53 protein-coding genes and 5 pseudogenes (1 of these 58 only partly in view) are annotated in these 56,935 nt (G+C 58.2%); 25 read left to right on the forward strand and 33 right to left on the reverse strand.

The genetic code is table 11. The features are described 5' to 3' along the window. Nucleotides 1-232 precede the first annotated feature (232 nt). The 22 genes from ABH912_RS31625 to ABH912_RS31730 form a co-directional block, all read right to left on the reverse strand. Nucleotides 233-2,200, reverse strand: coding sequence for a DNA topoisomerase III (locus ABH912_RS31625; RefSeq protein WP_429512769.1), 1,968 nt, complete (start codon nt 2,198-2,200; stop codon nt 233-235). A 220-nt stretch (nt 2,201-2,420) separates the two neighbouring features. After that, complete coding sequence (locus tag ABH912_RS31630; RefSeq protein ID WP_429512770.1) at nt 2,421-2,891, reverse strand: single-stranded DNA-binding protein; 471 nt, start codon at nt 2,889-2,891, stop codon at nt 2,421-2,423. After that, entirely contained in the window at nt 2,888-3,406 is a 519-nt protein-coding gene (locus ABH912_RS31635; RefSeq protein WP_429512771.1) for a DUF3158 family protein, read from the reverse strand. Before ABH912_RS31635 ends, ABH912_RS31630 begins: the two co-directional genes overlap by 4 nt. Further along, entirely contained in the window at nt 3,403-4,158 is a 756-nt protein-coding gene (locus tag ABH912_RS31640) for a PFL_4669 family integrating conjugative element protein (RefSeq protein ID WP_429512772.1), read from the reverse strand. Before ABH912_RS31640 ends, ABH912_RS31635 begins: the two co-directional genes overlap by 4 nt. Nucleotides 4,159-4,423: 265 nt before the next feature. Continuing rightward, complete coding sequence (locus ABH912_RS31645; protein WP_429512773.1) at nt 4,424-5,623, reverse strand: STY4528 family pathogenicity island replication protein; 1,200 nt, start codon at nt 5,621-5,623, stop codon at nt 4,424-4,426. Beyond that, nucleotides 5,620-6,168, reverse strand: coding sequence for a DUF2857 domain-containing protein (locus ABH912_RS31650; RefSeq protein ID WP_429512775.1), 549 nt, complete (start codon nt 6,166-6,168; stop codon nt 5,620-5,622). Before ABH912_RS31650 ends, ABH912_RS31645 begins: the two co-directional genes overlap by 4 nt. Beyond that, nucleotides 6,165-7,745, reverse strand: coding sequence for a ParB family protein (locus tag ABH912_RS31655; RefSeq protein WP_429512776.1), 1,581 nt, complete (start codon nt 7,743-7,745; stop codon nt 6,165-6,167). The genes ABH912_RS31650 and ABH912_RS31655 overlap by 4 nt, the downstream gene beginning before the upstream one ends. A 14-nt stretch (nt 7,746-7,759) precedes the next feature. Beyond that, nucleotides 7,760-7,969, reverse strand: coding sequence for a hypothetical protein (locus ABH912_RS31660; RefSeq protein WP_429512778.1), 210 nt, complete (start codon nt 7,967-7,969; stop codon nt 7,760-7,762). An 86-nt stretch (nt 7,970-8,055) separates the two neighbouring features. Then, nucleotides 8,056-8,898, reverse strand: coding sequence for a ParA family protein (locus ABH912_RS31665; RefSeq protein ID WP_429512780.1), 843 nt, complete (start codon nt 8,896-8,898; stop codon nt 8,056-8,058). Between the two features lie 4 nt (nt 8,899-8,902). Further along, a complete protein-coding gene (locus tag ABH912_RS31670) occupies nt 8,903-9,133 on the reverse strand; it encodes an AlpA family transcriptional regulator (protein ID WP_429512782.1) in 231 nt (76 codons plus the stop codon). A 115-nt stretch (nt 9,134-9,248) separates the two neighbouring features. Beyond that, the gene (locus ABH912_RS31675; RefSeq protein WP_429512784.1) at nt 9,249-9,998 is read right to left on the reverse strand and encodes a hypothetical protein; all 750 of its coding nucleotides are present in this window, start codon (nt 9,996-9,998) and stop codon (nt 9,249-9,251) included. 305 nt (nt 9,999-10,303) lie between these two features. Beyond that, nucleotides 10,304-11,611: an OprD family porin gene (locus ABH912_RS31680; protein ID WP_429512786.1), complete on the reverse strand. Its 1,308-nt coding sequence runs from the start codon at nt 11,609-11,611 to the stop codon at nt 10,304-10,306. A 76-nt stretch (nt 11,612-11,687) separates the two neighbouring features. Beyond that, a complete protein-coding gene (locus ABH912_RS31685) occupies nt 11,688-12,260 on the reverse strand; it encodes a PPC domain-containing DNA-binding protein (protein WP_429512787.1) in 573 nt (190 codons plus the stop codon). 117 nt (nt 12,261-12,377) lie between these two features. Next, complete coding sequence (locus tag ABH912_RS31690; protein WP_429512789.1) at nt 12,378-13,955, reverse strand: aldehyde dehydrogenase (NADP(+)); 1,578 nt, start codon at nt 13,953-13,955, stop codon at nt 12,378-12,380. 31 nt (nt 13,956-13,986) lie between these two features. After that, nucleotides 13,987-14,931: an amidohydrolase family protein gene (locus ABH912_RS31695; protein ID WP_429512790.1), complete on the reverse strand. Its 945-nt coding sequence runs from the start codon at nt 14,929-14,931 to the stop codon at nt 13,987-13,989. Continuing rightward, on the reverse strand, nt 14,924-15,883 hold the full coding sequence (locus ABH912_RS31700; RefSeq protein ID WP_429512792.1) for an amidohydrolase family protein: 960 nt from the start codon (nt 15,881-15,883) through the stop codon (nt 14,924-14,926). The genes ABH912_RS31695 and ABH912_RS31700 overlap by 8 nt, the downstream gene beginning before the upstream one ends. A gap of 15 nt (nt 15,884-15,898) precedes the next feature. Further along, nucleotides 15,899-16,357 (reverse strand): thioesterase family protein, encoded by a 459-nt coding sequence (locus ABH912_RS31705; RefSeq protein ID WP_429512793.1) that lies wholly within the window; start codon nt 16,355-16,357, stop codon nt 15,899-15,901. Nucleotides 16,358-16,385: 28 nt separating this feature from the next. Continuing rightward, the gene (locus ABH912_RS31710) at nt 16,386-18,284 is read right to left on the reverse strand and encodes a TRAP transporter large permease subunit (RefSeq protein WP_429512795.1); all 1,899 of its coding nucleotides are present in this window, start codon (nt 18,282-18,284) and stop codon (nt 16,386-16,388) included. Nucleotides 18,285-18,299: 15 nt separating this feature from the next. After that, nucleotides 18,300-19,343, reverse strand: a complete 1,044-nt coding sequence (locus ABH912_RS31715; protein ID WP_312407740.1) for a TRAP transporter substrate-binding protein — start codon at nt 19,341-19,343, stop codon at nt 18,300-18,302. 60 nt (nt 19,344-19,403) lie between these two features. Further along, nucleotides 19,404-20,609, reverse strand: a complete 1,206-nt coding sequence (locus ABH912_RS31720; protein ID WP_429512796.1) for a CaiB/BaiF CoA transferase family protein — start codon at nt 20,607-20,609, stop codon at nt 19,404-19,406. 1 nt (nt 20,610) lies between these two features. Beyond that, nucleotides 20,611-21,390, reverse strand: a complete 780-nt coding sequence (locus ABH912_RS31725; RefSeq protein WP_429512798.1) for an enoyl-CoA hydratase-related protein — start codon at nt 21,388-21,390, stop codon at nt 20,611-20,613. 73 nt (nt 21,391-21,463) lie between these two features. Then, nucleotides 21,464-22,603, reverse strand: coding sequence for an iron-containing alcohol dehydrogenase (locus ABH912_RS31730; protein WP_429512800.1), 1,140 nt, complete (start codon nt 22,601-22,603; stop codon nt 21,464-21,466). Between the two features lie 174 nt (nt 22,604-22,777). Between ABH912_RS31730 and ABH912_RS31735 the strand changes: the two genes are divergently transcribed. Beyond that, nucleotides 22,778-23,701, forward strand: a complete 924-nt coding sequence (locus ABH912_RS31735) for a LysR family transcriptional regulator (RefSeq protein WP_429512802.1) — start codon at nt 22,778-22,780, stop codon at nt 23,699-23,701. A 165-nt stretch (nt 23,702-23,866) separates the two neighbouring features. Further along, nucleotides 23,867-25,207: a PQQ-dependent sugar dehydrogenase gene (locus ABH912_RS31740; RefSeq protein ID WP_429512803.1), complete on the forward strand. Its 1,341-nt coding sequence runs from the start codon at nt 23,867-23,869 to the stop codon at nt 25,205-25,207. A 13-nt stretch (nt 25,208-25,220) separates the two neighbouring features. On the opposite strand, the pseudogene ABH912_RS31745 reads toward ABH912_RS31740, so the two are convergent. Continuing rightward, a pseudogene (locus ABH912_RS31745) lies at nt 25,221-25,529 on the reverse strand (helix-turn-helix domain-containing protein); the annotation flags it as partial. A 22-nt stretch (nt 25,530-25,551) separates the two neighbouring features. Between ABH912_RS31745 and ABH912_RS31750 the strand changes: the two are divergent. The 5 genes from ABH912_RS31750 (at nt 25,552) to ABH912_RS31770 (ending at nt 29,217) form a co-directional block, all read left to right on the forward strand. After that, complete coding sequence (locus ABH912_RS31750; RefSeq protein ID WP_429512804.1) at nt 25,552-25,899, forward strand: FAD-dependent oxidoreductase; 348 nt, start codon at nt 25,552-25,554, stop codon at nt 25,897-25,899. A gap of 161 nt (nt 25,900-26,060) precedes the next feature. Beyond that, nucleotides 26,061-26,186, forward strand: coding sequence for a hypothetical protein (locus tag ABH912_RS31755; protein WP_429512806.1), 126 nt, complete (start codon nt 26,061-26,063; stop codon nt 26,184-26,186). Between the two features lie 557 nt (nt 26,187-26,743). Further along, nucleotides 26,744-27,034 (forward strand): DUF6124 family protein, encoded by a 291-nt coding sequence (locus tag ABH912_RS31760; RefSeq protein WP_429512808.1) that lies wholly within the window; start codon nt 26,744-26,746, stop codon nt 27,032-27,034. A gap of 204 nt (nt 27,035-27,238) precedes the next feature. Next, nucleotides 27,239-28,177, forward strand: coding sequence for a cyclase family protein (locus ABH912_RS31765; protein ID WP_429512810.1), 939 nt, complete (start codon nt 27,239-27,241; stop codon nt 28,175-28,177). 104 nt (nt 28,178-28,281) lie between these two features. Next, nucleotides 28,282-29,217 carry a LysR family transcriptional regulator gene (locus ABH912_RS31770; RefSeq protein WP_429512812.1) on the forward strand — a complete coding sequence of 312 codons (936 nt, stop codon included), beginning with the start codon at nt 28,282-28,284 and terminating at the stop codon, nt 29,215-29,217. Here the strand turns inward: ABH912_RS31770 and ABH912_RS31775 are convergent. From ABH912_RS31775 to ABH912_RS31785, 3 genes are all read right to left on the reverse strand, one after another. Continuing rightward, on the reverse strand, nt 29,210-30,193 hold the full coding sequence (locus tag ABH912_RS31775) for a cyclase family protein (RefSeq protein WP_429512814.1): 984 nt from the start codon (nt 30,191-30,193) through the stop codon (nt 29,210-29,212). The two genes, ABH912_RS31770 and ABH912_RS31775, sit on opposite strands and share 8 nt — an antisense overlap. A 148-nt stretch (nt 30,194-30,341) precedes the next feature. Continuing rightward, entirely contained in the window at nt 30,342-30,656 is a 315-nt protein-coding gene (locus ABH912_RS31780) for an NIPSNAP family protein (protein WP_123408765.1), read from the reverse strand. Nucleotides 30,657-30,667: 11 nt separating this feature from the next. Next, nucleotides 30,668-31,834 (reverse strand): iron-containing alcohol dehydrogenase, encoded by a 1,167-nt coding sequence (locus ABH912_RS31785; RefSeq protein ID WP_429512815.1) that lies wholly within the window; start codon nt 31,832-31,834, stop codon nt 30,668-30,670. A gap of 155 nt (nt 31,835-31,989) precedes the next feature. Between ABH912_RS31785 and ABH912_RS31790 the strand changes: the two genes are divergently transcribed. The 3 genes and pseudogenes from ABH912_RS31790 to ABH912_RS31800 form a co-directional block, all read left to right on the forward strand. Next, complete coding sequence (locus ABH912_RS31790; RefSeq protein WP_429512817.1) at nt 31,990-32,772, forward strand: SDR family oxidoreductase; 783 nt, start codon at nt 31,990-31,992, stop codon at nt 32,770-32,772. A gap of 241 nt (nt 32,773-33,013) precedes the next feature. After that, nucleotides 33,014-34,318: an MFS transporter gene (locus ABH912_RS31795; RefSeq protein WP_429512819.1), complete on the forward strand. Its 1,305-nt coding sequence runs from the start codon at nt 33,014-33,016 to the stop codon at nt 34,316-34,318. Between the two features lie 9 nt (nt 34,319-34,327). Beyond that, a pseudogene (locus tag ABH912_RS31800) lies at nt 34,328-34,558 on the forward strand (FAD-dependent oxidoreductase); the annotation flags it as partial. A 14-nt stretch (nt 34,559-34,572) separates the two neighbouring features. Here ABH912_RS31800 and ABH912_RS31805 read toward each other — a convergent pair. Then, nucleotides 34,573-34,911: pseudogene (locus ABH912_RS31805) on the reverse strand (LysR family transcriptional regulator); the annotation flags it as partial. 225 nt (nt 34,912-35,136) lie between these two features. Between ABH912_RS31805 and ABH912_RS31810 the strand changes: the two are divergent. Beyond that, entirely contained in the window at nt 35,137-36,552 is a 1,416-nt protein-coding gene (locus ABH912_RS31810; protein ID WP_429512821.1) for a serine hydrolase domain-containing protein, read from the forward strand. A gap of 146 nt (nt 36,553-36,698) precedes the next feature. On the opposite strand, the pseudogene ABH912_RS31815 reads toward ABH912_RS31810, so the two are convergent. Together ABH912_RS31815 and ABH912_RS31820 are read right to left on the reverse strand one after the other, a co-directional pair. Next, nucleotides 36,699-37,214: pseudogene (locus tag ABH912_RS31815) on the reverse strand (methyl-accepting chemotaxis protein); the annotation flags it as partial. Between the two features lie 342 nt (nt 37,215-37,556). Next, nucleotides 37,557-38,312 (reverse strand): annotated as a pseudogene (locus ABH912_RS31820) (cache domain-containing protein); the annotation flags it as partial. Between the two features lie 558 nt (nt 38,313-38,870). On the opposite strand from ABH912_RS31820, the gene ABH912_RS31825 reads away from it, so the two are divergent. From ABH912_RS31825 to ABH912_RS31865, 9 genes are all read left to right on the forward strand, one after another. Then, complete coding sequence (locus ABH912_RS31825; RefSeq protein ID WP_429512822.1) at nt 38,871-40,088, forward strand: MFS transporter; 1,218 nt, start codon at nt 38,871-38,873, stop codon at nt 40,086-40,088. A 28-nt stretch (nt 40,089-40,116) separates the two neighbouring features. Continuing rightward, nucleotides 40,117-41,034, forward strand: a complete 918-nt coding sequence (locus ABH912_RS31830) for a LysR family transcriptional regulator (protein WP_429512824.1) — start codon at nt 40,117-40,119, stop codon at nt 41,032-41,034. A gap of 80 nt (nt 41,035-41,114) precedes the next feature. Continuing rightward, nucleotides 41,115-41,759 carry a DsbA family protein gene (locus ABH912_RS31835; RefSeq protein WP_429512826.1) on the forward strand — a complete coding sequence of 215 codons (645 nt, stop codon included), beginning with the start codon at nt 41,115-41,117 and terminating at the stop codon, nt 41,757-41,759. 67 nt (nt 41,760-41,826) lie between these two features. Beyond that, entirely contained in the window at nt 41,827-42,546 is a 720-nt protein-coding gene (locus tag ABH912_RS31840) for a TetR/AcrR family transcriptional regulator (RefSeq protein WP_429512828.1), read from the forward strand. Between the two features lie 293 nt (nt 42,547-42,839). Further along, complete coding sequence (locus ABH912_RS31845; RefSeq protein ID WP_429512830.1) at nt 42,840-43,322, forward strand: VOC family protein; 483 nt, start codon at nt 42,840-42,842, stop codon at nt 43,320-43,322. Beyond that, entirely contained in the window at nt 43,319-44,539 is a 1,221-nt protein-coding gene (locus ABH912_RS31850) for an FAD binding domain-containing protein (RefSeq protein ID WP_429512831.1), read from the forward strand. The genes ABH912_RS31845 and ABH912_RS31850 overlap by 4 nt, the downstream gene beginning before the upstream one ends. 31 nt (nt 44,540-44,570) lie before the next feature. Continuing rightward, nucleotides 44,571-44,933 (forward strand): DUF485 domain-containing protein, encoded by a 363-nt coding sequence (locus tag ABH912_RS31855; RefSeq protein WP_429512833.1) that lies wholly within the window; start codon nt 44,571-44,573, stop codon nt 44,931-44,933. After that, on the forward strand, nt 44,930-46,585 hold the full coding sequence (locus ABH912_RS31860; protein WP_429512835.1) for a cation acetate symporter: 1,656 nt from the start codon (nt 44,930-44,932) through the stop codon (nt 46,583-46,585). Before ABH912_RS31855 ends, ABH912_RS31860 begins: the two co-directional genes overlap by 4 nt. Nucleotides 46,586-46,710: 125 nt before the next feature. Beyond that, nucleotides 46,711-48,048, forward strand: coding sequence for an OprD family porin (locus ABH912_RS31865; protein ID WP_429512836.1), 1,338 nt, complete (start codon nt 46,711-46,713; stop codon nt 48,046-48,048). 220 nt (nt 48,049-48,268) lie between these two features. Here the strand turns inward: ABH912_RS31865 and ABH912_RS31870 are convergent, their stop codons facing one another. After that, nucleotides 48,269-48,793 carry a MarR family winged helix-turn-helix transcriptional regulator gene (locus ABH912_RS31870; RefSeq protein WP_429512838.1) on the reverse strand — a complete coding sequence of 175 codons (525 nt, stop codon included), beginning with the start codon at nt 48,791-48,793 and terminating at the stop codon, nt 48,269-48,271. A 72-nt stretch (nt 48,794-48,865) separates the two neighbouring features. Between ABH912_RS31870 and ABH912_RS31875 the strand changes: the two genes are divergently transcribed. Then, entirely contained in the window at nt 48,866-49,738 is an 873-nt protein-coding gene (locus tag ABH912_RS31875; protein WP_429512840.1) for an SDR family NAD(P)-dependent oxidoreductase, read from the forward strand. A 21-nt stretch (nt 49,739-49,759) separates the two neighbouring features. Here the strand turns inward: ABH912_RS31875 and ABH912_RS31880 are convergent, their stop codons facing one another. From ABH912_RS31880 to ABH912_RS31890, 3 genes are read right to left on the reverse strand one after another with little or no spacing between them, the layout of a single operon-like run. Beyond that, a complete protein-coding gene (locus ABH912_RS31880) occupies nt 49,760-52,015 on the reverse strand; it encodes a molybdopterin cofactor-binding domain-containing protein (protein WP_429512842.1) in 2,256 nt (751 codons plus the stop codon). Then, a complete protein-coding gene (locus ABH912_RS31885; protein ID WP_128192420.1) occupies nt 52,012-52,476 on the reverse strand; it encodes a (2Fe-2S)-binding protein in 465 nt (154 codons plus the stop codon). Before ABH912_RS31885 ends, ABH912_RS31880 begins: the two co-directional genes overlap by 4 nt. Beyond that, nucleotides 52,473-53,747 carry a c-type cytochrome gene (locus tag ABH912_RS31890; protein WP_429512843.1) on the reverse strand — a complete coding sequence of 425 codons (1,275 nt, stop codon included), beginning with the start codon at nt 53,745-53,747 and terminating at the stop codon, nt 52,473-52,475. Before ABH912_RS31890 ends, ABH912_RS31885 begins: the two co-directional genes overlap by 4 nt. A gap of 222 nt (nt 53,748-53,969) precedes the next feature. On the opposite strand from ABH912_RS31890, the gene ABH912_RS31895 reads away from it, so the two are divergent. The 4 genes from ABH912_RS31895 to ABH912_RS31910 form a co-directional block, all read left to right on the forward strand. Then, complete coding sequence (locus tag ABH912_RS31895; RefSeq protein WP_429512845.1) at nt 53,970-54,881, forward strand: LysR family transcriptional regulator; 912 nt, start codon at nt 53,970-53,972, stop codon at nt 54,879-54,881. A 134-nt stretch (nt 54,882-55,015) separates the two neighbouring features. Then, nucleotides 55,016-55,660: a DsbA family oxidoreductase gene (locus ABH912_RS31900; RefSeq protein WP_429512847.1), complete on the forward strand. Its 645-nt coding sequence runs from the start codon at nt 55,016-55,018 to the stop codon at nt 55,658-55,660. Between the two features lie 38 nt (nt 55,661-55,698). Next, nucleotides 55,699-56,811, forward strand: a complete 1,113-nt coding sequence (locus ABH912_RS31905; protein ID WP_429512848.1) for an alkene reductase — start codon at nt 55,699-55,701, stop codon at nt 56,809-56,811. A 53-nt stretch (nt 56,812-56,864) separates the two neighbouring features. Further along, on the forward strand, nt 56,865-56,935 hold the start of the coding sequence (locus ABH912_RS31910) for an FAD binding domain-containing protein (protein ID WP_429512850.1). Its footprint extends 1,072 nt past the window's final position; 71 of the gene's 1,143 nt are visible here — the first part of the coding sequence; it begins with the start codon at nt 56,865-56,867; its stop codon lies beyond the right edge, outside the window.

Here is a 56,935-nt window from a genome sequence, read left to right on the forward strand (position 1 = left end):
CGTCAAGCCAGTGGGCGATCTCGCATAAGCCACTACATTGAGCACGATGAAAGAGGTTACTTACTGCCGAGATGAGCGGCCAATTGTTCGATGGTTGCCAGGATAAAGGCGCGGTCACTTTCTTTGCCTTGGCCCGTGAAATCGGACAACACTTTATCGACTTAGAGAGGGATCAGCCGCCGTTGATGATGCACTGATCACCCCAATACTCATGTCGATCTCCAGTGAAGCGTCATGAGCGACGCGTATCTTTTCTGATCGGCACTGTTCCCTTACAGTCGGGGTAGTGGGAGCATGACCAGAACGGCCCTGATTTCCCCTTTCGCCTGCGCATTGAGGCGTTGCAAATGGGGCAGGTCGGGCCGGCTTTGACCGGTACCGCCAAGGTGAGTGCGCCACAGTGTTCGACCAATTGTGCAATCCAGTTCGCCTGCTTGGCGACGAACGCATCCAGGGTCAGACGTCCCGCTTCGATTTCGTCCAGAGCCTGTTCCCAGATCGCGGTCATACCCGGATCCGCGACTGCAGCGGGTACCGCCTCGATCAGAGTATGGGCCGCTGCGGAGGCCATTAAGGCGCGTTTTTTCTTCAGCAAATAGCCGCGATCAATCAACCCCTTGATGATGCCGGCTCGCGTGGCTTCGGTACCGATTCCGGTGGTGTCCCGAAGTTTCTGCTTCAGGCGTGGGTCGTTGACCAGCTTGGCCACGTTTTTCATCGCCTTGATCAGATCGCCTTCGGTGAGAGGTTTGGGAGCGGCGGTGCGCATGGATTTGAGTTCGACGTCGTTCACTGCGCACTGAGTACCCTGTCGCAGGACGGGTAAGACTTGGGACTTTTGACTGGGCTCATCCTCCTCGGTGCTTTCGTAGAGCAAGCCTTTCCAGCCCTGGATCAGGATCTGTTTGCCAACAGCAGTCAATCGCTCTTTGCCGCACTTCAGTTCGACCTGAGTTCGATCAAACTCATGATGCGGAAGAAATTGCGCGAGGTAGTGGCTACGAATCAGTTCGTAGACTTGGCGTTCTTGTTCGGACATCCGCGCCAGGTTCGCCGGCTCGGTGGTGGGGATGATGCTGTGGTGCGCGGTGACCTTGGCATCGTTCCACACGCGGGAGTGCAGTGATCGATCGAGTCTTTCGAATGTGGGCTGCAGCGCCGGATCCGTTTTGAGCAGGGCATCGAATACCGCGGGTACCTCATTGAACATACTCGCTGGCAAATAACGGCAATCGCTGCGTGGGTAGGAGGTGGCTTTGTGGTTTTCATACAGGGCTTGGGCGATGTTCAGGGTTTCCTGAACGCCGAGTCCCAGCTTGCGCGAGCAGACTTCTTGCAGTGTGCTCAGGTCGAAGGGCAGGGGCGGAGGTTCTCGGAAACGCTCAGTCTGCAGCGAGAGTACTGTGGCGGTCTTACCGCTAGAAATCTCTTGGGTCGCCTGAATGGCCAGCGCTTGTTGCAGGCAACGACCTGCCTCGTCCTGCCCTGAACTGGGTGGTAACCACGACGCGATGAATGGTTGCCCCATTGAGGACAGGTGCACCTCCACTTCCCAGTAGGGCACCGAGACGAAGCTGGCAATCGCACGATCCCGATCGACTACCAGACGTAAAGTGGGTGTCTGGACGCGTCCAACCGACAATACACCGTCGTAGCCCGCCCGCCGACCAAGAAGGGTAAACAAACGACTCAGGTTCATGCCGATCAGCCAATCGGCGCGGCTGCGGGCGAGGGCTGAGTGGTAAAACAGGAAGGTCTCCTGACCAGACTTCAGTGAGGACAGTGCCTTGCGAATCGACGCCTCGTTGAGTGCGGACAACCAAAGTCGTTGAACGGGACCTCGATACTTGCAGAGTTCCAGTAGCTCGCGGGCAATCATTTCACCTTCTCGATCGGCGTCGGTCGCGATGACGACAGCAGAGGCTTCACTGAGCAGGCGCTTGATGACGTTGAACTGTGCCGCAGTCTTGGGTTTGACCTCGACCATCCACTGCGCGGGGATGATCGGTAGATGATCCAACGACCAACTCTTGAATTGCTCGCCATAGGCTTCAGGCGATGCTGTCTCCAGCAGGTGGCCGATACACCAGGTGACGGTTGTCTCTGTGCCGATCAGGCAACCATCACCACGCCGAGTGGCCCCGAGTACCTTGGCGATGTCCCGACCCTGGGAAGGTTTTTCGCAGAGGAAGAGGCGCATAGAACTGCTCCGGATTGAGTTCGGAGCAGCGTTGTTGGAAACAGCAGTTGCGAGATATGAGAAACCTGAATTGCAGGTTCCTCATATTAGTCGGTGAGGGCAGGCTTGAATGGGCCGAGGCTGCTAACCCGTTGCGACGGCAGTGTGGATCTTCACGAGCAGCGCGAAGTAACACGCCCGCAACTTCGCGCAAAGGCGCAATTTTTATGCCTGAAGTCTGTCAGTCCGCAGGCGGCTGCCCACTGCGCTTTCTGGGTTTCGACGCTGGTGAACGGGCCTGTTCTGTACTTTTCCCGACGTGTGTCGCAGATGCCGCGGGTTCACTGGATCGTTCCCGCATGACCACGCTGTGCACCCGGTGAGGCAGAATGCCGACTCGACGGGCCTCGATCTTGAAGGTCACCCGCGCATTGTCTTCGCTGTCCTCCCACTCATCGCGTACGGTGCGGCCTTCGACCAGCACACGCATACCTTTCTGGTACAGGGTGCTCCAGTGTTCAGCCTCGCGGTGCCAGAGCTCAACCGGCGCCCAATAGCCACCTCGATCTTCATAGCTGCCATCGCGTGGCACGGGGTTGTCGAAGTACACATTCAGCCGTAGCAAACGCCGTGGCTCGTCATTGCCTGAGGCGAATTCCTGGAACTCTGGCGGACTGCCGATGTTGCCTTCGCCGACGAAAAAAGTACTCATCGTGATATCTCCACTGCGGTTGTGAACTGGCGCAGCAGCCGTTCGGCACTGTCCATTTTGATCGCGCAGGTCGTGGCCTGGCGGTAGAGCGAATGCACCACACTCATCTGTAGGTTCAGTGCGATGCGATTGCATTCGAAATGGTGCAATCCCTCGCGTACGACCTGCGGCAAGGCTTTGTTGCAGACCTGGCGTTCCCAGACCGAGACTCCCATACGGGCAAAGTCACGGGTGCGCCAACGCAAAAAGGTGCTGCCAGCGCTGGTGTTCTGCAGCACCAATCGGATATCCAGCAGTGAGTAAGGGGGCTGTCCGGCTTGCTGCACAACAGCCTCCATCAGGTGACGTAACTGCGCCTCGATTGCCCTCGCCACCTGCGCCAGGTGCTCCAACTCCCCCTTACCCTTAAAAGGTTTTAAAAGGCCTTTTAGGGAGGCTGCGTGTTCGAGCTGTCGATAGGCATCCGGTGTCAACGCTTCGAAGGGCATTGGTTGAATCGGGATCATGGGATTCATGCTTCGTCCTCCGGCTCATCCACTGTCGCAGATGGCTCTCCGACTTCCTCTGCCAACGCGTCAGCGTCATCCACTGCCACCGAACCACGGCGAGTGATTGGCGGCGCGAACTGGGAGCGGCGATGACCCTCCAGGATGTCCATCGGGGGCAAACCCATCTTCTCGATGGCCGCAATGGCACGGGCGTTGTTCGCCGCCATGTCATCGCGTGTGACGCCGGCATGCCGATATCGCTGGGCCTGGCCGAATAGGCTGCGCAGCAGATGGGCGCCGTCATCGATCCAGGCTTCCATGTCGACGCGGCCGATCAAGGCGGTGTGATGGGCCAATAGGGTACGACGCACCAGGGTGTCGTAGTTGGTCAGCAGGTAGACCGCCAGAAAACCGAGCTGGCTGCCGATGTATAACGGCAAGGTGACGGGGTGGATGTTGAGGTTGTCGCCCATGTCGATCTGTGTCGGCAGGTCCTGTCTGATTCGGTCCAGCTGTTGGGTCAGTTCCAGCATCCCAGCCTTGGCCTGCATCAGTTTTTCTTCGAGTTGCACGATGGCCCAGTCGGCATAGGGATCGTCCTGGGCCGCGGCTTGTTTGATCAGGTTGGTGACACTGATGTAGCCGGCCATGCCCATGATCGAGTGGACGCCTTCACGTGCGACCCGACCTTGCCAGATACGGGCGGCGTGGTGGGTGTGCAGGGTCAGGGTGATGCTGCTGCGCAATGAACCCAGGTTGAGTTGATAGTGATCGGCCACGGTGTTGTCCTCGCATTCGCTTGGACAGGAACGTTGCGACATATGAGGGGCAAGGACAGCCAAAAAAACTGAATGCGGTCTGTTCGGTTTGGTTTAAGAGGGTTAACTATGGAGACGTCAGTGGATTTGATGCCAGTGGCATCAAATCCACTGACGTCTACGTTCACGGGCGGAGATGTCCCGGCTTTTCCTTAAAAGTTTCATGGTTTGGTTCGATGTGTTCGTAGAGTGGAACTCCATGGATTTGATGCCACTGGCATCAAATCTACTGACCTCCAGAGCGTTTGCCGCGCAGTTGGCGTAGCTCATTCAGGCACGCTTGGGCGAGGGCTGATGCAGGTTCGCCCGGTTGTCGAGAGGGGCGCGAGGCGGCCGGTGTGGACGGTGGGGCCGGTACTGCAATAGGGGACGACTCTGCCTGACCTACCCAAGGACGAAAGTCGCCTTTCAGTGCTCGCTGTATTAGTCCCATCAGATAGGCCGCTGGCTTGCGGATACCACCGGCCGCACAGCGTGCCCCCGCTTCGTTGAGCACCGCCTGCCGATCCGCGGGCTGGAGCTTGTTCAGCGCCACGGCGACGGACTTACGTTCGTTTGGGCTCAGGTGCAGTACCGCGGGCCAGTGCAGGTTATCCACCGCTGGGGTCGCGCGCGGTACAGTACTTATACTTTCTTTTAATACAGTACAGGCGGCGTTCGGATTCCGAACGGTGCCGGAAACGCTGGCGTTCAGGCCCGGTTCGGAATCCGAACGAGGGCCTGCACGATTCCGAACGAGGGCATTTTCCCCCCGTTCGGAATCGTGCAGAGTGGCATCGGTTGCCTGATCCAATCCTCGCTGCGCCCAGTGTTCGCCCCAGCTGTCGAGCCGCGTCGGTAACTGATCCTGATCAATATTCGTGTCTTGGCGGACTTCCTCTACAACGTGCTGGGCGACAATACGCACCGCCTTGGTGGCATGACCGAGGGCATGTCCGACCAGCGCCAGGTAATCCTGATCCAGTTCCATGGCTTCGGCGGGGGTTAACGGCTCATCGTGCAGGACATACAGCGAACCTTGGAGACGTCCGCTGAGCTGATCGCGTCCGCGACTCACCAAACTGAGCCAACGCGTCAGCCTGAGCATCGTCAACACCCGAGCAATGGTTTCACGGGAGGCTGAAGCACCGTAGGGCACGCTCGACAGGTAAGGCTGCAAATCCTCATAGCGCGGGGTGACCACGCCCTGACCGTGCAGCATGAGTCGAAAGACCTGCCAAGCATTGCGTTCCAATGGCGTTAGACGATTATCCAGCAGCAGTCGACGTGGCACGACTTCATGTGATTGGCCACTGAACAGAAAGCCCGCCTGCAGCGCCTGGTTGGAGGGTTGTTCAGTGGTAGGGCGGACGGGCCAGCGTTCACTCAGCTGCTGGGTGCATTGCTGCAGGACGCGCTGCCAGCGACTGGGAGGGGCTGCGTTCATGTTCCGTTGCTGTACTTGTCGATCTGCTGCCACACGATGGTCAAGCTGATTTGTTGCTCTTCGGCAAGCATCATCATGGCGTCGAGCTGATCCTCGGTACCGTCCTGAACCCGCAGTTGGCACCAACGCTGCCAGAGCGCGTGTTCCTGCGTTTCGCTCAAATTCTGCGGGCGACCCTTACGGGTTTCTATCTTGAGTAGACGTCGACGCAGGGCGGTTTCCGAATGCGCCAAGCCAAAGCACTGGTACATGATGGTGCTGCTGGCGCCGAGCTTGAGCGCTCGATTGATCAAGCGCTCGGTCTGCTCGTCACGTTCGGCTTGCTGGATCAATCGGTGCAGCACTGGCGAGTCAATCTTGACCTCTACCCAGGGTACGGTGGCATGGGCCAGGCGTGACAGGGTCGTTGGCGGTAAGGATTGCAACAGGTAGATGTCGTCTTCACCCAGTCCAAGTGCCTTGCAGCGCTGCAGGTTACCCAAGCGCAACTCATGTAGGACTTGGGTCAGCATGGCCTGATTGAGCACGTTGAAGGACAGGTTCATGTTAGCTCCTTCGGTGGGGCGTCTTCAGGGGCAAGCGTCAAGTCGATCAGGCGGCGGGCCAGGCGGATCAGGCGATACAGTTTGATTAACAAGCTGTCGGGCAGTCGTTCGAGGCCTACATCCAAGACGGGACGGTCTGGCAACGGAAGTTGATAAACCCCCAACAACAACTGTCCGAACAGGGCTGAGGGCAGTTGCTTGCGATCCTCCCAGTTCACTTCATCTTGAGCGCGCAGCAGGGCCAGGAGCAGTAGGTGAACACCGGTCGCGCGAGGCACTGCAAGATCAAGTGGCTCGATGTTGAGGGCGAAGCCCAAGCCATGCTGCTGGTCGGTGATGCTCTCGGGATGTCCGGCATAGGCCGCCATTTCCCGCGCCAGTCCGGCAATGGCTAAACGCAGTTGTTCGGGGGTATCGAGTGCTGGTGCGATGATCCAGATGTCGTCGATCGTGCAGGTTTCGACGGTGGGCGATGCATCGGTGGAAGTCTCGCGGTCAATCTGTTCACGAATTTGTTGGACGCGTGACGGAGGGTTGACTGCTGATACGACATTCATTTCAGGTGATGCTGGCAGTTCCTCAATCCTTTGTTCGATCAGACTCTCGGTTGATCTTGGACGGGGCTCGGAGGAGGGCAGGCCTGCCTCGACTTCATCAACGCTCGGCGAAACGTTGTTCTCCGGAGGAGTGGTGACAACAGCGCCAGGCGTCGAGATGACCCGTTGGGTGTCGCTCAGCTCCAGGGCCAACATGCGGTAGGAATGTCCGAGCAAACGGCTCATGCGCTCGAGCAGTTCATCCTGGATCTGCTCAAGATCGAAGGATTCGGGATCGGCATCGAAGTCGCCCAGGGTCTCGAGCCAAAATTCGGCGAACGCAATGGTGGCGGTTGGATAACGGTTCCAGGTTCGTTCAGCCTGGCTACGTAGGCCTATCAGGCGTTCGATCTGGGGCTTGCCCAAACCGGCATACAGGGTTTGTGGAATCGCGGGCAGTAAGTGTTCGAGGGTGTCGAGCATCCGACTGATATGCGACTGCGAAACCGGATAGCCTCCAGCGGCAAGGCGTCGTGCCAATTCGCGCTGCGAGAGCACTGCTCCATCCTGTTCGAGCATGGCTTTGAGTTTGGCCACAGCCAGTGCTCGCTCGATGAAGGTGAGCTGGCCGTGCAGATCGCTTTCGACCAGGTGGCCGAGCAGTGCGCTGATTTCATTACCCCAAGGTCGGAACAGGCAATGAATGCGAAAGAAGCGTTCGTCGTGGGTTTCCTGCCACAGTTCGCCGAGAATCGCCAAGCGCGTATTACCGCCGTTACGGATGATGAAACAGGTTTCTCCCGGGCGGCGGGTAATCGGTGGTGGTTGATCCAGCCCGCGTTCACGGATCGAGGCCTTGATATCGCCATACAGCGGATTACGGATGAAGCGCGGGTTGTGTTCGTAGGGCCGCAACTGCTCCAGAGTGACCAGCATGGGCGTGTCGGTGAGTGGATCGGACAGCAGCTCTAGCTCTGGACCCCGAGGGAAGTGGCCCTCATGCAGCTTGTCGGTGATCTCCTCCCGGCTGAGCTTCTTCATTTGAACAGCCTCAGTTAACGCCGGTTGCACAAATGGTCACCGACCTCGAACTTGACGATCTCGGCAGTCCCTGAACCTTCGACATGCCGGGACAGTTCTGCGAGGAGCCAGCCCACGGCCGGGCGCCCACCTTGCAGACGAAAGACCACGGTGCAGTACTCTTCGCTCAGTGGATGGTGTGGTCGAACGGATGGCTGAACGATGATGGGAAGTTGATCCAGCATCACAGAACTCCTTGCCAAACGCTGTTTGGCCTCAATGTTGGTCAAACAAAATGACTGGGTGAGAAATACCAGCTGGGTGACTCGTTTCATTGAGACTCCGCGCACCTAGTCATCGTAGAGATCGTTTCGCGCCATTCCGGAAACAACTCGATGGCCAGCGCTTGCATGGTTTCCAGCGCTGAGGGTGAACGTCGTCCACATGACCAGCGTGTCTCGATTCGGTGGACCGGTAGGCCGAGGGAGGCGGCATTGAGATACGCCACTCGATCCGGTACTACGGTATCCAGAACTGAGATATTGGTAGCTTCGGCGAAAGTCTCGCGCAGGCCGAGGATGATCATCCGTGTGTCCACTCGAATGCTATTCACCTGGTTCAGCAACAGTCGCAAAGGGGGCGGCGTAATGCCGAGGTGGCGGAACGGTTCGAGCTCACTCATCAGCTTCATCGTGCCGCGACGCAGTTCGCGAGCGGCAAGCATTTCCGGTGTAATCGGAGAGAGGGCGCGATCGGAGGCCAGAATGGCCATCTCCAGCAGCACGCTACGTGCGCCCTGGGTGTCGATCAAAAGCACGTCATAGTTGGGACGGAAATTGCCGAGCAAATTGCGCAGACGCAATCGCCCGTCAGGAGCGTGAAGCAGCAAGGTGCTCAGTCGGCCTTGATCGTCGTTGGAGAGGATCAGGTCGAGCCCTGCGATCACTGTCTTGGAAACAATCTGTGCAGGAGTTGTTAGGTTGAGTGCGATGAATTCGTACGCACCTGCCTCAGCCTTCTGGCTCAAGGCGTAATAGCTGGAGAGGGTGGGTTGGCTATCTAGATCGAGCAACAGGACGCGCAGACCAGCATCCGCCAGCAGACCACCGAGGTTGGCAGCTACTGTAGTTTTGCCTACCCCACCTTTAGTGGAAACCACCGATACCACACGCATCACATCAGACCAGCTGGTCTAAGCGTTGCGCGACCCACTGCTCGATTTCCAGCGAGTCCCAGCCGACTGCCCGTAATCCAATGCGTTTAGCCTGAGGGAATTTCCCTTCTTTCATCAAGTTGTAGATGTGCGCACGCTTGAAGCCGGTTTTTCGCTCCACCTCGTCACGCCGCATGATGTGACGGTCTACCTGCAGTTGAGGCGCTTCAACGAAAAGTGAGGATTGGCTGGACATGCTGGTCACTCCTGGCGCCGATTGGCACTTGGTGGGAAGTGACCTGAATTGAATAGCAGAAAGAGGAGGGCGTCATTGCACTGCAATCGGGTGTGTTGCAATGCAATGTTTCGGTCTATTTGCTCTTTCTGAGGTTGCGGTTGGCTGCGGCGAACTTCTCATCCAGCGTTCGTTTGCTCAGGCCTGGTACATCGCCATAGCGTGCGATAATGGCATCGACGATGGCTGCTTGATTCTTGAATACAGATAGGGGCTTTCCAGCGGGTGAATGTCCTAGAAAGAGATCTACTAAAACGCCAATGATGTTCTGGTAAGTGATTTCACTACGTACGCTGAGTGGTTCATGCGTTTTGACCATCGCTTTGAGGTCGTCCCGTTCAAGCCCAATTGTTTGAAGATCTTGTAAAATCTCTTGGAAGTGATGTTGCAGCAAGTTGAGCTCTCGTAACAGAACATCCCTATCTGCTTGGAGTGCAAGGAAGGTTCCAATACTGACTTTTTCATGAGAATCTCTGCCCGATTCAAACAGAAAGCTAGGCTTCTGATCGGGATAGTAAACTTGCATCCAGTGGCGCAAATCGGAGTGGCGTATCGTCAGCTGAAAGGGCTCCACGTAACTCCCCCTGGGAACCGAAACACCGAGACAGCCATAAGGCAGTTCTCCATTGCGTACTGCGTCGTAGATTTTTTCGGTAGCCGCGTGAAGATCCGGCCACTGAGGGAACAGGGTGGCAAGTTTCTCGGGACAGGACCAAGCCGCTTGGACGATCTGTGCTTCGTAACGGATGAGATTGCACCAACGCAATGCTGCGTCGATTGGGCGGTAGAAGGTTTTGGAATGCGGATTAAAAAAATTAACGGACATATGCGGACGGACCTCCATTTCTGATGGATGGCCTCCCGCGAACATCTCTACATCGTGAACCTGCTGACAGCTGACTGCAGTGGCTGATTCACTCGGATTTTTTACCCGGTGAGGTCTTCCGTTTATCTTTCTTCATGACCAACGAAATCTATGGTTATTCCTGTTTTTGTATTGCTCAACGGCATTTCGGACCTGAATCTAGATGGTTTGGAAGTCGCAAAAACATGAAAAGCGCTGACATGATGTCAGCGCTGAGGCAAAGCAACCAGGGCATCCTCGAAATGCGCGTTAGCTTGGTATTGATGTCAGAGCAAAGGGATGCTGTAACTCACGATCAATCGATTCTGATCCTGATTTCGTGAAGCCTCGCTGTTCGACTTGCCATTGCGCCACCCAAAGCCCACCCCTTTCAGCGCTCCGGACTGCAACACATAGTCCAGGCTCAGATCTCGCTCCCATTCCTTTTGGTTATCACCGGAAGTCGTCTTGATGTTGTCCCCACTGAGGTACATGACCGACGCCTTCAGACCCGGCACCCCAAGGCCTGCGAAGTCATACGCATACTGGCCGAAAGCGGTGCGCTCGCCTGCGCGGGTGAAGGTCTGGATCAAGCGATCGGTGTACAGGTAGAGACTGACCCCGCCGGCACCTTTGTCCGCGAGGCCGCCCTGGTTGAGTTGGGTGAAGCCGCTGCCGCTGGAAACGCTTTGATAACCCGCCGTAACCGCGTGCGCGCCTAAGGAGTAAATCAGCGCCGCGCTCCAGGTTTTATTGTCGATCTCGCCATCGCCATCCCGGGTGTAGCCGCTGATCTTGTAGCCCGAGGTACCGGAGTTGTTGGCGCCGGACGAGTTGGTCTTGAAGTAGCGCAGGTCGGTTTTCAGGGATTGGTTGTCCGAGATCGTCAGGGTGTGTATCAGGCCGAAAAACTGCTGGGTGTAGTAGTCGTCGAGGTGGGCGTAGTAATACTGCGCCGTCAGGTCTTTGGTGACTTTCCAGTCGCCACCGGCGAAGTCGAACGCGTTGCTTTCACGGGTGCCGCCGACGGCGGCCAATCCGGTCTGGTCACTGGAGCCCCGGCCCGTCGCATGTTCGATTCGGCCACCGGTAAAGGTCAGGTCCTTGAACTCGCCCGACGTGATCTGCCCACCTTCGAAAGTCTGCGGCAGCAGGCGACCGTCGTTGGACACCAGGATTGGCAGCTTCGGCATCAGTGTGCCGAGGCGCAGTTCGGTCTTCGAGACCTTGACCTTGCCGGTCAACCCCAACCGGCTCCACGAATCGACCGCGCTGCCGTCACTGTCCGACGGAATCATCGAACCGCCGACATGCCGACCTTTGTCGCTGTCCAGGGTGATCCCCGTCAGGCCCAGGGCGTCGATGCCAAAACCCACCACGCCGTCGGTGTAGCCCGACTTGAAGTCGAGCATGAAACCTTGCGCCCATTCTTCGGTTTTCGACGGCGTGGCGGTGCCGTCGCGGTTGTCGTTGTTGAAGTAGAAATTGCGCAGGCCCAACGTGGCCTTGCTGTCGCTCAGAAAGTCCGCCTGCGCCTGGGTGCTCAGTGCAAGGGCGCCCAGCGCCAGGGTAACCACCGTGTTTTTGTTGCTCATCTCAATCGCCCCTATTTTTTTGTAATTCGAATTCAGGAGGGAGGCTCCCGCTATCGGCGGGAGCCTGAAACTCGGGTCAGATACCCAGCACGTTGGCGCCAATGCACGGATCGATCCCGCGCTCCAGACGACGTTGATGGACGACGACGCTGATTTCCATGGAACCGGTGGTCACGTCGAAGTCGAGGATGTGGCCGCCATAGGCCTGGAACGTGGCATCACCGGCAACGCCGTGCATGTGGATCGAAGGCTGGTCGTTCTTCCAGGCCACCGAACCAGTGATGCTCGCCATCTCGACATTGCTGAAGACCTTGGCGTCGAAGTCCTTCTTGTCCTTGTTCCAGAAGCCGAACTTCACATTGCCGAAGCCAATGCCGCTGATGGACGCGCTCGGGATTTTTTCGGCGATGGCCAGTTTGGTCAGTTCCTTGAAGGCGTTGTCGCCCGTGCGCAGCACCATCAGGTAACCGGTGGGCGTCTTGGTGTAGCGCGGGGTGGTTTCAGTGGCACATTGCATGGGCGGTGTCGTCGCAGTGGGTGAAGTGTCGGCAACGGCCAATTGCGTGGCCGCGGTGTTGAGCAACAAGGCGGCAGTAACAGCCAACATCAATTTGCACAGGCGTTGTTTCGGGTGAAGTTGAACGTGCATGGGACTTCCTCTGTTTTTGTTGTTGTGGGGTACAGCGGTTTTCTGGATGAGCGAATCCGACGCCTGTTGTTCACAGGCGTGGGAGTTGTGGCTAACAGCGGGTGGTAACGCTGAGGCTTACAGCCCGTTGCGGCTGCTGATCCCGTCAATCAACCGGGCGATGCCCAGCGGATTGGCGTTTTTCAGGGCGTCCGGCAACAGACTGTCGGGGCAGTTCTGGAAGCACACCGGCCGCAGGAAACGATCAATCGCCAGCGTTCCCACCGAGGTGCCGCGCGCATCCGACGTCGCGGGGTAAGGCCCGCCATGTACCATGGCATCGCTTACTTCAACGCCAGTCGGATAACCGTTGAACAGCACGCGCCCGACTTTCTGTTCCAGCAGGGCCAACACTTCGTTGAGGGTGGTGAGTTCCGAATCCTCGATAATCAGGGTGGCGGTCAACTGACCGCGCAAGCCGTGCAGGGCCTGGAGCAACTCGGCTTGATCGGCGACTTCCACGACGATGGTGGTAGGCCCGAAAACCTCCTCCTGCAGCAACTCGTCACCGTCAATCAGCAGGCTGACATCGGCCTTGAACAACTGCGGCCGCGCCTGATTGCCCTGTTGTGCGTTGCCGGCCAGGTGCGTGATGCCCGAGTGGGCGCGCAGGTTGTCGAGGCCGTGGCAATAGCTTTTCAACGCGCCGCTATTGAGCATGGTTTGCGCGGATTGCTCGCCCATCAGCCCGGCGAAGCGTTCAAGGAACGCGGTGAATTCCGGCGAGCGAATGCCCAACACCAAACCGGGGTTGGTGCAGAACTGACCTGCACCGAGGACCACGGACGCGGCCAGTTCGGTGGCGATCTTTTCACCCCGTGCTTTAAGCGCTTCAGGCATCAGCAACACTGGGTTGATGCTGCTCATCTCGGCGAACACCGGGATCGGCTGCGGCCGTGCCGCCGCCATGTCACACAAGGCTCGGCCACCGCGCAACGACCCGGTAAACCCGACAGCTTGAATTGCCGGGTGCTTGACCAGCGCTTCACCGACGCTGCCGTAGACCATGCTGAACACACCGTCGGGCATGCCGGTCTGGCGGGCGGCGCGGGTGATGGCGTCAGCGACGTAATCGGCGGTCGCCATGTGGCCACTATGGGCTTTGAACACGACCGGGCAACCGGCGGCGAGGGCGGACGCGGTGTCACCACCCGCCGTGGAAAACGCCAGCGGAAAGTTGCTGGCACCGAAGACGGCAACTGGGCCGAGGCCGGTGCGGTATTGGCGCAGGTCTGGACGGGGCAGCGGCTTGCGCTCCGGCAGGGCGCGGTCAATGCGCGCCCCGTAGAAATCGCCCCGACGCAGCGCCGTGGCGAACAAACGCATCTGGCCGCTGGTGCGGGCGCGCTCACCCTGAATGCGCCCGGCGGGCAGGGCGGTTTCGCGGCAGACGAGGGCGATGAACGTATCGTCCAGCGCTTCAAGTTCCGTGGCGATGACGTCAAGGAAATCGGCACGACGGGCGGCCGACAGGTTGCGGAAAACCGGGTAAGCCGTGGCCGCCGCTTCTGCGGCCGTATTCACTTCCTCCACAGTCGCCTGATGGAACCGGAACGGCAGCGCTTCGCCGGTGCTGGCGTCGTGGCTTTGCAGGGTGTTCGAACCTTTGGCCGAACGGGCGCCGGCAATGTAGTTGTGGCCTGAAACTTCAAACATGGGAACTCCTTAAGGGCTGTTCAAATAGGGATCAAGTGAGCCGATAAATACGTCGGGCGTTGTCATGAAACAGCGCCAGTCGATCAACGCGGGAACGGTCGCGGACGATGGTTTTGAAACCGTCGAACACTTCGCTGAGGCTGTTCACCACACCATCGACCGGGTAGTTGCTGGCAAAGGCGCAGCGACTGACGTCGAAAATCGATATCGCGTCGTTTACCACCACGCGATTGGCGTCCACGGGCCAGGCCTGGCCTGGGATGCAAATGCCGGAAATCTTTAGCGCGACGTTGGGCTCGCGAGCCAGCAGCGCCAGGTTGTCGCGCCAGCCGGCCAGACCTTGCGGCGAGCGATCCGCCGGCAGCGCGGTGTGATTGACCACGAGGGTCACGTCGGGAAAGTCCCGGGCCAGCTCGGCGGCTTCCGGCAGATGCCACCAGGGTGCTTGCAACTCGAAATGCAGACCGTTTTGCGCCAGTCGGGCGTAGCCGTCGCGCCAGCGCGGATCGCGCATGGAGCCGGGCGCGGAAAAGTCTTCGCGCCATTCTTCACGGCTCGTGACCGTCGGTTTGTGGCGCACGCCGCGCACCAGCGGGTGCTGGCCGTACAGGCGCAACAGTTCGGGTGCGTCCTCGCGATCCAGCCAGGCCTGGCCGACCATGGCCGCCAAGGTCGGTTCGTGCTTCGTCAGGGACTCGATAAAACGCACTTCGTCGGCCGGTGTCGCCGGGTCCCATTCACCCTCAATCACCACGGTCTGCACGATGCGATGCCGGCCCGTCAGCCGCTTATAGTCCTCGGGCAAAAAGGTGCGGCAGATCGACGAGTAATCGCCGTAACGGAATGGGCGCAATGGCCGGTCGTTCAGCCACGGGTAGTAGTGGGCCTCGATATCGAAGTAATGCTGGTGGGCGTCGACGATGGGTAGATCCGCGTCGTCGCCGCTGGCCAGAAAGCGTTCGCGCCAGTTATCCATGCTGTGGCTCCAGGCGATAGAAGCGCTGCGCATTGCCGGCGAACACCGCTTCCTGCACCGCACGCCCCAGCGGTGCGAGCATCGTGGCCATGCCATCGGCAATCGTGTCGTAGGACGCGCGCAACCCGGCGACCGGAAAGTTGCTGGCGAACATGCAACGCTCGGGGCCGAAGATCTCCAGGGCGGTCAGCACCACCACTCGGTTGTCGTCGTAATTCCAGGGCGAATCCTTCAGGCCGAATTCCGACAGCTTGATATGCACGTTGGGTTGCAAGGCCAGTGCCTCCAGGCCTTTGCGCCAGCGCGCCATACCCGACGGGCTGCGATCCCAGGCGAAACCGGTGTGGTTCAAGGCGATCTGAATCCGGGGAAACATCGCCGCCACTTCCGCAGCCTCGGCCAGGTGCCACGGCGGCACGCGCAAATCCCACGACAAACCATGTTCGGCCAGGCGCGAAAAGCCTTCCAGCCATTTCGGGTCCTGCATCGTGCCCTTGGCCCCGGCCACCGATTCCAGAGGTGAAGCCGACGTCACCGGTTTCGAACGAATCCCCCGAACCAATGGCCGGGCCGCCTGGGCCGCAAGAATCTCGGCGCTGTCGTCACGATCAAACCAGGCATGGGCGACGATGGCATTCGGGAAGCCGTAGCGTGCGTTCACCTGCTCCAGCCAAAGGGTCTCGGCGACTTGCTCATCCCGAGCCCGCTCGGCTTCGACGTGTACCGTGCCGACCAAGCGCTGGTTTTCGGTCAGGGCTAGGAAGTGTTCCGGCAGAAAATCCCGGCACAGGCTGTGATAGTCACCGAGGAAAAAGCCCTCGTGATACTCGTCCTGCAACCACGGATAACGCCCGTTGCCGAGGTCCCACAGGTGATGGTGGGCGTCGACAATCGGCAGCGCATCCTCCGGCGCCAGGTTGTGCAGGCCATTGCGTTCATGCAGCGTGATCATGACGGCAACCTTTGCTCAGCGTGACGCAGCGAATTGGGAAGGGCTGAGCACACCGTCTTCGACTTCGCCCGCCGCGGCGGCTTCGGCCTTGGCCTGGACCCGGCTGCGCAGTTTGGCGACGTTGACCACGACGCGGGTGTGGGCGGCGGTGGCCACCAGCTCGACGTCGTCGCGTACTTCGACGTTGAAGGTCACGCTGCGGCCCTCAATCCGCGTCACGGTGGCGACGATGCTCACCGACATCCCCAAGAGTGTGGCGCCGACGTGGCGGATATCGACCGCCGCGCCGACCGTGTTTTCCCCCTCGTCGAGGAAGGTCAGCAGGTAGTCAAGACAGGTCTGCTCGATGTCGTCCACCAGGCGCGGGGTGGCGTAGATGCGCAGATCCTCGCCCAAAAACGAAATGGTGCGTTCCCGATCAACGATCAGTTTGCGTTCAGTGGCGGTGCCTGCTTTCAGCGTTGAGAAATTCATAAGCAACCTCGGGCTATCAAAGGAATGATCAGGTGTTGGGCAGGAAACCGATGGAAATCCACGGCACGGCAATCAGCACGCCCAGGGCCACCACGAGCGCGCCGAGGTACGGCCAGACCCGGCGCATGGCGCCGCTGGGGTCGACCTTGGCGATGGCGCACGCGGCATAGAAGCCGACGCCAAACGGCGGCGCGAACAAGCCCAGGCCCATGGCGAAGATCGCGACCATGGCGTAATGCACGTCGTTGATGCCCATGGTCTTGGCGATGGGAAACAGCAACGGCCCGAACAACACGATGGCGGGGATACCTTCGAGGAAACTGCCCAGCAGGATGAAGGCCACTGCGGAGATGATCAGGAAGCCCATCGCACCCCCGGGCACCGTGGACATCACTTGCGCCAGTTGATGGGAAAAGCCCGACTGGGTCAGCGCCCAGGCCATGGCGGTGGCGCTGCCGATAATGATCAGAATCGCGCCGGACAAGGAGGCAGTGCTGACCAGGATCGGATAGAGGCGGCGCCAGTCGAAGCAGCGGTAGCACAGCAACCCGACGACAAAGGTGTAGGCCACGCCAATCGCCGCCACTTCGGTGGCCGTGGCGACGCCTTCGACCACCGCCGTGCGGATCACAAAGGGCAGGGCCAACGCAGGTAATGCAACCAGCAGTGAATGGCCGATTTCCTTGCCTGTGGCGCGTTTTCCGGTGGAGGCTTCGCCCTTGCGGTTCTTCCACCAGATCACCGCCGCCATGGCAATCGCGCCCACCACTGCCGGCATGAAGCCGCCGGTGAACAGTGCGGAAATCGACACACCGGTCACCGAACCGATGGTGATCAGCACCAGGCTCGGTGGAATGGTTTCCGACATCGCCCCGGATGCATTGAGCATCGCTACCAGTTCGTTTTCGTCCTCGCCGCGTTTCTTCATTTCCGGAAACAGCGCAGGGGCGATGGCGGCCATGTCCGCCGCCTTGGACCCGGAAATCCCCGAGATCAAGTAAATGGCGCCAATCAGCACATACGACAAGCCGCCGCGCACATGGCCGATCAACGAGCATAGGAAACGGATCATCGCCCGGGCCATGCCCATGGCTTCGATCAATGCGCCCAAAAACACGAACAGCGGAATCGCCAGCAGAATCAGGCTCGCCATGCCTTCGTCCATGCGCCCGACTACCAGGGTCAGCGGCGTGGCGGTCATGGTCGACAGGTACGCTACGGTGGCCAGGCCGAACGCGACCATAATCGGCACGCCGATGATGATCATCGCCATCACCCCGATCATGAAGAACACGATCAGGTTCCAGTTGCCCATCAGCAACAGCAGGCCCTCGCCGACCCACAGCAACGCCGCCATGGAGGCCAGCATCGCCACCGACACCGTGAAGTCGATCAGCCGGGCGCTGGTCAGCAGGCGCGCGACGCAGGTCATCAGCATCAGGCTCAGGCCGACGGCGATGGCGGACACGCGAAAGGCGTTGGGGATTTCCAGGGCGGCGGTGGTGATGATCCACTCGTCGCTGACGTACTCCCAGGCCGGGGTGAACAGCAGCCCGATAAACGCGATAACGATCACCGCGCCCAAAGTGTCGATAAAGGCGCGTTTCTCCGCAGGTAAACGCCCGATAAACGAGGTGAGGCGCATGTGTTCGCCGCGCCGCATCGCCACCACCGAACCGAGCATCGCCAGCCACAGGAACAGCAGCGAGGCCAGTTCATCGCCCCAGACAATCGGCTGATTCAGCACATAACGGGAGAACACGTTGCAGAACAGCAGGGTGACTTCGACCACCACCAGCAACGCCGCGCTGCCCTCGGTCAGCCAGCGCAGGCCGGTGTCCAGGGCGCGGCCGAGGCGCAAAGTGGTTTGCCGTGGGCTGAGTCCGTCAGCAGGAGAAACGTCCGTCATTCGTAGTTCGTTTTTCATGACCCGGTCTCCGGCTTAGGACAATTGACCCGCGTACTGCTCGAGCAAGCTCCAGGCTTCGGTGCCGTACTTTTCTTTCCATTGGGTGTAGAAGCCTTTGGATTGCAGATCGTTCCTGAACAATGAACGGTCGACTTTGTTGAACGTGATGCCGTGGGCGGTCAGGGACGGCTCCAGGCTGGAGTTGAGGTCGATGACTTGCTGACGCTGCACCAGCGCGGCGGCGTTGATCTGCCGGGACACGATCTCCTGCACGTCCGCCGGCAGTTTGGGGAAGGTCTTGCCCGAGGCGACGATCCAGAAACCGCCCCAGATGTGGTCGGTCATGGAGCAGTATTTCTGCACTTCATAGAAGCGCGCGGCTTCGACGACCACCAGCGGGTTTTCCTGACCGTCGACCACTTTGGTTTGCAGCGCCGAGTAGGTTTCGTTGATGCTGATGCCGGTAGGGGAGGCGCCCAGGGCGCTGAACATTGAGGTCCACAACGGGCTGACCAGCACCCGCAACTTGAAACCGGCGAGGTCTTGTGGCGTGTTGATTGGCCGGGTCGAACTGGTGATCTGGCGGAAGCCGTTGTTCCAGACTTTCTCCATCGGGATCAGGCCGACCTTCTCAGTCTTGGCCCGCACGTACTCGCCGAGCTTGCCGTCCAGCGCGGCCCAGACACTGTCGTAGTCCTTGAACGCGAACGGCATGCTTTCGATGGACATGGCTGGCACCAGGGTCGAGAGAATCGCCCCGGGCAATGGAATGAAATCGATGGCCCCGGCGCGCACCTGGGACAGCATGTCGGTGTCGCCGCCCATGGCGCCGTTGGCGTACACCTGCAGGTCCACGGCGCCGTTGGTTTCGGCTTTGATGGCGAGTGAAGCCGCCTTCATTTGAATGTTCAGTGGATGGGTGTCGGGCAGGCTGCTGGTGTAGCGCAACACGATGGGTTTGGTCGCCGCGAAGACACCGGAGGGCAGCAGGTTGGCGGCGAAGGCGCCACCCACGGTGATGCCGGCAGATTGCAGGAATGATCGGCGGCTAACGGCCTCGGTCAAGATACGGCTCATGATGTTCACCTTATTGTTTTTGTAGTTGTTCGGAAAAACCGCGCTCACAGGGGCGTTGTGTCAGGCCAGTGCCACCACGGCTTTGCTTTTGATCAGCTCATCGATTTCAGCGTCCGCATAACCGCTTTCTTTCAGTACCTCACGGGTGTGCTCACCCAGCAGCGGCGCATGGCGACTGGTCGGTGGCGCGGCGTTGTCCATGTCGGAGAAGTGAATCGGCAGGCCCATGCCGCGCACCCGGCCTTCGGTGGGGTGTTCGGTCTCCACCACCATGCCGCGCGCGATGGTTTGCGGGTGGGCGAGGGCGGCGGCGATGTCCAGCACCGGTCCGGCAGGCAGGCCGAGGCTGTCGAACAACACCATCCATTCGTCGGTAGTGCGCGCCACCAGTACTTCGTTGAGGATGTCCACCAGGGCCAGGCGATGTTCCATGCGCAAGGCGTTGCTGGCGAAGCGCGGGTCGGCTTTGAGTCGCGGCACGGCCAGGGCTTCGACCAGGCGTTCGTAGTTGGCCTGGTTGGCGGCGCCGATGTTGATCCAGCCATCGGCCGTGCGGAACACCTGGTACGGCGCGCTGGTGGAGTTGGCCGAACCCATCTTCGGCAGGATGGTGCCGTCGGCGAAAAACGCCGCCGCCGGCCAGTACATCTGTTGCAGGCCAGCCTCGAACAGCGAGGTGTCGACCAATTGCCCAAGACCGGTTTTCTGCTTCGCGGCGTAGGCGGCGCAGATGCCTAGAGCTGCGAGGATGCCGGAGTTGATGTCCGCCACCGGCGAGCCGGCCTTGACCGGTTCACGCCCGGCCTCACCGGTCATGCTCATCATGCCGCTCATGCCTTGGGCGATCAGGTCGAAACCACCTTTCTCGCCGAACGGTCCGCTACGCCCGTAGCCGGAAATCGCGCAGTAGATCAGGCCCGGATTCAAGGTTTTCAGGGTGTCATAACCCAGGCCGAATTTTTCCATGGTGCCGGAGCGGTAGTTTTCCGTGACCACATCGGCGTCCAGCAGCAGACGGCGCAACACGTCGCGGCCCCCGTCGGTCTTCAGGTTCAGGCCGATCCCGCGCTTGTTGCGGTTGACCACCATGAACGAGGCGGATTCGCCGCTGGCCATGATCGGCGAGAAGCGCCGCGAGTCGTCACCGTCCGGGACTTTCTCAACCTTCACCACGTCGGCGCCCATGTCGGCCAGCATCATCCCGCACACCGGCCCGGACATGATGTGAGCCAGTTCTACAACGCGCATACCTGTCAGCGGTCCCATGTCATTTGCCCTCGAAGTGTGGTTTGGCTTTGGCGATGAATGCGTTCAGGCCAGTCTGGAAATCGTCGGTGTCGTAGCAGAAGTAACTCGCGTCGATCTGCTCGGCGGTGGGTGCCACGCCGGCCTCAAGCTGGAACGCAGCCTGGCGATGCCAACGGGCGACCAGCGGCGCGCCTTGGGTGATGCGTTTGGCGGTGGCGAGGGTTTCGGATTCGACCTCGGCGTCCGGGACGACCCGGGTTACGAGGTTTTTCACATAGGCGTCGTTGGCGTCGAGAATGCGGCCCTCCAGGAGGATTTCCAGGGTCGTCGAACGCCCGGCCAGCGCCACCAGCCCGGCCATTTCGTCATAGGACATGACCAACCCGAGCTTGCCCACGGGTGCGCCGAAACGGCTGGAGCTGCCGCAGATGCGCAGATCGCACAACGCGGCGATTTCCAGGCCGCCGCCGACGCACACGCCGTGGATCATGGCGATCACCGGGTGCGGGCATTCGACGACGGCGCGCATGGCCGCCGAGGTAATTTCGGCATAGTGGCGAGCTTGGCCCTGATTGGCACGCACGCTCGGGAACTCGCTGACATCGGCGCCAGCGGCAAAGGCTTGCTCGCCGGCACCGCGCAACACCACGCAACGCACGCTGGTGTCAGCGGACAGTTCGCGCATGACGTCCCCCAGGTCCTGCCACATGGACAGGGTCAGGGCGTTCATTTTCCCAGGGTGGCTGAGGGTGACGATGGCAATGGCGGCTTGCCGTTCGATAAGGACGGTGGGCTTCATGATTGTTCCGCTGTCGTCAGCTGGGCCGAGGACGCGGTTGCCTCCTGATTTATTGTTGTTGGATAGCGCTTGCTTACAGCGATTGTTCGAGCATCGACCGGTAGTCCGCCGGCGAGGCTTCCCGAGGGTTGGTCTTGTGGCTGTGATCGTGCAGGGCGCCTTCGATGATCCCGGCGAACAGGCTTTCATCGACGCCGATCTCGCTCAGGCGGGTCGGCAGGCCCAGGCGTCGGGTCATGTCTTCGATGGCGACGCCGATATCGGCCCCGGCTGCAAGGCCCATGGCGTGGCGCAGTCGTTCGAGTTTGCGCTCGTCACGCACGGTCGGGGAGTTGGCGTTGAAGTCGACGACGGCCGGCAAAAAGATCGCGTTCAACGTGCCGTGGTGCAGCCTCGGATTGATCCCGCCCAAGGCGTGGGACAGGCTGTGTACACAACCCAATCCTTTCTGGAACGCGAGGGCGCCTTGCATCGACGCGCTCATCATGTTCATCCGTGCTTCACGATCACCGGGCTCGGTGGTGGCGCGTTCGATGTGTTCCCAGGCGCGCCACAGGCCATCGAGGGCAATGCCGTCAGCAGCAGGGTTGAAGGCCGGGGCCATAAAGGTTTCGATGCAATGGGCGATGGCGTCCATGCCGGTGGCGGCGGTGAGCATGGCGGGCAGGCCGAGGGTCAGTTCCGGGTCGCAGATCGCCACGCGCGGTACCACATACGGCGAGATGACGCCGACTTTGCGGCCATCATCGAGGATCAAAATGGCGCCGCGGCCGACTTCGCTGCCGGTGCCGGCAGTGGTCGGAATCGCGATCAGCGGCGCGGTGGCGGCGGTGATGCGATCCAGTCCACCTTCAATCACCGCAAAGCTTTGCAGCGGACCATCGTGGGTGGCGCAGACCGCCACGCCCTTGGCCAGATCGATGGACGAGCCACCACCCACCGCGATGATGCCGTTGCACTCGGCGAGGCGGTATTGCGCGACGGCTTCGCGCACGGCGTGTTCGTTGGGATTGGGCGGGGTGGCGTCGAAAATCGTCGGCGTCAGGCTGCCACCCAGGGCGGCGATGACTTTGTCGACGATGCCGGCATTGCGTACGCCAATGTCAGTGACGATCAGCGGCCGGGTGATGCCGGCGCGCTCGGCTTCGGCGGCCAGGTGTTCCAGGCTGTCGTAGCCGAACTGGATCTTGGTGACGTAATTGATGAGGGACATGATTCACCACAAGTTATACAGGATTGTTATTGTTGCAATCGGTCCGGGGCAGGAGGGCTCTCGCTCTCGGGTCAAACCCATTGCATTGCCTGGTTGTGGGATGGACTATAGGGCCGTCGCGGCGAACCCGATACTGACAACTTCCGATACCTATATAACTATTAGTTAACCCTGATGACACCATCACTCAACTCAATCATGTCCCGCCTGCACATCAAGCAACTGCGCTTGTTGATCGCCCTGGATGACCACGGCTCCTTGCTGGGCGCGGCCAAACAGGTCGCGCTGACCCAACCCGGAGCCAGCAAAGCCCTGCAAGAAATCGAAACCACCTTCGGCACTTCGTTGTTCACCCGCACTAACCGCGGGTTGGAACCCACCGATGCCGGACGCTCGGTGATTCGCTACGCCCGGTTGATCCAGACTGACCTCGCGCACCTGCGCGAAGAGATCATCGGCATCATGAGCGGCGAGGGCGGGCGGGTGTCGGTGGGAACCATCATGGGCGCCGTGCCGCTGCTGACCACCGCGATCAGCCGAGTGATCGCCGACCACCCCAAGCTGTCCATCGAAATCGTCGAAGACACCAGCGCCGCGTTGCTCAGCCAACTCGACGCCGGGCGCCTGGACCTGGCGATCTGTCGTACCACCATCAGCACCACGCCCTATCTGTACGAGAGCTCGACCTTCGTCGAAGAAACCCTGGCAGTGATCGCCAGCACCCAACATCCATTCGCCTACGCACGACAGCTCTCGCTCAAGGACCTGGTGGATTACCGCTGGGTCGTCTACCGCGCCAATATGCCCATGCGTTTGCTGCTGGAGCGCGAGTTTCACGAGGCCGACCTGCGTTTCCCGGTGCACTTGCTGGAAACTACCTCAGCCTTCGCCACCCTGTCGCTATTGCAGGAAAACCCGACCCTGGTCGCGCTGGTGTCCACCGACGTGGCCAAGTTCTGCTCCGGCTACGGCTTTACCACCACGCTGCCGCTGCCCATTACCTCGCGCAGCGAACCCTATGAGCTGGTGTCGCGCAAAAATGTGCCGGATTCGCCCGCCGCGCGGCTGTTGCGTGAGGCGTTGCTGAACCCGGTGTGAGGCTCTTCGAATATTGACGGGGTTTGCAATCGCGCATTCGTGCAATTACGGCAAATGTGATTTGAGCTAGACGCGGTGTTTGTCAGGGATCAGCGCCGCGATACTCCGCCGGGATTTTGTCTGTCTTATAACGGGCCCATGGATGGCCACCGCGAGGTTAGAACAATGAATGTGTCCAACCGACTTGCGCTCCTGATCACCGCCGCCGCACTGCTCAGTGCCTGTGGCGAATCTTCCAAATTACCGCCCCAGGCCAGCGTCGGCCCGGCGCCGCAGTTGCCGGAGCCCACCACGTCGCTGATCCCCACGTTGAAAGTGTCGAAAGCCATCGGCTGGCCGGGCACTGCCATGCCCACGGCGCCCGCCGGTTTCAAGGTGAGCGCACTGGCGGAGAATCTGGATCACCCGCGCTGGATCTATACGCTGCCCAATGGAGACCTGTTGGTCGCTGAGAGCAACCACCCGCCGATGCCGGAAGGCGCCACCGACGGCGGCACCGGGCCGATTGCCTGGGCCAAGCGCAGTGTCATGGGGTTTGTGATGGGACGGGTGGGGGCGGATGCGCCGAGTGCCAATCGTATTACTCTGTTGCGCGATGCCGACGGCGATGGCCGCGCCGAAGTGCGCACGGTGTTCATGAGTAACCTGACGTCACCGTTTGGCATGGCGTTGGTGGGCAATGAGTTGTTTATTGCCAACGCCGATGCCCTGGTCAAAGTGCCGTACAACACGGGGCAGACCGAGGTCAGCGCCACACCGGTGAAAGTCACCGACCTGCCCGCCGGCATCAATCACCACTGGACCAAGAACGTTATCGCCAACCCCGAGGGCACCAAGCTCTACGTCACGGTGGGCTCCAACAGCAACGTCGGCGAAAACGGCCTGGAGGCGGAAGAAGGGCGCGCGGCGATTTGGGAAGTGGACGTCAAAAGCGGCAACAAGCGCCTGTTCGCCAATGGCCTGCGCAACCCCAATGGCCTGGCCTGGAAGCCCGGTTCGACCCAATTGTGGACCGTGGTTAATGAGCGGGACGAAATCGGCAGCGACCTGGTGCCGGATTACCTGACCTCGGTGAAGGACGGCGCGTTCTACGGCTGGCCGTGGAGTTACTACGGCGCCCACGTCGACGTCCGCGTGGACCCGCCGCGCCCGGACAAAGTGGCCGAGGCCATCGCGCCAGACTACGCGTTGGGCACCCACGTCGCACCGCTGGGCCTGACGTTCTCCGATGCCCGAGGCATGCCCGCCAGTTTCGCCAATGGCGTTTTCGTCGGTGAGCATGGTTCCTGGAATCGCAATCCCCAGGCCGGTTACAAAGTGGTGTTCATTCCTTTCAGCGACGGCAAACCTTCGGGGTTGCCGGTGGATTTCCTGACGGGGTTCCTCAATGCCGATGGAGAAGCGCAGGGGCGTCCGGTGGGTGTGACGCTGGATCAGGGTGGTGCGTTGCTGGTGGCTGATGATGTGGGGAACAAGGTTTGGCGTATCGCCGCCGCCAAACCCTAGATCGAGAGAGGACTCAGCGCGAGAAGCGGTTGCGATAGTCTCGCGGTGAGATCCCCAGGTTGCGCTGGAAGGTGAAGCGCATGCGTTCTTCATCACCAAACCCGCACTTCCGGGCGATCTGGTTGATGTTGCGTTCCGAGTCTTCCAGCAAACGCCGGGCCGCTTCCAGCCGCAGCGCTTCCACAGCTTTGGCCGGGGTGCGGCGGGTCTTGAGTTGGTAGACCCGGGCACAGTTGCGCGGGCTCATCTGCACTTGTTCGGCCAGCACCTCCACGGTGAGGTTGTCGCGGCTCAGGTTCTGCGCGATCCACAGGTGCAAATCGCAGGCGCAGTTCAAGATCATCGTGATCGAACGCAACGAAGCAATCGGCCCGGCCTTGGGCCCGAAACCACGGCCGATGATCACCGAAGCATTAGCGTCGATGGGCATCGAATTCCAGGTCGGTTCCGGGGTGGTGACCATCGATGAAAACGGCGTGCTGACGGCGGCGGGCAAGCGCATCGAAGCCAAAACCGTGATCTGGACCGGCGGCATGATTGCCAGCGGCCTGACGTCGCAAATCTCTACTCGATTGGATCGCCATGGCCTGGTTGAAGTGACGGGTGATTTGCGTGTGGTCGGCACCGAGCACGTGTTCGCGGCGGGCGATGTGGTCATGGCGCTGACGGCGACGAAGGTCACTACTCGCTGATGTCCTGCCAGCACGCGATTTTCATGGGCCGCTTCGCCGGACATAACGTCGCCGCCGACCTGCTGTAGGTGCCGACCCTCGAATACCGCCAGCCGTTCTACGCCACCTGCCTGGACCTGGGCGAGTGGGGCGCGGTGTACACCGAAGCCTAGGACCGCCAGGTGCTGCTGACCCATGACGAAGGCAAGGCACGCAAACGCATGATCAACACCCAGTGGATCTATCCGCCGGCGGCGAGCCGGGTGGATGCGCTGGAGGCTGGCAACCCGGAAGTGGCGTACGGCTGATTCGTTTTTGATCGTTCCCACAGAGCGTGGGAACGATCATAGATTCGTGGCCGACACCGAACCCCTGTAGGAGCAAAGCTTGCTCGTGATGAACGATAACGCGGTGTGTCTAGCGCACCAGCTAAACATGTTTAACGACGACTGTTTAAAGACATCCGGTGTTACGTCATAAACGGCTACAACGCCTTGCGTCGTTGCCTACGCGTACGCCAGAATCCGCCGGCTTGTGCGGCTTGGGGCTCGTCGGTAACTTTGTTCCTGTCACTGCTCATCAGTGATCGGGTTTAGTAGCTCGGCAGTCATCTTCGGTTGTACAAGCGTCATCCAGTCAGGTATATGCCTGCAATTGATGGTGGTTGTGTACAGGGCGCCCTCGGGCGCGCCGGGGTTTTTAGGTGACTTTGCCGGTCTACTAACCTGTGCACAGCCGCCACCCTCGTTTAGTAGCGAGTCGGTGCGGCTCTACTGGAGAAAGTCCCTATGTTCAAAGTCACACCTAATCCCCCGAATGCCGGTCCAGCCCCCTACGACGCCTCTTTCGAGATTGACCCAAGAAAATGAAAGAGGCCGCCGACCGCGCGCTCAGCCATTACCTCAACCCCGGGGCGACGAAAGAGCCGATACCGCCCCGCAGTTCCGGTACTTTCTTCACCATCGACGCAGCGGTGGATGACGAGACGTTGCTGGTCGAGGTCTACGAATCGTTATCAACGGCCCGCAAGATGGTCAACGATCTCCTCGAGCTAACGGACGGCCCGCGACGCCACACGATGCTGGTGTTGCACCGGTCGCTCCTGATGGGTGAGATGGCGGCCAGTCGGATACTGGATAACCACAAGCCTGGCTAATCGCCGACCCCTGTAGGAGCGAAGCTTGCTCGCGAAAGCGGTGCGTCTATAACGATGATGTCGCCTGACAGACCGCCTTCGCGGGCAAGCCTCGCTCCTACAAATTCGTGACTATCCAGAACAAATGTATTGCCCATTCCTGTCTGTTTCCCCACAGACGGGCTGCGTACCTTGGGTCCACTGTTACTCCCAAAGGCCCCCCACATGCTCAATCGTTTGATACTGCCGTTCACCTTGCTGTTCACCTTCAGCGCCGCTCAGGCCGCGGACGCTGAAAAATGGTACCCGTCGAAATACGGCGCCAACGATGAAATCGGTGCGCTCAATCTACTCAATGCCAATTCGGTGCTCAACGCCGCCAAACTGATCAAGACCGGCAAGACGTATCCGCTGGCCGTGCCTATCGACAAGACCCTTCCAGCCTTCCGCCATCGCAGTTTCAACCTGACCAACGTCCAGCCGGGCGAGGCGGGTGGCACGACCATGGGCCCGAACAAATTCACCTTCAACGATGAACTGGTGGTGGGTTGGACCGGCGTTGGCACCCAGCTCAACGGCATCGGCCATATCGGCATCGATTACGTCTACTACAACGGCAACCGCGCCGCCGATTTCGTCACCGTCGAAGGCGTGAAAAAACTCGGGATCGAGAAAGTCCCGCCGATCGTCACCCGTGGTGTGGTGCTGGACATGACCGCCGTGTACGGCACACCGATCGTCCCGGAAAAAACCGAATTCAGCGTCGCCGATATCCAGAAAGCCCTCGACCTGCAAGGCATCACCATCCAGAAAGGCGATGTGGTGTTGTTCAACACCGGTTGGCTTGAGCTGTTGGGCAAGGACAACAAGAAATTCCTCGCGGTGGAGCCGGGCATCGGCATGGCCGCCGCCAAATGGCTGGTGGACAAGCAGATCGTCGCCTTCGGCGGTGACACTTGGGCTTCGGAAATCTACCCGGCCAAAGATGGCCAGGAGTTCCCGGTCAACCAGTACATGCTGGCCAAGAACGGCATCTACAACCTGGAGCTGATCGACAGCCGCGCCCTGGTCAAAGACAAGGCCTGGGAGTTCATGTTTGTCCTCGGCCAGCCGCTGTACAAGGGCTCGACCCAGGTCAACATCAACCCGGTGGCGATTCACTGACAACTCCGTAGGAGTATGGCTTGCCCGCGATGGCGTTCTTGAGATGGCCATCGCGGGCAAGCCTTGCTCCTACGGAAAACAACGTTTCTGGACATGGAGAACACATGGACACGGTGCCTTCCCTCGCCAGCATTGCTTCACGCTTGCGCCTCAAACAACTGCGCCTGCTGATCGCCCTGGATGATCGCGGATCCTTGCACAAGGCCGCCGAGCATATTTCCATCTCGCAGTCCGGCGCGACCAAGGCGTTGCATGAAGTCGAGTCGTTGATCGGCATGCCGCTGTTCGAGCGCCAGCCCAAGGGCCTGGTGGCCAATGAAATGGGGCGTTGCATGATTCGTTATGCGCGCCTGATTCATAGCGATGTCGAGCATTTGCACGAAGAAATGCTCAGCATCCTGCAGGGCCAGGGCGGGCGCTTGTCGGTGGGGGTGATCATGGGCGCGATGCCGCTGCTGACCCGGGCCTTGACCGCGTTGCGCCTCAAGCAGCCAGAGCTGTCGATCGAACTGGTGGAGAACACCAGCGCGACCTTGCTCGGCTTGCTGGATCAGGGACGGCTGGATCTGGCGATTTGTCGCACCAGTGTCGGCCAGCGTTCAGACGCCTATGACTGTATCGAACTCAGCGAAGAACCCTTGGCGGTGGTTGCCAGCCAGGATCATCCGCTGGCGGGTGCCCGGACTTTACAGCTCTCGCAACTGAGCGATTACCGTTGGCTGGTCTACCCCAAGGACATGCCGATGCGCCAGGCCCTGGAGCGCGAACTCAACGAGGCCGGGCTGCAAATCCCGCGTTATCCGCTGGAGACCTCGTCGATCTTCGCCACCATCCTGCTGGTGCAGCAAGACCCAACGCTGCTGGCAGTGATCCCGGCGGAAGTCGCCGCGTTCTGCGAGCAACACCATTTGTTGGTGAAACTGCCAGTGCTGTTGCGTGCCTTGAGCGAACCTTTCGGCGTGATCAGCCGGGCCGGCGCCGACCTGTCTCCGGCGGCGACCCTGCTGATCAACGCGCTGCAACAGGACCCGGTTACTTGATCACAATCGGGTTCACCGGCGCCCCGGTACCACCGACGATCTTCAGCGGCGCGGCGGTGTAGAGGAATTTCCACTGGCCGTCGGCGGCACAATCGCTGGCCAGTTCATCGAGCAGCGCCACTTCGGTGAACGTCACGCCGAGGTTGCGCATCAAGGCGTTGTGTAACGGGATCATTACCCCGGAGGCCGGGTCCACCGCTACTTCGTTGGCCATGGTGTCGGTGACCAGGTTGGGGATTTCCATCTGGTGAAACCACTCCACCAACTCGCGGCTGAAGGTCAGGCCTGGCTCGGCGAAATCCTTATAGAACTCGTCCGGTTCACGCTCGTAGAACGAGCCGATCCAACCGGTGCGGATGATCAGGATGTCGCGCTTCTCGATCTCGATGCCCTGGGCTTTCGCCGCCGCCAGCAAGTCCAGGTGGGTGAAGGTCTCGCCCTTGTCCAGCACCGTTTTGCCGCGATGCCGGGCCATGTCGATCAACACCGCCCGCCCGACAATCCCGCGCTCGGCAATCGGCAGGATGCTGGCCTTTTCCATGCTGCCGATGGTGCTCATGGCGTCGTAGCCGTTCCACAACTTGTTGTCGTGCCAGACGTGGCCCAGGGCGTCGTACTGGGTCGAGCCTTGCAGGTGCATGAAGATTACGTCGTCGGCGTATTCGACGTGGCCGTCGAAGTGGGTCTTGCCGGCGAGGAAGTGGCCCTTGTCCAGCACGTTGACCCGCATCGACGGGCGACGACCGGGCCACAGCGGTTCGCCTTTCGGGTGACCGATCTGGACTTGCAGGGTGAAGGTCTTGCCCTGGCGCACCGAGGCAATGCCACGCAGGACCTCGGCTTCTTGCAGGTAATTCAGGGCGCCGACTTCATCGTCCGGGCCCCATTTGCCCCAATTGGTGGGGAGGCCTTCGAGGAGTTTTTTAGCGTCGGGAGAACGGTCGGCGGCGGTATTATTGGTGTTGTGGTCGCACATGAGGGTTGTCCTGGGATTGACGGCCGTACCCTTTCTTGTAGGAGCGAGGCTTGCCCGCGACGGCGGTGTGTCAGTCGACATCATTGTTGCTGACACGCCGCCGTCGCGGGCAAGCCTCGCTCCTACAGGGGAACGGTGGCGTCTGGGGTTATTTGATCGGTGAGAAATCCGCGGCGATCAGCAGTTTCGATTCCATTTTTTCCAGCATCGGGAAGGCGATGGGCACAAAGCCTTCCAGCCAATCCGCATCCTGATACAGCGCCGCACGTTTCTTGATCCGCTCATCAAGGCTCGGGTAGGCCCAGATATGGATCACCTGGTTCAGCTCGCCGATTTCCGTGTACCACCAGCCCACCAGCGTGGCGTAGCGGGAGATCACCGGCAGGCCGTTCTCTTCGAAGTGCTTGAGGTAGGTCTGCATTTTTCCGATCTGGATCGTGTAGGTGCGCATTTCGTAAAACATGGGTTTGTCTCTCAGCAATGAGTGCCGTGGTAGGCGTTGTTAATGATCCGTTCGATGTCGGCGGCGGTGGTCAGGCGTGGGTTGACCAGCACGTTGCCGCTGCGCATCGAGTCGCTGACCATTTGCGGCATGTAGTCCAGGTCCACGCCCAGGTCCTTGATGTTGGCCGGGATGCCGATGGCTTTGTTCAGCGCCATCACGTGCTCCACCACTTTGCGCCCGGCATTGGCGAGGCTCAGGCCATCGACGTCTTCGCCCATGGCGATGGCGATCTCGCGAAACAGCTCCGGGCAGGCCGCCAGGTTGTATTCGATGACGTAGGGCAGCAGCGTCGCGTTGGCGATGCCGTGGGGGATGTTGAACACGCCGCCGAAGGTGTGGGAGATCGCATGCACGTTGCCGAGTTTCGACTGGGCGAACGCCACGCCGGCCAGGAACGAGGCGAGCAGCATCTGTTCCCGCGCATGCAAATCCGAACCGGTGAAAAACGCCTTGGGCAGGTGCGTGCAAATCATCTTGATCGCTTGCAGGGCCAAGGCCTGGCTCACCGGGTTGGCCTGTTTCGACACGTAGGATTCGATGGCGTGGGTCAAGGCGTCCATGCCCGTGGCGGCGGTGATGGACGGCGGCAACTTGAGGGTCAGTTCGGCATCGAGAATCGCCAGTTTCGGAAACAGCGCCGGGCTGATGATCACCGTTTTGAACAGTGTCTTGGTGTTGGTGAACACCGTGGACGCCGTGCATTCGCTGCCGGTGCCGGAGGTAGTGGGGATGGCGAAAATCGGCAGCGGCGGGTGCAGCAGTTTGTCGTAGCCTTCGTAGTCGAGGATGTTGCCGGGGTTGGTGGCCATGGCCGCCACGCCTTTGGCGGTGTCGATGCTGCTGCCACCACCGACGCCGATCACCGAATCGCAGTCGTGGCTTTTCAGAAAGGTGACGGCGCGCTCCAGCACGTCGGTGGTGGGGTTGGGTTCGACGCCCGTGAACACTTCATAGCTGATCTCACTCGCGGCCAGCGAGGCGAAGAAGCCTTCCATCACGCCCGACGCCATCAACCCTTCATCGGTGACCACCAGCAGTTTTTTTCGAACGTGCGGCTTGAGCAATGCACCGGCCTGACGCACCAGGCCGTTGCCGCTCTTCAAGGTCGTGGGGAAATAAAACTGGAACGGGTTCATGGGTGTCTCCGGTTTCTTATTGGTCGGGAGACAGTAATTAGCGAGGCGGGCGGCTGATAATGAAAAGGTCTGATCCGGGGATCACTCTTTGTCATCCCCTGACACTTCGGGTGGCAGTGGTAACGTAGGATTTTTCAACGGTCAGGAGCATCGTCATGGATTTAGGAATATCAGGCCGCTGGGCCATCGTCTGCGCCGCCAGCAAAGGCTTGGGTTTGGCTTGTGCGCGAGCCTTGGCGAAGGAGGGCGTGAACCTGGTGATCAACGCTCGCGGCGAAGAGGCCTTGCAGGTCGCCGCCAGGGAACTGCGCACCTTGGGTGTCGAAGTGCGCACGGTGATTGGCGATATCAGTGAAGCGAGCGTGCGCGAACTGGTGCTGGCGGCGTGTCCGCAGGTCGACATCCTGGTCAACAACGCCGGCGGCCCGCCACCGGGTGATTTCCGCGACTGGCAGCGCGAAGACTGGCTGAAAGCGCTGGACGCCAACATGCTCACGCCCATCGAGCTGCTCAAGGCCTGTGTCGATGGCATGGCCGAGCGCGGCTTCGGGCGTGTCGTCAACATCACCTCCGGCGCGGTGAAGGCACCCATCGACGTGCTGGGCTTGTCCAACGGTGCGCGCAGTGGCCTCACCGGTTTTATCGCCGGGCTCGCGCGCCAGTCGCGGCTGGCGGGCAACAACGTGACGATCAACAACTTGCTGCCGGGGCCATTCGAAACCGAGCGCTTGAACAAAACCCTGAGCGCTGCCGCCGACGCCAACGGCACCAGCGTTGAAGCCGTCAGCGAACAACGGCGCAAACACGTGCCGGCCCAGCGCTTCGGCCAGCCCGATGAATTCGGCGCCTATTGCGCCTTCATTTGCAGCGCCCAGGCCGGGTTCCTCACCGGGCAAAACCTGCTGCTGGACGGCGGCAGCTACCCCGGAACGTTCTGATCTGCCGGGGGATGACGTTCAGTGATCCCCCAATCAGATCCCCTCATTATTCACTCGTCGGGCGCGTGATTAGAGTGGGGCTGCTTGCCCATTACCAAACCTGTAGGAGCGAGGCTTGCCCGCGAAGAACGATAACGCGGTGTAACCGGCAGACCGCGGCGTCCCATTCGCGGGCAAGCCTCGCTCCTACAGGTGTTGTGTATTGGGTCGCTTGCATCCAAAACAATAAAGAGCGCCCCTCATGAACAATCCGAGTGCCGAAACACTTTCCCTGGCCGCCATCGAGCGTCCCACCAGCGTGCGCTGGCGAATCTTCCTGATCATGTTGCTGCTGACCGCGATCAACTACATCGACCGCGCTTCGCTGTCCGTGGCGTTGCCGCTGATTTCCAGCGAATTCCAGATCCCGCCAGCGCTGGAAGGCTTGATGCTCAGCGCGTTTTTCTGGTCCTACGCCTTGATGCAGATCCCCGGTGGCATGCTGCTGGATCGCTTCCAGACCCGCCGCGTGATCGTGATCGCTACCGTCGCCTGGGGCGCGTTCCAGGCCCTGGCCGCCGGCGCGCACAACTGGATTGTGCTGCTGATCACGCGCATGGGCCTGGGTATCGCCGAATCGCCGATCATGCCCGCCGGGGCCAAACTCAACGGCGCCTGGTTGACCCCCAACGAACGGGGGCGCGGCGCGGTGCTGGTGGACGGCGGCGCGCCGCTGGGCAGTGCGTTTGGCGCAATCATCATTGCCGGCCTGATCGGCTGGTTCGACTCCTGGCGCATCGCCTTCGTTATCGCCGGCATCGGCACCATGCTCGCCGGCGTGCTGGCCTGGAAGTACATCCGCAACCACCCCAGCGAACACCCCGGCGTCAACGCGGCCGAACTGGCGCACATCACCGAGGGCAATCGCCCGACCAGCCAACCCGGCGCGGTGACCAGCATTGCCCTGAAAGAACTGCTCAAGGACCGCTCGGTGCTGGCGATGTTCGCCGGTTACTGTTGCATCCTCAGCGTGTTCTACGGCTTGCTGACCTGGATGCCGAGCTACCTGCACCAGACCCACGGTTTGAACATTTCGAGCATGGGCGGCGCGACGTTTCTGATCTTCATGTGCGGTTTCGTCGGCGAACTGGTGGGCGGTTATCTGGGCGATAAATGGAAATCCAGCGGCGCCTCGCCCAACCTGGTGATGCGCAGCATGTTCAGCGGCTCGGCGCTGGTCGCGGCCCTGTGCATGTTGGCGGTGGCCTACACGACCGAGGCGAGCCGAGCGATTGGCTTGCTCTGCGTGGCGATGTTTTTCATTCGCTGGTGCGGCATGTACTGGTGCATACCGTCGATCCTCGGCGGCACGTCAAAAACCGGCATTCTGGCCGGCACCATGAATTTCTGCGGCAACATGGCCGGGGTGATCGTGCCGATCCTGATCGGCCTGATCGTGCAGTTCACCGGTTCGTACTTCCTGGTGCTGATCTTCTTCGTGGTCATGGCCGCGTTGCTGGCGATTTTTTCCAGCCTGATCGATTATCGGGAACGGGGTCTGGCGTGAATGAGCGGAGGGCAGGTGAGTGTCGTCACCGATGACACTCTGTGCGTGGCCTTGCGGGCATTGCTGGAACAGAATCGGCGCAATGGCGTCGATGACTTGCAATGGCTGGACGCCGGACAGGTGCGGCAACTTGAACCGGCAGTGTCCTGTGTCGCTGCGCTCTTGTCGCCGTCCACCGGAATTTTCGATGCCCATGCCCTGATGATGGCGCTTCAGCCGGATGCCGAGGCCAGCGGCACATAGCCGATTTTTCATACGCCGCTGGCGTCGGCCCGTTGCGCCCGCAGGGCATTAGACAGAACGCCTGCGTGCATGGCTTTTTGGATGTGCCTGATGCACAAGCCGCCTTCTTCACCACGACCCAGGCGTTTGCCCAGGGATTCCAGGCGATTGGCGTGGGTCAGCAGGGCGCGGGTTTCGGCGAGGAAGGTCTGGCCGTCGCGGGTCAGGCAGATGCGTTGCTGGCTGCGTTCGAACAGGGTCAGGCCCAGGCGTTCTTCGAGCTGGGCGATCTGCCAGCTCAGGGGCGACGGAGAAATGTGCACGCTTTCGGCGACGGCCACGAAGGAGCGCAATCGTCGGAGGTCGAGCATGTCAGACCCATTGGGACTCAAATACTGCCTCGGAAAATACGCCTCGAAGGCTTGATGGGTTGGACATTTTTGTCCATAATAGACTTATTGGTGCGTTTTGTGAAAAGTCATCCAGGACCCACGTAGTTTTCTTGCTTAAAGGAGAATCTCAAAACTCATACCGAACAATTAGCATCGACCGACCACAGAAATGATTAGCCGTTAGAAATTTTCTGGAGATTTACAATGGATAAGAATTCTAAAAATCGTACATCTGTACTCTCAAAAGGTTTGTTACTTACAAGTTTAGTATGGGTAACTGTATGCAATGCCGCGCCGTTCTCGAACCCCCATGATGTGGATGCAGTTATGAGCGCGCTTATGAAGGAGCAGGGCATTCCGGGGGCAGCCATAACAATTCTTAAAGACGGGAAACCGCTTTATACCTCTGCTTACGGGTTCAGTAATCTGGAGACCGAAACGCCTGCAACGACGGCGACTGTCTTCCAGTCCGGCTCAGTCGGGAAAATGTTTACCTCTTCCGTCATTATGCTCTTGGTACAAGACGGCAAGCTTCAGCTTGATGACCCTATTGCTCCCTATTTTCCTGAAGCCAAAGGCATATGGGATGGTATTACCATTCGCCAGGTTATGCAGCAACGTTCTGGCATACCCGACTATGAACAGTTCAACAGTATTGATATAAAGCAAGACTACACCGACGAACAACTTATCGGTCTTCTTGCGTCCAAGAAATTGGATTTCACACCGGGAACTCAGTACCGCTACAGCAACTCAGGCTATGTCGCGCTGGGAATGCTGATCAAGCGTGCGAGCGGAAGATTCTACGGAGATTTGCTTCGGGAAAGGCTGTTCAGCCAGTGCGATATGCAAACGGCGCAAGTCAATATGCTGAAAACTATCATCCCCAACCGGGCGTCAGGCTACGTTTCCAGTGATGGACAGCTGGAAAACCCGGGGCCGGTCTCGCAGAGCCTGGCTCAGACCGCCGACGGGAGCCTGTTGCTGACGATCAATGACTTGGCTGCGTGGGACGCTTGTCTTTCAAAAGGCAAACCATTGTCCAAAGAATCGATTGATACCGAGTGGGAAGTGCCGTTGATGGCCGACGGCAGTCAACCCATCACTGGTTATGGATTTGGATGGCGCAACAATATCGTGAATGGACGTCGGCTGATTGATCATGGGGGATCGTTCCAAGGGTTTCATGCGCACTATGCAAGGTTCGACAATGGTCTTTCCATAGGTTTTCTGGCGAATCTAGAGTCAGCTCGTAGCAATTACATAGTTAAACGCATTGCCGGGATTATTGATCCAAGTCTGTTGCCGCCTGAAAAAGAAATCGAAGGGTCTGCGGCTGCGACTCTAAAGACAAAAACGGCAATTATTGCCTTGATGAATGGTAAAGGCGATCCATTGTTAAGCCCGGAAATACGCAAGGCTTTTAACGATAAACACGTATCAGAGATAGAAGCGTCTTTCAACAAAGTTACCAATGATACTCAGCTGGTACAAGTTAGTGAGTCAAAGGAAAACGCTGTTATTCATCGGACCTATAAAGCCTCTACCGGGAAGGTAAATTATCTGGACGTTGCGTTCCTGGATAAAAGAATTGTGGACGTAAAGTTTTCGTCTGAATAATTGTTGTACCTGTCTTGGTCGTCTTCCATTGACAGTATTTAGCAAAATAAAAGACTCCGTAGCGAAACGTTACGGAGTCTTTTTTTGCCTGTTAGGCCTGCTTAGAGAGTCGCCTCCGATCCGCAGATATCTACAAAGGCTCACACCTAAATCCGAAACTGCCCAACCAAAAGGCCCAGTCGATTGCCCAGATCAGTAAGACTTCTAGAGGTTTGCGCGCCATTTTTTGCATCCCCGGCGACCACGTCGGCGGCCTGGGAGATGTGAGTCATGCTACGGTTTACTTCCTCGGCGACGGCAGTCTGTTCTTCGGAGGCGCTGGCGATCTGCGCGTTCATTTCGTTAATTGTATAAATGAGTTGGCTGATGGCATCCAGCGACAACCCTGCCTGGTTTGCCAGTTGCCCCGTTGTTTTTCCTGAATCGCTCGATCGGGCCATCGTGATCATGGCGTCTTGAGTGCCTTTTTGAAGCAGGCTGATCATCCCATGGATTTCCTGAGTGCTCTTTTGCGTTCGGCTGGCCAGGGCTCGAACTTCGTCAGCAACCACTGCAAATCCACGTCCTGCCTCTCCAGCACGCGCTGCTTCTATTGCAGCGTTCAAAGCCAATAGATTGGTTTGTTCTGCGATAGAACGAATGACGTCAACTACACCGGCAATCAACTGCACATCGTTGTTCAGATTGTCCAAAGACGAGCTACTTTTGCCGATTTCTTCAATCAACGAATGAATGCTTTCGATGCTCTTGTTGACGACATCTCTTGCCTGGCCACCTACATCGCTGGTTTCTCGCGCTGCGTGTGAAGCACCTTGGGCACTGAGAGAAACCTGGTGCGCAGCCGTGGACATTTCATGAATGGCTGTCGCTACCTGATCTGTCTCCTGGCGTTGACGATCCATGGCCTGTTCTGACCTTTGTGCCTGGGCCGACATATCTTCGACCATTTCGGTCAATTGTTCGGTCATCTCAGCAATCTGTCGCACGAGGCTATGAATTTTTTCCACAAATACGTTGAAGGAGTGAGCCAAATCGCCCAGCTCATCATGGCTCGAAACGGGCAAACGGTGTGTGAGGTCGCCCTCTCCAGCGGCAATGTCGTCCAGGTTCTTTTTGATAGCGAGTACAGGTTTCACTAGGCTGTTGCCAAGCCAGACTCCTACTAAGGCGACCAGTACCAGCAAGAAACCGGCAAGGGCAAGTACGTACGCTGTGTACTGGCCGATTCGCTCGTAATGCTCACTGGCAATGGCCTGCACCTGAACTTCCAGATCGTCCAGGTTCACTTGGGTACCCACGGTCAGGTCCCACTTGTCCAGGTAAACGGTGTAACCAAGTTTGGGCGTAGGTTTAGGGCTGGTGGGCGTCTGCCAGTCGTAGCGAAAAAAATGAGTGCCGGTCTTGGCTGCTTCAACCAGCCCGCGAATGACATACACGCCGTTGGCATCTTTGCTATCGACAAAACTCTTGCCGATATCGGTGTTCAAGTTTGCGGAGAATACTCGCACAAACGAGGAGTCATAGCCGTAAAAGTAGTTTTGTTTATCGAAAGTCAGCGTTCGCAGGATGGTGACGGCCTGATCGCGAGCCTCCAGATCTCCATGGTGGGAAGCCTCATATATCGACTGAATCGACGCTTGGGCAATTTCCATATAGTGCTTTAGTGAAGTTTTTCGCTCCTTGATCAGGAGCTCGCGCGTCTGTGCGACTTCCTCGGATGCCAGTTTTTGCAAAACCCAAAAGGTCGTGCCGCTGATCATTGCCGCCAGTAAAAGGCTGGGGATGATCGCCAGGAGGATGACTTTGCTACGAAGATTTAGCGTCACGATGAGTTTCGTCTCACTCAAGAGATTTTATTGTGACCCACCCATTTTTACCTCGGGCTAATTGGCTCAGCGCCGCATAGAAGTAGGGGGTGTTTTTGGTTGAAACGGCTGAATTTGGAGAGGTTACGGTCTCCGTTTTATCAAAAAAGTCTTTTAATAATCGTTCGATCAATAGTAGTCTACGCCCAACCGAAACGGCTTGTCGATGGACGGCCATAGACGGTGGTATCACCTCATTCAGGCCAGGTATCGATATCGAAAGGTATTTGGGGGAGGGTCGACAGTGAGACGTCTCGATCAATTCTTCGTCATTGATTCAAACGGAGGTATTGGCCGAGCCCGGGGTTCTTTTGCGCACGACGCAACGTGACGTTGCGTCCTGTCCATATTCTCGCGGGGAGCAGTGCCGCCTATGTTGTTGGCCTGGAAAACATGAATGCGAGTGACCTTTTACTGGAGGGTCACCGCTGTCGAACCTCAGGAGTCTATGGCATGGGCGTTTCTACAAGTGATACAGCAGCTACCATACAAAAAGCATCGATGACAAAGGGGCTGGTGCTTCTGTTTGCTTTTTGTTGTGGTGCCATCGTGGCCAACATCTATTACGCACAACCGATTATTAGCTTGATCGCTCCGGATATCGGCATGTCGAGTGGGAGCGCGAGCCTCATTGTATCGCTGACCCAGATTGGTTATGCGCTCGGATTGTTTTTCCTGGTGCCCTTGGCGGACTTGGTAGAAAACCGCCGGCTGATGATTACGACGATCGTGATTACGATCTTCAGCCTGGTGGCCGCCGGTTTATCCAAGCAGCCGAGTATATTTCTAGTGGTATCGGCGCTCATTGGTTTCAGCTCAGTCTCCGTGCAAATGCTTATTCCATTGGCCGCACACCTGGCGCCGGAGGAGTCTCGCGGACGGGTGGTTGGCGGGATTATGGGGGGCTTGCTGCTGGGGATTCTACTTGCGCGTCCGCTGTCGAGTCTGGTTGCCGATCATTTGGGCTGGCGGGCAGTGTTTATCGGGGCCGCTGCCTTGATGCTCGTCATCTCCATCGTGATTGGCATGACCATGCCCAAATGGCAACCGACCCATCGCGCGTCTTACGGTGAATTGCTGATGTCCCTCGGGCAACTGTTTTGCCGCGAGCCCGTACTGCGTCAGCGCGCACTTTATCAAGGGCTGATGTTTGCGGCGTTCAGTTTGTTCTGGACCGCCGTGCCGCTGATATTGAGTCGTGAGTTCGGCCTCACACAAAGTCAGATTGCGATTTTCTCTCTGGTTGGCGCCATCGGTGCCATTGCCGCGCCTATCAGTGGCCGACTTGCTGATGCAGGGCATACCCGACGGGCGTCCCAGCTGGCCATGGTGCTGGGTGTATTGAGTTTCCTTCCGGCCTTCATCAATCCCTTTTACGGTGTGATCGGGTTAGCGGTCACCGGTGTAGCACTGGATTTTGCTGTGCAAATGAACATGGTGCTGGGCCAGCGAGCCGTCTATGCCCTGGGCAATGCCAACAGAGGTCGCCTGAATGCGTTGTACATGATCAGTATCTTTATTGGCGGCGCAATGGGTTCTTCGGTGGCCAGTTCGCTTTATGAACACGCCGGGTGGTTGGCGATTGCTGCCGCGGGAAGCGCATTGTCATTGATCGCCCTAGTCGTCTTCTCGGTGGTTTCTCGTCGGACCCGAATTGGCGCAATGCGCTAGATGAGCAACGGCTGAGGCAAGGAGTGTCATGGACAAGCTGCTCGCATTGAAGATGTTCGTCCAAGCTGTGGATTCGAAGGGCTTTTCTGCTGCCGCTCGACAGTTAGGCCTGGCGACGTCTTCTGTGACTCGGATGATCGATGGGCTTGAGGCGGAACTGGGCGCTGTCCTGCTTAATCGATCCACGCGTCAAATCTCATTATCAGATGCCGGGGCCGCCTACTACTTCAAAGCGCAGGAGGTGCTGAATGCTGTCGCCGAAGCGGATGCCTCGGTCACTGACCGCGGGGAGCTCCCTGCGGGGCATCTTCGTATTTCCGTGCCCGTAGCATTTGGGCGCCGTCTGATTGCGCCTCATATTGCCTCGCTGTTGAAGCGTTACCCTCAACTTGTGTTGGACATGACGCTCTCCGACGACATCGTTGAATTACTGGGGGAGCGCGTCGATCTTGCGATCCGATTGGGGTCGGCAGCGGTCATGGATGGTGTCGTCAGTCGTCCCGTCGGTCGTTTCAGACGCCGGGTGATGGCCAGCGCCGAGTACCTGGATACACATGGTTTTCCTGAACATCCCATGGACCTCATGCAGCACGAGTGCTTGCGTTTCAGTTATGGCCCAAAACAACAGGTGTGGACTTTCTTAAAGGAAGGTGAGGAGACTCGAGTTCCGATTGAGGGCCGCTTCAAAAGTAACAATGCGGAAGTTTTGCGTGAAATTGCGCTGGCGGGTGGCGGGGTGGCTTTGTTACCTGACTGGCTCGTCAACGACGATATCGGCAGCGGTGATTTGACTTCATTGTTTGAGCCTTTTGTTATCAATCCGAACGAGGCCAGTTCGGCCATTTCTGCGCTGTATCTTCCCAATCATCGTGGCTCCAAGCGCGTCAATGCGTTTATCGATTTCATTAGCGAATTGCTAGGGCCTGAAGGCTTAGTCGAGAGCTGATCGCTTCATTGTTGTTTTCGAGCACTTGACGAAACAAACCCCTTTCGCCGTGTGTGCACGGCAGATCCCCGGAGATTTGAATGAGCACTGCGACATTGCATTACGTCTACGACCCGTTCTGTGGCTGGTGCTATGGCGCGGCGCCGATGATCACGGCGGCCACCGCGATTCCTGGTCTGGAAATACAGGCTCATGGCGTGGGCATGCTCTCGGGGGACAAAAGCAAGTTGATGTCGGGTGAGTGGCGCGATTTTGTTCGTCCTCACGAAGCCCGGATTACTGCATTCAGCAAACAAACCTTCGCGGACGCCTATGTTCAAGGCGTACTGGAACATGAAAATGTCCAGCTGGACTCTTCACCACCGATTGCAGCGATGTTGACCGCTCAACAGCTGTCCGGACGCGGCATCGAAATGCTCAAACGCCTGCAATTTGCCTACTACCAAGAAGGCCAGGCCATTGCTGACCGAAGGGTAATCGCTGGCATTGCCGATGAGCTTGGGTTTGAGCCCGAAGTGTTTATGGCAACTTTTGATGCGATCACTGCAGACTCATTGCAGGACCACATCGACCGCAGCAACGGGATGCTTGAAGCTCTGAATGCGCGCGGCTTTCCGGCATTTGCGCTGGAGATCGATGGCCAAATGGAAGTGTTGGCCATGGGGCATTACTTAAGCCGACCCGCCTTGTTCAAGAAGGATATTGAAAGCCGTCTGGCCAAATAAGTGTGGTTCATAGCCAGTGCATTCTTTTGTTTTGTATGATGCCTTAATGAAGCTCCAGTGAGGCGTTATGCAAGACTCAAAAAATAGAGACGAGAACGAGTCGGGGAAATCAGCGAAATCAGCAGATTTCGTCAAATCGACGACTCGACGTCTGTCGCCTGAGGTCAGGGAAAAGCAAATCGTGCAGAAAGCTATTGAGCATTTTGCGACGTGCGGATTCTCGGGCAGTACGCGGGAGCTGGCGCGACAATTGGACATTACCCAACCTTTACTCTATCGATATTTCCCCAGCAAAGAGGCACTCATAGACCGCGTGTACGACGAGGTGTATCAGTGGGATTCTTCGTGGGAGTCGATGATCAAGGATCGCTCCGAACCCCTCCAGTCTCGCCTGGTGCATTTCTACACCTCATATGCTCGTGTGATTCTGCGCCGAGAGTGGATTCGTATCTTCGTATTTGCCGGGCTGACACGTGAAGGTATCAATGATCGGTATCTGGCTAAATTGCGTGAGCGGGTCTTCATTCCTGTCATTGCAGAAATCCGCCACGCTCATGGATTGGCGCCGTCCTCAGGTGAAACGATCAATGAAAAAGAGCTCGAACTGATCTGGAGCCTGCATGCCAGCATTTTCTATATCGGTGTGCGCAAATGGATTTACGATCTTCCAGTGACTGAAGACATTGATGCGCTGATCGAGCAAATGGTTGATGCGTTCCTTAACGGCAGTCCTCACGTACTGCAGCAAGTCGATAACGATCTCGGTGGGAAGCCTCGCTTGAATTGATCGGCTTCGATTCCCCGTTTCCTGCCTCCTGAGCTCCTGTTTTCCCCCTCTTTTTTGTCGACCACTCATCACCTGTTTCAGCCTTCAGCTGAGCGGGTGGTAAGGGGCATATGCGCGCCATTTTGCCCTGAAAAGCCCTTTCCCAGCGCCTGAAGCCCGTTCTCTGTGGGCGACGCCACATCGTGGTTCAAGCGTGTCCTCAAAAATTTGATCCTCCACCTATTTACTTCAATTTCGTCAGGTCGTATTGTTTATCAACTGATAAATAAATACAAAAAACTGTTGGAGGCACCATGCAAGTCGTGAAGCTCGCTCATTACTCGATCCGGTCGTTCGACCTGGAAAAGTCCAGTCGATTTTATGAAAGGGTGCTCGGTTTTACGCCTGGCTACCGGCCGCCATTCGATTTTCCTGGCGTTTGGTTGTACATGGGAGGTGATGAAAAGGACTTCGGCACGGTCCACATTATCGGGATTGACCCTTCCAATCCTGAAGGCCTGAAAAAATACCTGGGCGATAAGGAGATCCCGCTGACAGGCACTGGGACTGTTGATCACATTGCTTTTTTGGTCACCGGCCTGGTTGAGTTCTGGGACGTCTTCAAAGCCGAGGGGATTGAGTGGCGCGATCGGACTGTGCCGAGCCTCGGCCTGCATCAGGTGTTCATCGAAGATCCGTCTGGTGTCACCATCGAGCTCAATTTCCCTGCCTCCGAGATTGAGGCGGTGGGGTCTTACGCCTCCCAGGCCTCTGCAACTGTGGGAGAGCAGCCATGATGAACTCCTTGCACAAGCCCCGCGCCATAGTTGTGGGCGGCTCGCTGGGCGGCCTGTTTGCAGCAAATATGCTGTTGCGCAAAGGTTGGGACGTTGAGGTCTTCGAACGCGTTCCGGATGAACTCGCAGGACGAGGCGCGGGGATCGTTACACACCCTGAGTTGTTCGAAGCGATGGCCGCAGCGGGAATTCCCCTCGACGCCTCTGTAGGGATCGATGTGCTTTCGCGCGTCACTTTGGCCCAGGACGGCGATGTCGTACTTGAGAACGCACTTCCACAAACGTTGACCGCGTGGGGGAAGATGTACCAAGTGCTTCGCTCTGCATTCCCAGACTCGCTGTATCGCTGCGGTGGAAGTGTGGTGTCGGTCGAAAGCACTGAAACCCATGCCAGCGTTACATTGGCCGATGGGACGACTCATCAGGCAGACGTCATTATTGCGGCTGATGGGTTTCGGTCGACGATTCGCCAACATTTTTTACCCGATGTGCACCTGCAATATGCCGGCTATATCGCCTGGCGCGGGTTAGTCGATGAAAGTGCTCTGTCTGATGCTGCCCACGCCGCACTTTTCGATAAATTCGCGTTTTGTTTGCCCCCGCATGAACAGATCCTCGGGTATCCAGTGGCCGGGCATTCCAACAGCACTGTTGTCGGCGAGCGTCGTTACAACTTTGTGTGGTATCGCACCAGTGGTGACGATGACTTGAAGGATTTGCTGAGGGATGAAAGCGGTAAACAATTTGAGGGCGGTATCCCTCCGGCGCTGATACGCCGCGACGTACTCGACAATATGTACACGTGTGCAGAGACATTACTGGCCCCGCAATTTGCCGAAGTCGTCAGGAAAGCGACTCAGCCGTTATTCCAGCCCATTTACGATCTGGAAGTACCCAAGATGAACTTCGGACGTGTCGCGTTGCTCGGCGACGCGGCATTTGTGGCGCGTCCTCATTGCGGAATGGGAGTTACCAAGGCTGCCGGTGACGCGTTGGCAATTGTGGAGGCACTGGAGCGCCATGCATCCGTTGAAGAGGCATTAGCAGACTACAGCGAGCAACGCTGTCGTTTCGGGGCATCGATTGTTCAGCACGCGCGGCATCTTGGCGCCTATATGCAGGCGCAACTGAAAAGCGAGGAAGAGCGCGAAATGGCGGAGTTGTACCGGACTCCGGAAGCCGTGATGCGTGAGACCGCCGTGCCCGTGAAGTTTTAATTCAGCCACAAGCCATTTGCAGGAGATCACCATGGAACATGCATATCCGCAAGACGGTGGCCCGACCATGCCCGCTGAGCAGGTTGATGACGCTATTCAAAACCCGATTCTCGAAAATCCGGAGTTTCGTGCTTTGGTAAAACAGCGACGGATATTTTCGTGGAGCATGACGGCGCTTATGCTCGCCGTCTATTTTGGTTTTATTCTTTCCCTGGCCTTCATACCTGCCCGTTTGGGTATGCCTATTACAGAAGGGCAGCCGATGACATGGGGCGTGCCAATCGGTTTTGGAATGCTCGCCTTCACGATTCTCCTCGTCGCTGTCTATGTCTGGCGCACTAACACCTGCTACGACCCTAAAATAAAAACAATTATCAGGAGCTTCAACAAATGAAGCGTCTACTTATTGCAATCTCCGCCATGCTTGCTTCGGTAACGGCATACGCGGCCGACGTCCCTGGCGCCGTACAAAAACATAATCCCATTGCCATCGGCATGTTTTTGGCATTTGTGATTTTCACTTTGTTCGTCACACGGTGGGCGGCACGCAAAAACAATAGCGTCGCAGATCACTATGCCGCAGGAGGAAAAATTACCGGCTTCCAGAATGGGTGGGCTATCGCGGGCGACTATATGTCTGCGGCGTCTTTGCTGGGTATCTCCGCATTGGTTTTCACCAGTGGGTTTGATGGTCTGATTTACTCGATCGGCTTCCTTGCCAGTTGGCCGATCATTCTGTTTCTGATTGCGGAGCCATTGCGAAATCTGGGGAGGTACACCCTGGCAGACGTACTGTCCTATCGGCTAAAGCAGCGCCCCATACGAGCATTCTCGGCGTCCAGTTCCATTGTGATCGTGTTGCTTTACCTGGTTTCTCAACTGGTAGGTGCCGGAAAACTGGTGGAGTTGCTGTTTGGTTTCGATTACACCGCAGCAGTGCTTTTAGTGGGCACACTCATGGTGATTTATGTGTTCTTTGGTGGGATGTTAGCAACCACCTGGATTCAGATTATCAAGGCCGTATTGCTGCTGACCGGCTGCGTCTTCATGGCCTTCATGGTGCTGTCGCAATTTGGATTCAGCTTGAACCAGCTGTTTACTCAAGCGACCCAGGTGCATCCTTCCCATGTAGCAATCATGAGCCCAGGCGGTCTGATTACCGACCCGGTGTCTGCGATTTCCTTAGGACTGGCATTAGTCTTCGGCACGGCAGGCCTTCCACATATTCTCATGCGGTTTTTCACTGTCGGTAACGTCAAGGCCGCGCGCCAAAGTATTCTTTATGCCACAGGTCTGGTCGGCATCGGTTACGCCCTGATCGTTATCATTGGCTTCGGCACTATCGCCCTGGTTGCCAGCAATCCCGATTATCACGATGCATCAGGTGGCATATTAGGCGGCGTTAACATGGTTGCGATTCACCTCGCACACAACGTTGGCGGTAATGTTTTCCTGGGGTTTATGTGTGCTGTGTCGTTCTCGACGATATTGGCGGTAGTGGCAGGGCTCACCCTTGCAGGCTCGTCTGCTGTTTCACATGACCTCTATGCACATGCCTTGCGCCGAGGCACCGCCAGCGACCGTGACGAGATGCGCGTCTCTCGCGTGACAACCATAGTGTTGGGTGTGCTGTCGATTCTATTGGCCATTGCTTTTGAAAAACAGAACATCGCATTTATTGTGAGCTTAACGTTCTCCATCGCCGCAAGTTCCAATTTCCCCGTGCTGTTATTGTCGATCTACTGGAAGGGCCTGACGACACGTGGCGCCGTGATTGGCGGATCGCTGGGGCTCGTATCAGCCATTACCCTATGCATCCTTAGCCCAACCGTGTGGGTCAAGATTCTTCATAATCCGCAAGCCTGGTTCCCATACGAATATCCGGCGTTGTTTTCCATGGTCGTAGCATTTGTCGGTATCTTTTGGTTCTCTATTACCGATCGCTCGGTCAGTGCCATCGATGAACGCAATCGATTCGAAAATCAGCTGGTCGATTCTGAACTGGGAACGCCGGCAACATGGAACGCACAGCTGAAAGCTGATTAATTCGGGGTATTATTCTTCACGTTAACTCGTTGTTGCATGAAAGTGCAGCTCCTGTGAATACCTACGCCTGAAAAGTCGCTAAGTAGTTTATACAACAATAATAATCTCAACTTTGGTGTGAATAAATGAAACGTACTTTGACTGTTGCAGCCACCATGTGTGTATTGGCGCAGCAAGCCCATGCGGCGGGTTTCATCGATGACAGTAAAGCGGCGCTTAAATTGCGTAACTTCTATATCAATAGCGATTACCGAGATTCGGCGACACCCGCTCAGAAGGCCGCCAACCAGAGCTATCAAGCTGAATGGGGGCAAGCCTTTCAACTAGAGTTCATATCGGGTTACACCCCCGGGCCCGTAGGCTTCGGGGTTGATGCGTTAGGCATGTTGGGTGTCAGACTGGATTCAAGTGCTGGCAAGCATGGCAACCCAACGGGGACAAACTACGGCGGCATCGTGTTTCCAAGCGACGGCGATCATGCGGTTGACGATGTCTCCAACCTCGGGTTGACCGGCAAGGTAAAAATATCCAAGACCGAGCTGAAACTCGGAACCCTGGTTCCAAAACTGCCAGTGATCTTCAGCAATGACGGACGGTTATTGCCACAAACCTGGCAAGGAACCCAGGTTACTTCGGCAGATATCAAAGACCTGACCTTGGTGGGCGGCCAAATCGACGAGGTGAAGGGGCGTAACTCCAGCAACAATGAAAATATGTCCATCGCGGGTGCGAACAATGCGGTCACAGGTCGCTTCAGTAATAAATTCATCTACGCCGGTGGCGATTATAAGCTGACCAAAGATCTAACCTTGCAATACTATTACGGCAATCTGAAAGATTTTTATAAGCAAAACTTCTTGGGGCTCATTCACAACTGGGCAATCGGCCCCGGGGTGCTGACCAGTGATGTTCGATATTTTAATAGCAAAAATGATGGCGCAAACGGCCATGATCCTGCGTATTTCACGACAGGATACTACGGTGGTAATACATTAAAAGGGAAGGTCGATAATAATCTGTTCAGTGGACTATTTACCTACGCCGTCGCGGGCCATACCTTTGGAGCAGGTTATGAAGTCAGCAATGGTAAAAGCGACTTCCCGTATTTAAACCAGGGCGATGGCCCAACCACCTATACCATTACTGAAATGCAGGTTCAGAAATTTGTTCGTGCCGGCGAAAAGTCATGGCAAGCCCGTTATTCTTTTGACTTCGCAAAAATGGGTTTGCCAGGAGCCACAGCGGGTGTTGTGTATGTCAAAGGGGATGATATTAATACTGTTGCTTCCAGCAATTCCAGCGAATGGGAACGTGATATTACGTTGGCCTATGTCGTGCAATCGGGCCCGTTAAAAGGCTTTGGCGTGATGTGGAAAAATGCAATGGTGCGTAACAACATCCCCAATGCTCGTCAGCAAGACGAAAATCGCGTGATTATCAATTACCAACTGGCGTTGTTTTAGTTTCTTGATCGAGGGCGCTTCAGGGCAGATATTCAGGTATCAAAAATGTATTCGGCGGACCGGTCGAGTGTGACGGGCCGCTGTAACTGACAGGCAGCGCTTTTACAAGTGTTGCGTGTACATGTCGTTCTCTTCCAACGGCATGTTTTATAGAAGAGCAACATTTCCCTTCGATGGGGTAGGGCGGTGCAAGTGAGACTTCACCGCCTTTTTTATTCCGTCACGCTGACATTCTGTTGAATCGACGCAGCAATTGCGTCAGTTGTTCCAGGTCCTCATCGTTCCAGCCGTCGATACGCTGCCGAAAATCGTCGCCTTTGTGAGCAATGGCCTGGCGGATTCTGGCACGGCCTTGATGGCTCACATTCAAAAGGGTGCCTCGACCATCCGAAGGATCCGGTTGCGCCTCTACCAGTCCCAAGTGGATGAGTCTCGCCGTCAACCTGCTCGTCGCGCTGCGATCCATCGCTACAGCCTCGGCGACACCACTTACCTTCGCCGGCCCGAACGCGTGCAGCCAGTGCGCGATATGGAACGCTGCGGGTGGCAACTCTGGGTGAAATTCGGCTGATGTCGCGACCGTCAGGGCACGCGAGGCACTCAGCAGCGCACTGAACTGTTCACCCAGCGCGAGAACCAGAAGCTCTCGATCGTGAGCGGGCTGAGTGAGCGATTTGTTTTCTGGTGGCTCCATTCCCGTCTTTTCCCGTTTCTGCCTGCGAAAGCCTGTCGGCGGTTTGTTCATGGACAAATATGCATTCGAGATTATAGTGGACTTTAATCCATTAAATGCCTTCGCGGACAGTGAAAAACCACAATGAATACCAACGTCACCATTGTCCTTACAGGCGCCACCAGCGGAATTGGTCAGCTTGCTGCCATCGAGTTGGCCAAGCGAGGTGCCCATCTCGTTCTGACTGCGCGTGACAAGACAAAGGCTGCTGCAACCTGCGAGCGCATTCATGCGGCTGTACCTGATGCGCGTATCGACGTTCATTACGCGGATTTCAGCAGCCTCGATTCCGTTGCGGCGCTCGGCTTTGAACTCGCTTCGCAATACGAGCGTATTGATGTGTTGATCAACAACGCTGGCGTTCACGCATTTGAGCAGCGTGTCACCGTTGATGGTCACGCCGAGATGCTCGCGGTGAACTACCTCGCCCCCTGGCTGCTGACAAACGGCTTGCGAGATACGTTGGTTCGGTCGGTTCCTTCGCGGATTATCACTGTCGCTTCAGAGGCGTCGAGACGCAGCGGCGGGCTGGATCTGGAACGAGATCTCTTCGACACCGCTCCATTCACGCGCCTTGGCTCTTCGAAGAGCTATTCGAAAACCAAGCTGATGGACATCATGTTTTCGCAGGAACTGGCGCGTCAGCTTCAAGACACCGGCGTTGCGGTGAACTGTCTGGACCCAGGCTTCAACGTCACGGGGCTTGGCCGTGAGCTGGGATTCTCTACGTTGCTGGCCAGGGCTCTAAATGGGTTGCGCATCGGTGATCCGAAGCGCGGTGCGGACATCATCGTCCGCTTGGCTACCGATTCAGATCTCTCTCCGGCATCGGGTGGCTACTTTTCGGTGAAGGACGCGAAACCTATACAGCCTACGCCTCCAGCGGATAACGTCACCGCCTGCCAGGAACTGTGGGCGGCGACGTCAGCCCTGCTCGCCAGACATTACAGGGCTTAACGTCAATACCGCCCGGATCGATCATGACCCCAATGCATCCTGCCAGCCACGTCGTGCCAGGGGCAGGTCGAGCAAGCGCTTGCCGGTGGCATCGTTGATGGCATTGCCCAATGCTGCAGCCATGGGCCCCTGGACGATCTCTGCGGCACCAAGGAATGGTTGATCCGGCTGATCAATCATGTGGACCTCGACCTGGTGCGGCATATCCGTAAAACGCATGATCGGATAGCCGCTCCAGTCGAAGCTATGCATGCCGCCTGCGTCATATAGGATTCGTTCATAGAGCGTCCAACTCGCGGACTGCACGATGCCACCCTGGATCTGATTGAGCAGCCCGTCGGGGCTGACAATTTGCCCCACGTCGACGGCGGCGACTACGCGATCAATCGTCACCTGCCCGGTCTGGCGCTGCACATGTAGCTGCACGGCGATCGCGCAGTAACCCATGATGTTTTTATAGCGGGCGAAGGCGAAGCCGATTCCGCTGCCGGGTCCCGTTGCTTTTTGCGGCCAGCGGAACTCTGCCATCACGCGCTCCACCACCGCCCGTGCGCGCGGGTCGCTCAAGTGATTCAGGCGAAATTGCACCGGGTCCACGGCGGCCCGGGCCGCCAGTTCATCGACGCTGCTCTCGATGGCGAACACGTTGATATGGGCGCCGAGCGAGCGCATCGCCGAGGTCCTGAATGGCATGGTCAGCACGAAGTTCAGATCGACCTTCAGGTTGGGTATCTCATATAACGGAACGGCATTTCGATCGCCGTCACCTTCCGGTTGAGCGATCGGGACCGAGGGCGCGGGGGTGAAGGGTTTGGCCAGCAACCACGCCGGCAACAGGCGCCCGGCATTGACGATACGTTCGTTGTGCGGCGTACTCCAGAGCTCGTATTTCCAGTCACGAAGACGCCCGTTGTCATCCAGTCCCGCTTCCACTTCGGCAAGCATGGCCGAGCTGTAGGGTTCCCAGAGATTTTCCTGTTCGCGCATCCATTGCACCCGTATCGGCTCGCCGGGAATGACCATGGCGATCAGCGCGGCATCGGCGGCGGCGTCATCGGCGCCGTTGTGACCATAGCAACCGGAGCCTTCAGCGTGGATGCAACGCACCTGAGCCACCGGCAGTCCGACCATTTCGGCGATGCCCGTGCGCAACGGATAGACACCTTGCGTATGGGTCCAGACGGTCAACGTGCCGTCCTTGAACCAGGCCACTGCGCAGGAGGGTCCGATGGAGCCGTGCATCAGGTATTGCTTGGTCACTCGGGCTTTATAGGCCTGCGGTCCAGGTTGCGGGCGGTCACCCTTGGCGCTCACCGGGTAGCGCCGCGCCGGCAATTCGGTGAGGAGTTGATGGATGTGTGTCGAGTCAGGCAGCGGGTTACCTTCTGTCCAGCGGGCCGTGGCGTAGGCCTCGCGCATCGCTTTGACCGCCAGCCATTCATCGGTGGCGACCACGGCAAGGTAGCTGCCGTTGCGGACCAGTTTCACCTCGCCGGGGAGTTTCCTGAGGGCGGCCTCGTCAATCTCCAGAAGCTGACTGCCGCGCCGGGGTGGGCGTATCACGCGGGCATGCAGCATGTCGGGCAGGCGTATGTCCTGCACATAGGCCGCACCGCCGCTGACTTTGTCCGGGATGTCCAGTCGAGGCAATGATTTGCCAATCAGGGTGAAACTGCTGGCTGGCTTGAAGGGCGAATCGGCCGAGGCGAAGCGATGCAGTTGAACCCCCACGACTGCTTGTGCGTAGGTCATGCTGCGACCGTGGGCATCGTAGATCACCGCGTCCCGGGTGGTCAGAGCGTCGATGGTGAGCTGCCATTGCCGTGCTGCGGACTCGAGCAACAACTGACGCACCTGAGCCGCGGCGTTGAACAGCGCAGTGCCGCTGTCGACGATCGTATGGCTGCCGGCGGTGTAACCTTCATTGGGTGTCAGCGCGGTGTCGGCAGTGAGAAAACGGATGAGTCCTGGTGGCACTTCCAGACGTTCGGCGGCGATCTGCAGCAGCGCGGTTTTAACGCCAGTGCCCAGTTCCACTTTGCCGGTGTAGACGGTGATGCCATCTTCCGCATCAATGCGAATCCAGGCGTCCAGATAGGGCGTGGCTCGCAGGCTGCCGGGCAGATCGGGTGCCAGGATTGCCGTACCCAAAGTGTCCACTTCGGTGTCGGCGAAGGCGCGGGGAATACCGGGAAGCAGGGCAAATCCCATCACCAACGCTCCATTTATCACGAAGGCGCGGCGGCTCAGATTGACATCTTGCGTGGGGTTTTTCATACCTTGCCTCCCTGCGCGACAACCGACTTGATCGCGGCGAAGATCCGCACATGGGTGCCGCAGCGGCATAAATTCGGTGCCATGTGTCGGCGAATCGTTTCATCGTCTGGATGAGGGTTGGTCTCCAGCAGCGCCTGCGCCCGTACGATCATTCCTGCAATGCAATAGCCACACTGGGCGGCCTGTTCATCGATAAAGGCTTTCTGCAACGGCCCCGGTTGGTCGACGCTGCCGAGGCTCTCGACGGTTCGCACCGATTTGCCCGCCAGCGCGCCGCACGGCGTCAGGCAGGAAAACACCGGTTTGTCGTTCACTAACACAGTGCAGGCGCCGCATTGACCCAGGCCGCAGCCGTATTTGGCGCCATTGAGCCCCACCTGGTTGCGCAAGGCATACAGCAGGGGCATGTCGTCCGCGATGTCCAGTTCGTGAGTCTTGCCGTTGATGTCAAGTGTGATCACGGTTGCTGCTCCTGAGCCCGAATACTTTGGATTGTCTTGTCGAGATCCGTCCAGGGTCGGTTCGCACAGCTTTCGTTGCGCAGGTACTCGGCAAGTGCAGCCACATGGGTGTCGTCCAGGTTGTGGGCGAAGGCGGGCATGTAGTGGCTGGAAGCGGCGCTTGACATCGGGATGCCCTGCAGGATGGTCTGGATCAAATTGCGTGGCGAGTCCGCCATCACCGCCGAGGTGTTCGCCAATGCCGGCCGCGATTCAATGACGCGCATCGGCGCCGCGCTGCCATGGCAACTCGCGCAGGCGCCGTCGAACAACGCAGCGCCCAGTAGCGCCCTGGCGCTGGGCTTGACCCCAGAGATGCAGGACGGCGATGGGGCATCCGATGAAGTTTTCTTGAGGTCAAGAATGTACTGCGCGATGGCCTGCGCATCTTCCGCCGGCAATTGCGCAATGCTCAGGCTGACCGGCAACATCGGGCCCGCCGCTGCGCCATGTCCTTCGGCGACCTCGCCCGTCAGATAGGCGACCAACTGGGCTTCATTCCAAGGGTGTTGCGCCTCGCTCATTCCGCGCAGGGCAGGAGCTGTCCAGCCATCGACGACGCTACCGTTGAACAGTTCGCTGCCTTTCTCCCCGCCAATAAGATTCAGAGGCGAATGGCACGATGAACAGTGTCCCGCGCCCTCTACCAGATAACGTCCGCGGTTCCATTGTGCTGATCGGTCGGGAAGTGGTTCCAGTGGATCGCCATGCAGGAACAGTAAGTTCCAGAAAGACACCAGCGGACGGAAGTTCATGGGGAAGACCATATGATTTTCCGGTGCGGTGTAGTTGATCGGGTCCACGCTCATCAAGAAGGCATAGGCGTCGGCAATATCGGCATCGCTCATCTTCCGGTAATGCACGTAGGGGAAGGCCGGATAGAGAAAGTGGCCGTCACGCGCGATGCCTTCACGCATGGCCCGTTCAAAGGCGTCCAGCGACCACTGACCGATACCGGACTCCGGGTCCGGGGTGATGTTGGTGGTGAATAGGGTTCCGAAGGGCGTTACCAGCGGCAAACCGCCGGCCATGTAGGCGCCCCCTGGCCGTGTATGACAGACCGCACAGTCGCCCGCTTCGACCACGCGACGGCCTCTGTCCAGCGTCTCGCGATCAGCATTCGGGCGATGGCTGACAGTGGCAATTTCCGGCCTCCACATCATCCAGAATGCAAATCCTAACCCCACTACGCCGATTGCCAGAACGGCACCGATGATCGTCTTGCGCTTCATCGCCTTACCTCTCGAGCTGAATTAACGACAGATTTTTCAATCCACCGCGTGCGATTGGCGTACGGCGATTTTCCATGTCGTGAGCTTAGAGAGGGCGCTTGTGATGGAGTACCCCATCAAGGCGCAACGCTACATTGCGCCAGGCGCAACGGCGGCAGAATTAACAACCGTTAACTCGCGCAGGGTGCGCCCATGTCCAAAGATACGCGCTCAAGGAACGTAATGACGGAAGGGGTTTTCAAGGACAAGCTGCTCGCACTGAAAATGTTCATCCAGTCAGTAGATTCCAAGGGCTTTTCGTCTGCCGCCAGGCAACTTAATCTGGCGACCTCTTCAGTGACCAGAATGATCGACAGGCTTGAGGATGACCTGGGTGCCGTACTGCTGAATCGCTCTACCCGGCAAGTCACGTTGACCGATGCCGGTGGTGTGTATTACCTGAAAAGTCGGGATATTCTGAGTGCCGTGGCTGACGCCGACGAGTCAGTCTCGGACCGCGGTGAAGTGCCCGCGGGACAGTTGCGTATCTCAGTGCCCGTGGCATTTGGACAGCGTCTTATTGCCCCTCATGTCGGCGCGCTTTTAGCGCGCTATCCCCTGCTCGTACTGGATATGACGCTATCGGACGACATCGTCGATCTGCTCGGCGAACGCATCGACCTATCGATCCGGATGGGGTCGCCAGCAGCGATGGAAACGGTGGTCAGCCGCTGCATCGGCAGTTTTCGCCGTCGCGTAGTCGCCAGCGCCGAGTACCTGAAAGCCCGTGGATTTCCCGACCGGCCCATGGACCTCATGCAACACGAGTGCATGTGCTTCAACTATGGCGCGCCACAGCAGTTCTGGACATTTACAGAGCAGGGCCAAGCGCTGCGCGTGCCCGTCGAAGGGCAATTCAAGAGCAACAATGCCGAGGTCCTGCGCGAAGTGGTGCTGGCCGGGTGCGGGGTGGCGCTGTTACCCGATTGGTTGGTCAATGATGACATCGACAGTGGTCGACTCACGTCCTTGTTCGACGCTTTTGTCGTCAATCCGAACAGCGCCAGTTCAGCGATCTCGGCCTTGTACCTGCCCAATCATCGCGGCTCGAAACGTATCAATGCGTTCATTGATTTCCTCACCGAATTACTCTAGTAGCAAAGCCAGTCAAAGGCGTGATGGGCTCATCGTTGCGTTTTGCGAAAAGCAACGTTGTGCAGCGGGTGGATTCTCTGACGGCGCTCCGGCACCTACCTTGGGGGGTGAAACATTCAACCACGGAGACCGTCATGAGTTTGCACGCATCCAAAATTCAGGTGACTTACGACTTCATCTGCCCATGGTGCTGGATCGGTGAGGAAAATCTTGAGCGCGCGCTGGCCGCTTCGGGTTTTTCAACGGACCGCCCAATCAGTTTCCTGCCTTATCAGTTGAACCCCGACATGCCTGTTCGAGGCATGGATCGCAAAGCCTATCGCTCTGGCAAGTTCGGCAGTTGGGCGCGCAGCGAGGCCATGGACGCACAGGTCACTCACGCCGGTAAGGCCATCGGCCTTGAGTTCCATTATGAGCGAGTCGAAAAAACGCCCAACACCCTGGCCGCGCATCGGTTGGTATGGCGCGAGCAACAGGCGGGTCGAGACGCGTCCTTGCTGGTCAAGGCCATTTTCAAGGCGTACTTCGGCGAAGGGCGGGATATCGGCGACCTCACTGTGCTGGCCGACATCGCTGCCGAAAGCGGGCTGGACCGAGAGCTCATTGTCGACTTTCTTAAGGCCGATGAAGGCACGGCGGAAGTCTTGAAGCTCGAAGCCCAAACCAAGGCGTCCGGTGTGCGCTCGGTGCCGAGTATCCAGATCGAAGATGACGTGATCAGTGGCGCCCAACCCATCGAAATAATGATCCAGATACTGAAACGAAGCCAAGCCGCTTAAGGCGTTTTTCTCAATCCCTATCCCTTCAGGAAATCATCATGACTCATCACTTGTTCAGCCCTATCAAACTCGGTCAATTCAACCTCGATCACCGTGTCGCCATGGCGCCTCTGACTCGTTCGCGGGCGGGGCAACCTGGCAACGTACCGACATCGATGAACGTCGAGTACTACCGTCAGCGTGCCAGTGCGGCGTTGATCATTACCGAGGCTACTCAGATTTCACAGCAGGGCCAGGGTTACGCCTGGACGCCCGGCATCCATAGCGACGAGCAGATTCAGGGCTGGAAGGCTGTCAGCGAGGCCGTGCACGCAGAAGGCGGGCGCATTTTCCTGCAGCTCTGGCATGTGGGGCGAGTGTCGCACCCGGTGTTCCAGCCCGGCGGCGGCTTGCCGGTGGCACCGACCGCGCAGCCAGTGCCCGGCAAGACCTTCATCCTGAATGAAGAGGGCGAGGGCGTATGGGGTGATGTACCTGTTCCTCAGGAGCTGGACATTCCAGGGATCGAAGCGATCGTTGCCGACTTCCGCAAGGCCGCTCGCAACGCGATTCTGGCCGGCATGGATGGTGTGGAAATTCACGCGGGCAATGGCTACTTGCTCGACCAGTTCATCAACAGCGCCAGCAATCAGCGCAGTGATCGCTACGGGGGAAGTATCGAAAACCGCGCGCGGTTGCTGCTTGAAGTCGTGGAAGCCGTGACCGCGGAAGTCGGTGCCGAACGCGTTGCCGTTCGCCTGACACCGATGGGGCGTTTCATGGGCATGGGCGATGACACCCCGGAACAAACCTTTGGCTACATCGCATCCCGCCTCAATCACTGGAATCTCGCTTACCTGCACCTGGTAGAGCCGATGATGGTCGGCACGGTGCTCGATGAAAGTAACGATCCACGCTGGGACGCGATCATCAAGCAACTGCGTAATGACTTCCACGGCGTTCTGATGCTGGCGGGCGGTTACTCCGGCGAAACGGCCGAACAGGCCATCGCGCAGGGCCGTGCGGACCTCATCGCGTTTGGTCGTCCGTTCATTGCCAACCCCGATTTGCCGGCTCGCTTGCGCGGTCGCAATGAACTCAACGTGGCGGACGGCAATAGCTTTTTTGGCGGCGACGCCAAGGGGTACATCGACTATCCGGTGTTGGCATAACGCAACGCTAAACCCCGCGCTTGGGGAATCACCCTGCAACGAGGAGAAAGGTCATGAAGAGTTCAGGCGTTCCGACGGCCTTGGTCATCGGTGGTTCCCTGGGAGGGCTGTTCGCCGCCACGGC

The organism is Pseudomonas sp. BT76 TE3572, from assembly GCF_050435365.1.
GTDB lineage: Bacteria > Pseudomonadota > Gammaproteobacteria > Pseudomonadales > Pseudomonadaceae > Aquipseudomonas > Aquipseudomonas fluorescens_W.

Excerpts from the sequence above, each read along its gene's own strand:
- ABH912_RS31625 (WP_429512769.1), bottom strand. The coding sequence starts at position 2,200 with ATGCGCCTCTTCCTCTGCGAAAAACCTTCCCAGGGTCGGGACATCGCC.
- ABH912_RS31630 (WP_429512770.1), bottom strand. The coding sequence starts at position 2,891 with ATGAGTACTTTTTTCGTCGGCGAAGGCAACATCGGCAGTCCGCCAGAG.
- ABH912_RS31635 (WP_429512771.1), bottom strand. The coding sequence starts at position 3,406 with ATGAATCCCATGATCCCGATTCAACCAATGCCCTTCGAAGCGTTGACA.
- ABH912_RS31645 (WP_429512773.1), bottom strand. The coding sequence starts at position 5,623 with ATGAACGCAGCCCCTCCCAGTCGCTGGCAGCGCGTCCTGCAGCAATGC.
- ABH912_RS31650 (WP_429512775.1), bottom strand. The coding sequence starts at position 6,168 with ATGAACCTGTCCTTCAACGTGCTCAATCAGGCCATGCTGACCCAAGTC.
- ABH912_RS31655 (WP_429512776.1), bottom strand. The coding sequence starts at position 7,745 with ATGAAGAAGCTCAGCCGGGAGGAGATCACCGACAAGCTGCATGAGGGC.
- ABH912_RS31660 (WP_429512778.1), bottom strand. The coding sequence starts at position 7,969 with ATGCTGGATCAACTTCCCATCATCGTTCAGCCATCCGTTCGACCACAC.
- ABH912_RS31665 (WP_429512780.1), bottom strand. The coding sequence starts at position 8,898 with ATGCGTGTGGTATCGGTGGTTTCCACTAAAGGTGGGGTAGGCAAAACT.
- ABH912_RS31670 (WP_429512782.1), bottom strand. The coding sequence starts at position 9,133 with ATGTCCAGCCAATCCTCACTTTTCGTTGAAGCGCCTCAACTGCAGGTA.
- ABH912_RS31675 (WP_429512784.1), bottom strand. The coding sequence starts at position 9,998 with ATGTCCGTTAATTTTTTTAATCCGCATTCCAAAACCTTCTACCGCCCA.
- ABH912_RS31680 (WP_429512786.1), bottom strand. The coding sequence starts at position 11,611 with ATGAGCAACAAAAACACGGTGGTTACCCTGGCGCTGGGCGCCCTTGCA.
- ABH912_RS31685 (WP_429512787.1), bottom strand. The coding sequence starts at position 12,260 with ATGCACGTTCAACTTCACCCGAAACAACGCCTGTGCAAATTGATGTTG.
- ABH912_RS31690 (WP_429512789.1), bottom strand. The coding sequence starts at position 13,955 with ATGTTTGAAGTTTCAGGCCACAACTACATTGCCGGCGCCCGTTCGGCC.
- ABH912_RS31695 (WP_429512790.1), bottom strand. The coding sequence starts at position 14,931 with ATGGATAACTGGCGCGAACGCTTTCTGGCCAGCGGCGACGACGCGGAT.
- ABH912_RS31700 (WP_429512792.1), bottom strand. The coding sequence starts at position 15,883 with ATGATCACGCTGCATGAACGCAATGGCCTGCACAACCTGGCGCCGGAG.
- ABH912_RS31705 (WP_429512793.1), bottom strand. The coding sequence starts at position 16,357 with ATGAATTTCTCAACGCTGAAAGCAGGCACCGCCACTGAACGCAAACTG.
- ABH912_RS31710 (WP_429512795.1), bottom strand. The coding sequence starts at position 18,284 with ATGAAAAACGAACTACGAATGACGGACGTTTCTCCTGCTGACGGACTC.
- ABH912_RS31715 (WP_312407740.1), bottom strand. The coding sequence starts at position 19,343 with ATGAGCCGTATCTTGACCGAGGCCGTTAGCCGCCGATCATTCCTGCAA.
- ABH912_RS31720 (WP_429512796.1), bottom strand. The coding sequence starts at position 20,609 with ATGGGACCGCTGACAGGTATGCGCGTTGTAGAACTGGCTCACATCATG.
- ABH912_RS31725 (WP_429512798.1), bottom strand. The coding sequence starts at position 21,390 with ATGAAGCCCACCGTCCTTATCGAACGGCAAGCCGCCATTGCCATCGTC.
- ABH912_RS31730 (WP_429512800.1), bottom strand. The coding sequence starts at position 22,603 with ATGTCCCTCATCAATTACGTCACCAAGATCCAGTTCGGCTACGACAGC.
- ABH912_RS31735 (WP_429512802.1), top strand. The coding sequence starts at position 22,778 with ATGACACCATCACTCAACTCAATCATGTCCCGCCTGCACATCAAGCAA.
- ABH912_RS31740 (WP_429512803.1), top strand. The coding sequence starts at position 23,867 with ATGAATGTGTCCAACCGACTTGCGCTCCTGATCACCGCCGCCGCACTG.
- ABH912_RS31760 (WP_429512808.1), top strand. The coding sequence starts at position 26,744 with ATGAAAGAGGCCGCCGACCGCGCGCTCAGCCATTACCTCAACCCCGGG.
- ABH912_RS31765 (WP_429512810.1), top strand. The coding sequence starts at position 27,239 with ATGCTCAATCGTTTGATACTGCCGTTCACCTTGCTGTTCACCTTCAGC.
- ABH912_RS31770 (WP_429512812.1), top strand. The coding sequence starts at position 28,282 with ATGGACACGGTGCCTTCCCTCGCCAGCATTGCTTCACGCTTGCGCCTC.
- ABH912_RS31775 (WP_429512814.1), bottom strand. The coding sequence starts at position 30,193 with ATGTGCGACCACAACACCAATAATACCGCCGCCGACCGTTCTCCCGAC.
- ABH912_RS31780 (WP_123408765.1), bottom strand. The coding sequence starts at position 30,656 with ATGTTTTACGAAATGCGCACCTACACGATCCAGATCGGAAAAATGCAG.
- ABH912_RS31785 (WP_429512815.1), bottom strand. The coding sequence starts at position 31,834 with ATGAACCCGTTCCAGTTTTATTTCCCCACGACCTTGAAGAGCGGCAAC.
- ABH912_RS31790 (WP_429512817.1), top strand. The coding sequence starts at position 31,990 with ATGGATTTAGGAATATCAGGCCGCTGGGCCATCGTCTGCGCCGCCAGC.
- ABH912_RS31795 (WP_429512819.1), top strand. The coding sequence starts at position 33,014 with ATGAACAATCCGAGTGCCGAAACACTTTCCCTGGCCGCCATCGAGCGT.
- ABH912_RS31810 (WP_429512821.1), top strand. The coding sequence starts at position 35,137 with ATGGATAAGAATTCTAAAAATCGTACATCTGTACTCTCAAAAGGTTTG.
- ABH912_RS31825 (WP_429512822.1), top strand. The coding sequence starts at position 38,871 with ATGGGCGTTTCTACAAGTGATACAGCAGCTACCATACAAAAAGCATCG.
- ABH912_RS31830 (WP_429512824.1), top strand. The coding sequence starts at position 40,117 with ATGGACAAGCTGCTCGCATTGAAGATGTTCGTCCAAGCTGTGGATTCG.
- ABH912_RS31835 (WP_429512826.1), top strand. The coding sequence starts at position 41,115 with ATGAGCACTGCGACATTGCATTACGTCTACGACCCGTTCTGTGGCTGG.
- ABH912_RS31840 (WP_429512828.1), top strand. The coding sequence starts at position 41,827 with ATGCAAGACTCAAAAAATAGAGACGAGAACGAGTCGGGGAAATCAGCG.
- ABH912_RS31845 (WP_429512830.1), top strand. The coding sequence starts at position 42,840 with ATGCAAGTCGTGAAGCTCGCTCATTACTCGATCCGGTCGTTCGACCTG.
- ABH912_RS31850 (WP_429512831.1), top strand. The coding sequence starts at position 43,319 with ATGATGAACTCCTTGCACAAGCCCCGCGCCATAGTTGTGGGCGGCTCG.
- ABH912_RS31855 (WP_429512833.1), top strand. The coding sequence starts at position 44,571 with ATGGAACATGCATATCCGCAAGACGGTGGCCCGACCATGCCCGCTGAG.
- ABH912_RS31860 (WP_429512835.1), top strand. The coding sequence starts at position 44,930 with ATGAAGCGTCTACTTATTGCAATCTCCGCCATGCTTGCTTCGGTAACG.
- ABH912_RS31865 (WP_429512836.1), top strand. The coding sequence starts at position 46,711 with ATGAAACGTACTTTGACTGTTGCAGCCACCATGTGTGTATTGGCGCAG.
- ABH912_RS31870 (WP_429512838.1), bottom strand. The coding sequence starts at position 48,793 with ATGAACAAACCGCCGACAGGCTTTCGCAGGCAGAAACGGGAAAAGACG.
- ABH912_RS31875 (WP_429512840.1), top strand. The coding sequence starts at position 48,866 with ATGAATACCAACGTCACCATTGTCCTTACAGGCGCCACCAGCGGAATT.
- ABH912_RS31880 (WP_429512842.1), bottom strand. The coding sequence starts at position 52,015 with ATGAAAAACCCCACGCAAGATGTCAATCTGAGCCGCCGCGCCTTCGTG.
- ABH912_RS31890 (WP_429512843.1), bottom strand. The coding sequence starts at position 53,747 with ATGAAGCGCAAGACGATCATCGGTGCCGTTCTGGCAATCGGCGTAGTG.
- ABH912_RS31895 (WP_429512845.1), top strand. The coding sequence starts at position 53,970 with ATGACGGAAGGGGTTTTCAAGGACAAGCTGCTCGCACTGAAAATGTTC.
- ABH912_RS31900 (WP_429512847.1), top strand. The coding sequence starts at position 55,016 with ATGAGTTTGCACGCATCCAAAATTCAGGTGACTTACGACTTCATCTGC.
- ABH912_RS31905 (WP_429512848.1), top strand. The coding sequence starts at position 55,699 with ATGACTCATCACTTGTTCAGCCCTATCAAACTCGGTCAATTCAACCTC.